The following is a 55,238-nucleotide window of genomic DNA, read 5'->3' as shown; positions in this document are numbered from 1 at the left end:
CGCGATCCGAGCCTGGATGGAGGACAACGATGCGCTCGTGCCGGGCACGAAAATGCGCCACGTCGGCGTGAGCGACCCGACGGTGCAGGACTTCATCGTCACCTATCTGGCGTCGATCTCCGAGTGATTTAAACGGTGGTGCGGAGCGTGGCAGGGCTGCCGTCGAGGCAGCGCACCCGATCCGCCAGCCGCGCGGCCTCTGTGCGGTCGTGGGTGACCAAAAGCGTCGTCGTGCCGTGCCGGGTGCGCAGAGTCTCGAAAAGCTGCATCATCTCATCGGCCAGCTTTGGGTCGAGCGACACAAAGGCCTCGTCCATCAACAACAGATCGGGCGAGGCGGCAAAGGCACGGGCCAGTGCGAGGCGGCGTTGTTGGCCCAGCGACATCTGTTCCGGAAAGTGATCGGCATGATCGGTGAGGCCGACGGCAATGAGCCAGTCGAGCGCCTGAGCCTTGGAAATCCCGGTGGTCAGGGTGAGGTTCTGCCACGCCCTGCGCCAGGGCAAAAGCGTTGGGTTTTGGAACACAGCCGACAGCCGGGGCGGGCGGGTGACATCGCCATCATAGTCGCGGTGCAGACCCGAGATGACCCGCAACAGCGTGGTCTTGCCAACTCCCGAGGGGCCGGTCAGCGCAACGGTTTCGCCCGCATGGATGTCGAGGGTGACGGGGCCGATGATTTGCGTCCCCCCGGCGGAAACAGAGCGCAGATCAAGGTGCAGCAAGGCGGCCTTCACAGGGAAAGCCGCCTTAAGATTGTCCGAGAGGATGGACATGTCATGTCTCATGAGGCCGGGTCAAAGAAGGTGCCCGCGGGCAGGGTGGTCGCTTGGCCGACCAGCTCCTCGCCGCCGAGTTTCGCCATGAGGGCCAGCATTTTGGCGGCGTCCTCTTCGGAGACCGGGCCCTCAGTGGGGATGCCCGCGATCCACCCGGCTTTCAGGGCCTCGAATTGCGCGTCGTTTTTGACATTCATCCGCTCGCGCAACCGCTCCCAGGCGGCGTCATCCGTGGCCAGAAGGTCCTTGGCCTGACGGGAGGCGACGGCCAGACCTTTGACCACTTCGGGATGTTCGGCCAGCACCTCGCCCCGCACCACATAGCCCAAAAGCGGCGTGTCAGGGTTGAGGCCCAGAGCCAACGCGGCCTCAGACGTGGAGGTCAGAAGCCGCATGCCGGAGGCCTCCATCTTGGCGCCAAAGTGCCAGAAATTGATCGCCCCATCCAGTTCGCCGGAGAGCGCGGATTTGAAGATCAGCGGCGGCGCACCGAACACCTGTTCGGTCTCAGCGGCGAGGTCCTGGCCGGTCGCCTGTTCGGCATAGGCGCGCAGGATCAGCCAGCTTTTGTCATTAGGACCGCCCGCGATGCCAATCTTGCCGCCTTTGAGATCGGCGAGGCTTTGCGCGGGGCTGTCTTTCGGCACGTAAATCCCGCCGACGGCCTTGGAATAGGGGAGAAACACGTAGTCCTTGCCCTCGGCACGTTGGGCGGCGACCCAGAGCCAATCGGCGACGATCATATCGACTTCGCCCGCTGCCAAGGCGACGCGCGAGGCAGGCCCGCCTGCGACATCCATGGCCTCGAGGGTAAAGCCCTGCGCGGTGTCAAAACCGTTGTGGCGGATGGTGTCGACCTCCCAGGCCACGGTGCCGGACATGTAAAGCGCGGCCTTGAGCGTCGGCAGGTCTTCGGCTTTCGCAGCCAGAGCGCCGGTCAGTGACATCGCCGCCGCAAGAGCGGCAAGCCCTTTGGTGAATTTCGTCATGTGCAGTCCTCCCTGACAAAAGAGCCTAGGTCGGGCGATGCGCAGGCGAAATACGACCAAAGCACAGGAGGGTCGCAGGGAGCCTACGACCAATGGCCAATATCCGCCGGAACGGCCCTGTCAATAATGGAAGGATATGAGCCGTGGTCCATACGTCAGGGGTGCGGTCTGCTATGGGAGGACTAAAATGAACAGGTTTGTAACGGCTGCGACGGCGGCCATCATGAGCTTTGGGCTTGCGGGCGGGGGTGTTGCCGGGGTCACCGAGGAAGACCTTTTGAACGACGCCACTACGCCGGGCGATGTGTTGACCAACGGCATGGGGCGCGATCTTCAGCGCTTCTCTCCGCTCGACACGCTCAACAAAGACAACATCCAAAACCTTTTCCCGGCCTGGGCGTTCAGCTTTGGCGGCGAAAAGCAACGCGGTCAGGAAACCCAGCCGCTGATCTACGATGGCGTCATGTATGTGACCGGGTCGTATTCGCGGATGTATGCGATTGATCTGAAGACCGGCGAGGAGCTTTGGCAGTATGACGCCCGTCTGCCCGAAGGCATTCTGCCGTGCTGTGACGTGATCAACCGCGGTGGGGCGATTTACGGTGACAACATCTATTTCGGCACGCTGGACGCGCGCATCGTGGCGCTCGATCTGAAGACCGGCGATGTGAAATGGAACAAGAAAATCGCCGACTATAAAGAGGGCTATTCCTACACGGCAGCGCCGCTGATCGTGAACGGTCTGGTGATCACTGGCAACTCCGGCGGTGAATTCGGTATCGTTGGCGAGGTGCAGGCGCGGGATGCCGAAACCGGTGATCTGGTGTGGACCCGTCCGGTGATCGAGGGCCATATGGGGACCTTGAATGGCGAAGAAAGCACCATGACTGGCACGCTCAACGCGACTTGGCCGGGCGACATGTGGAAGACCGGCGGCGGTGCCACATGGCTTGGCGGCTCTTATGATGCCGACACCGACACTTTGGTCTTTGGCACCGGCAACCCGGCGCCGTGGAACTCGCATCTGCGCGATGCGGGCACGCCGAAGGATGACAACTCGGGCGACAACCTCTATGCCGCCTCGCGTCTGGGCATTGACCCGGCCACCGGCGAGATCAAATGGCATTTCCAGACCACGCCGCGCGAGGGCTGGGACTTTGACGGGGTGAACGAGGTCGTGTCCTTCACCGACAAGGACGGCAACAAGCGTTACGCCACTGCCGACCGCAACGGCTATTTCTACGTGCTGAACCGTGAAGACGGTGCGTTTGTGAACGCGACGCCGTTCGTGTCCAACATCACTTGGGCCGAGGGCATCGACGAAACAGGCCGTCCGATTTACGTCGAAGAGGCCCGTCCGGGCAATCCTTTGGAGGCCGAAAAGGGCGAGATGGTGTTCTCCGTGCCGTCCTTCTTGGGGGGCAAAAACTGGATGCCGATGGCGCACAGCCAGAAGACCGGCATGTTCTATGTGCCGTCGAACGAATGGGGCATGGACATCTGGAACGAGCCGATTTCCTACAAAAAAGGTGCCGCCTATCTCGGTGCTGGCTTCACCATCAAGCCCATTTTCGAGAGCCACATCGGGTCTCTGAAAGCGATCGAGCCGGAAACCGGCGACATCAAATGGGACTTCCAGAACGACGCACCGCTTTGGGGCGGGGTGATGACCACAGCAGGCGGCCTTGTGTTCTTTGGCACGCCTGAAGGCGAGTTCATCGCGCTGGATGACGAGACCGGTGAAAAGCTTTGGTCCTTCCAGACCGGCTCCGGCATTGTCGGCCAACCTGTGACCTATGAGTTCGAAGGCGAGCAATATGTCACCATCGTTTCCGGCTGGGGCGGCGCGGTTCCGCTCTGGGGCGGGGAAGTGGCCAAAAAGGTCAACTACCTGAACCAAGGCGGCACGGTCTGGACCTTTAAACTGCCGAAACAGCTGGCCATGGCGAACTAAGGTTGCCAACTGAGATGGCACCCTGAGATGACGAAACGAGAGTGATCTCTTTCGACATGGAAAATGCGCCCTGAGAGTCAGGGCGCATTTTTTATGTGGGTGAGGGGGCTTTAGAAATAGGCTTCGGTGATCAACTCACGGTTCTCGGCAATCGCTTCCGCCGTACTCGCGAGACGCACCTGACCTTTGCGCAGCACAACAATGTCAGAGGCCAGTTGCAGCGCCACTTCGACGAATTGCTCCACGAGCAAAACACCGACGCCCGAGGCCGCGAGTTCTGACACCACGCCGACCAGACGTTTGACGATCAGGGGCGCCAGCCCCAGCGACATCTCATCGATCAACACGTAGCGGGGCCGCGCCATGAGGGCGTGACCGATGGCGAGCATCTGTTGCTGGCCGCCCGACATGGTGCCCGCGATCTGGCGTTTGCGTTCGGCCAACTCGGGGAAGAGCGCATAGACGCGGTCGAGCGCGTCCTTGGTTTCCGCCAGAGACAAAAGCGAGGCGGCGGCGCGCAGGTTGTCATCGACGGAGAGTTTCGAGAGCACCTGATGCCCCTCCGGCACGGCGGCGACACCGGCGGCGCGGATGAGGTTCGGGGCCTGCCCGGTGATCGGCGTTCCATCGGCGCTAATCTCGCCGCCCGTGACGGGCAAAAGCCCGGCGATGCCCAGCACCAGCTCCGATTTTCCCGCACCGTTCGCGCCCAAAAGCGCGGTCACCTTGCCGGGTTCGACAGTGAGCGAGACGTCTTTCAACACCGCAATGCCGTCTTTTTCGATGGTCACACCAGAAAGCTCAAGCATGCTCTTCCTCCACTTCGATGCCGAGATAGGCCGCCTGAACCGCCGGATCGCGCAGCACCTCCGAGGTCGGGCCAAAGGCCACGCGTTTGCCGAAATCCAACACCAGCGTCTCGGCGCAAATGCGTTCGATCAACTCGACGTCATGGTCGATCACAAGGACTTTCGCGCCGGTCAGATCGTGAATGCCGAGGATCAGATCGCCCAGACGTTCGGTCTCTTCGGGCGTCAGGCCGCCTGCGGGTTCGTCGAACATGATCATCTTCGGGTGGCCGATGACACAGCGGGCGACATCGGTGAGACGGCGTTCGAAAGTGTTGAGATCGCGGCCCATTTTACCCAAAATCCCGGTCACACCGGCAAACTCTGCCGCGCGTTCCAGATCGGCGCGTTTGTCCGCGCGTGACCCACGCAGGTGATCGGTGATCGCCATCAGGTTCTCGCGCACGGTCAGGTCATTGGCGATCTGTTCCTTTTGGAACGACCGGCGCAGACCCCATTGCACGCGTTTGTGCGGCGCGAGTTTGACCAGATCGGTGCCCTCGACAATCACATGACCGTTGTGGGCGTCCAGAAAACCGGAGATCACATTCATCGTCGTCGTCTTGCCCGCGCCATTCGGCCCGATGAGGCCCGAGACATTGGCGGAGAACTCGGCGCCGATGTGATCGAGCGCCACGACGCCGCCGAAGCGCACGGTGAGATTTTCAATGGAAATCATGCCTTGGCTCCTTTTTCCTCGGATTTGGTCTCGGCGGTTTTGCCACCGGGGATCAGCGCACGGATAGCGCCGTTGATCTGACCGGCCAAACCATCGGGCGCAGTCATCACGGCGTGCAGCAGGGCCGCGCCAAAGATCACCAGCGACAGATCGGCATCGACGCCCCAGTTGTTCAACAGCCCCGGCACAACGCGGAACAGCACGGCGGCAATCACCGCCCCGTACCAGAACCGCGCACCGCCGACGATGACGAGGGCAAAGAGCATGACGCTTTCGCTGGCGCGGAAGGTGGCGGAATCCAAGAGACCGAGGCTTCCGGCCAAGAGACCGCCGCCCAGCCCCGCGAGCAGGCCCGAGAGCCCAAAGGCCCATGTTTTATAGAGCGTGACATTGACGCCAGAGGCCAGAGCGGCAGCTTCGGATTTCCGGATGAGCGCCCAGGCGCGGCCCGGGGCCATGCGGCGGTGCAGCTCGATCAGCACGAAACCAATGACCAGCCAAACCATCGTGTAGCGCAGATAGGCGGCGTCGCTTTGGGCCACGACAGGCCGACGCATGTCGGCGGAAAAGGTCGTGCCAACGCCCCAGAAGCCCGCCGCGCCATTCGGGAATTGCTTGGCGGTGAAGACGATGTCGAGACCGGCGGCAAACATCAGGGTGATGAGTGCCAGATAGAGCCCCCGCATCCGAAGCGCGGGAAGCGCGATGAGATTGCCCAGAAACATCGTGACCGCGCCCGCGACCATCAGATTGATCTCAAACGGAAAGCTGAAGGCGTGGTTGAGGCGCAGCGTGACCCAGCCGCCGACGCCCATGAGACCGACCTGCACGAGGCTGACCATGCCGAGGCGGGTGTAGAGAAACCCGGCACCTGCGGCGGCCATGGCAAAGGTGGTGGTGGAGGTGAAAATTTTGACCCATTGCCCGCCTGCGAATGCCGGCAGCACAAGGATCAGCGCAAGGCCAAAGACGGCCCAGATCGTATTGGTGGTCGAACGCATCAATCGTCTCCCGCGAAGGTCAGGCGGCGGCCCCGGTTCATCGCCAAAAGGACGAGCGCCGCGATCACGAAGGGCGCGATGGGGCGCACCTGTTTGAACGTGTCGGAAAAGGTGAGAAGGCTTTCGATCACCCCAATGGTCAAACCGCCCATGAGCACATCGGGCAGGCTTTGCAGACGGCCACAGATCGCGGCGGCGATGCTGGGGATGACCATGAAAGTGATGACGGAGGGCTCAAGCCGCACCAGATCGCCGAACATCAGCCCGGTGAAGCCGAACAACAGACCGGAAAGGCCCCAGGCCATGGTCTCGACCTTGAGGATCGGGATGCCAATGAGGGACGAGATCGACCGGTTGTTGGCCAGCGCGCGCATCTGAAGACCGACGCGGGTGACGTTGAGCGAGACGGTGATGCCGATCACCAAAAGCACGGCGGCGGCCACGACAATTAGGCGGGTGACGGTGACGCGCAGACCGCCAATCATCACGGCCATGCTGTCGGTCGGCAGCGAAAATTTGCGCGGCTCATCGGGGAAGAGAAAGGCCACAATGCCAAGGATCGCGATGGCATAGCCCAGCGAGGCGACGGCTTTGACCACGGGTTCACGCCACGCCATTTGCGGGGCAATGACGCGCCCATAGAACAGCGCCAAAGCGACACCAATCGCGAGACCCAAAGCCCAAGCGAGAGGCCCGAAAAGGCCCCATTGCGCGAATTGCCAAGCGGCCATGACCGAGGCCATGCCAATGGCGCCCGCCGAAAGATTCAACACGCCAGTGGCGCGGTAAAGCACCACAAGCCCGATGCCGCCAAGCGCATAAAGCGAGCCGACGGCGAGGCCTGAAACGATGAACATTCCCTGAACCATGACGGGTTTCCCCGACCCGAGCCAAAGCGCAGTTCCTGCGCAGACTGCGAGATACAGCGCAGCCGTCCGTAGCACTTGCCACATGATCTTTCCCTTTCAATAGGTTGCCGCGCCCCCTGTTTCGGAGGCCGTGAAGACGTCAGGGGACGCGGCGGGTCTGCGTTGGGAGGTCAGCGCAGGCCGAGCGCCGCTTCCTGTTCGAAGATCGGCGCGAAATACGGGCTGTCGTATTCGAAACAGTCACGCACGGTTTCAAAACCGCCGTCTTTGACGACCACCATGGTGCCCGCGTGGTTCGGCATGTGACGGTCGGCCTCGCCCACGTAGAAGGGGCCACAGACCAGATCGCTCTCATAGCCGTTGATCGCGGTGATCGCCTCGGTCACTTTCGCACGGTCATCGAGATCGGCGGGGTCCATGCCCAAAAGCGTGTCGACAAAGATCTTGGCCGAGAGGAATCCCGCTTGGCTAAAGCTGTCGCGCGGGTCTTTGGCGTCACCGTAGGCGTCCATGACGGCGAGCCAATTGGTGGCATCCTCGCCGCCCTTGTCCCACGGCGTCATCTCGGCGCTGACATAGAGTTTGCCATCCCAATAGTCGCCCAGAGCGCCCGGCACATCGCGATCGTAGAGCGGCGTGGAGGAGGCCCATTGGTAGGCGTCGCCCAGACCTTGCTCTTCGGCGGCTTTGAGCACGGCGATGCCGAGACCGGCGGGCAGGTTGACGATGATCGTGTCGGCGCCGGAGGCAATCGCTTCCAAGAGGCCGGAGTTCACGTCCGGCGAGGCCGGATTGAGGTAGACGCCGGTGCCCGAGAGGCCTTTCGATTCCATGTATTCCACGGCCGCGCCACAGGACCACGGACCGGAGTTCGGGATGGTGAGCGCGATACAAGACACGTTCTGCGCGCCTTTTTCCTCGACCATATACATCGCCGCGCCGATGGAGGACGGAAGCGGGCCTTGGTTCGTGGAGACGATGTTCGAGCTTTCGAAACATTCAGACGCGGCACAGGCCGAGGCCATGGTCATCACGTTTTGCTCTTTGTAAAAGCCTGAGTTCACAGACATTTCCACGAAGGAGCCGTTGCCCACCAGAGCGACGACATCTTCGTCGACCACCAGTTTGGAGGCGGCTTGCGAGGCCAGTTCCGGGTTCCACTGGTCGTTTTCCACGAGGTATTCAATCGGACGACCGTTGATGCCGCCATTGGCGTTCACACAGTCGAAATAGGCGCCCGCCGCCGTGGTCGAGGACGAAAAATCGCCCGGCGCCGCGTTGCCGTGGATGCCGCCGACTTTGATCGGTGTGCCGGTGGCGGCCTCGCCCGTGTTGGCGCCACAGCTCGGGGCCGCGAAGGCTGCGCCTGCGACAAAGATCAGGCCCATCGCGGTGCCTGTGATCTTGCCTGTGGTCTTGAGTGTCTTGATCATTGTTTTTCCTCCCTAAAATTCGTTGCGGTCTTAGGCGACCGCAACACTCTCTTTGCCGGTGATGAAACGCGAACAACGTTCCGCGATCATGATCACCGGCGCATTGGTGTTGCCGGACACAAGCGTCGGCATCACGGACGCATCCGCCACACGAAGCCCCTCCAGACCCCGCACGCGCAGCTCGTTGTCGACGACCGACATCTTGTCGCTTTCCACACCCATTTTGGCGGTGCCGCTGGGGTGGAAGACGGTTTTGCAGGTCTGGCGCACGTAGTTGCGCAGCGCGTCCATGTCGTTTTCCAGCCCCTCTTCGGGGAGGGCCCGACGTTTGATGAATTTCTGCATCGCAGGCGCGTTCATGATGTCGATGGCCTTGAGCACACCGCGGGTCAGCACCTCGAGATCGTCCGTGTCGCGGAAGGATGCGGCGTCGAAGAGCGCCTTGTCTTTCGGGTTCGAGGAGCGCAGACGCACGGAGCCGCGCGATTTCGGGCGCAGGAAACAGGGCGCGATCTGGAAGCCATGCGCCTCGATCGGCGCGCGGTCGACCCAGCCCGCCATGAAGGGGATGCAGTGGAATTGCACATCGGGCTGGCCCGCGCCCGACACATCGGCGAACCCGCCGCATTCCACCACGTTGGAGGCCACGAGCCCGGTGTTGGTCAGAAGATACCGCAGCATGTGACGCACGGCTTTGAGGCCTTTGTCTTCGCGGTAGAGCGAGATCGGCTCATAGGTTTCGCCTTGCACGGTGCTTTCCATGTGGTCCTGATAGTTCGAACCGACACCCGGCAGATCGGCCACGACCTCGATCCCGTGCTCGCGCAGATGCTCGGCGGGCCCGACTCCCGAAAGCTGCATCAAACGCGGGGTCTCGATGGCGCCCGCGCAGAGGATGATCTCGCCCTTCGCGGTCATTTTGCGCCCGTCTTCCAACGCGACGCCCACGGCGCGTTTGCCGTCGAACAGGATCTTGCCGACGCGGGTCTGCGTCATGATCGTCAGGTTCTTGCGCTTTTCCGCCTTGCGCAGAAAGGCCTGCGCGGAGGACCAGCGGCGGCCATTGTGGGTGGTGGACTGGTAAAAGCCCACGCCCTCTTGCTCGGCGCCGTTGAAGTCGGGGTTGTAGGGCAGGCCGACCTCTTGGCCCGCGCGGATGAAGGCACGCGACAGCGGGTGTTTGTGCGGCGCCTCGGAGACGCGCAATTCGCCGTCCGTGCCGTGGAACCCGTCGGAGAAGACCATGTTGTTCTCGACATCGCGAAACGCCGGAAGCACGTCCTCATAGGACCAGCCCTTGTTGCCGAGCTGCGCCCATTGGTTGTAGTCGTTGGCATGGCCGCGGATGTAGATCATCGCGTTTACCGACGAGCCGCCGCCGATGACGTGGCCCTGAAGCACCACGGATTCGCGGCCGTTCACGCCCTCGTCGCGTTCGCCCACATAAGGCACGATGTCGCGGCCTTTTTCGATGACTTTGAAGAAGGTCGAGGGGATGTGGATGTAGGGGTGGCTGTCGCGGTGGCCGCTCTCGATCAGAAGGACGCGTTTGCTGCTGTCTTCCGAGAGGCGGGAGGCCATGACACAGCCCGAAGACCCACCGCCGACGACGATGTAATCAAATTCCTGAGACATGTTTTTTCCCTTAGATATGAAGGACCTGGATCTCGGTGTTCTCGAAGAGGCCTTCTTCGCCGAACTCCCGACCGATCCCGGACATTTTGGCACCACCGAAGGGCGCAACCGGGTTGAGACCACCGTGGCTGTTGATCCACGCTGTCCCGCATTCGAGCCGCAGCGCCAGTGCCTTGGCTTTCTCGATGTCTTTCGACCAGATCGAACCGCCGAGACCGTTTTCGCTGGCGTTGGCGGCTTTGATCGCCTCTTCAACGTCGGTGAAACGGATGATCGGCAGGGCGGGGCCGAATTGTTCTTCGTGAATGAGCGGCGCGTCATCCGGCAGATCGGAGATCAGCGTGATCGGGAAGAACAGGCCTTCGTCCGGGGCGCCGCCCAACAGGACGTTGCCGCTTTGGACCGCATCGGCGACCAACTCGCTGACCTTGTCGAATTGCATCTTGTTGGCGACCGGGCCCAAAACGCTGGCCTCATCGAGGCCGTTGCCCATTTTCACCGTGCGCGCATAGGCGACAAGCGCGTCGCAGACGGCGTCGTGGATGTCGTCATGCACATAAAGGCGTTTCATCGCGGCACAGGTCTGGCCGTTGTTGATGAAAGCGCCCCAGAACAGCTTTTCGGCGATCTCTTCGGGGTCGCAATCCGGCAGGACGATGCCCGCGTCATTGCCGCCGAGTTCGAGCGTCAGACGTTTCATCGTGTCGGCGGCGGATTTCATCACCCGCGCGCCGGTGGCGCAGGAGCCGGTGAAGACGATCTTGCCAATGTCCGGGTGGGAGGACATGGCGGCGCCGATGTTGTCCAGCGTGTCGTCAGAGGTCACCACGTTCAGCACCCCCGCCGGAAGCGTCGCGGCCATGGCGGCGACGACCTGAAGCGTGGAGAGCGGCGTGAAGGGGGAGGGTTTGATCACCACGGTGTTGCCCGCGCGCAGCGCCGGCACGATGTGCCAGATCGCGATCATCACCGGCCAGTTCCACGGCGTGATGGAGCCGACAACACCGATGGCTTTGCGGTGCAGCTCGACGCGGCCTTCGTTACTGTCCTGAAGCACTTTCACCGGCAGCTCGAGGCTTGCGGTGTGGCCAGTCCAAGCCATCGCACCACCCAGTTCAAAGCGCGAGCCTGTGCCGTTCAAGGGCTTGCCCTGTTCGAGCGTCAGCGTGTGGGCGATCTCGTCAGAATTGGCCTCGATCGCTTTCACAAGCGCGGCACAACGCGCCTGACGTTCCGCATCCGGCAGCGCGGACCAAGCCGGAAAAGCGGCTTTCGCGGCGGCGACGGCACGGTTCAGATCGTCCACAGTCGCATTGGGCGCGCGGCCGACCAATTCACCCGTCGCAGGGTTAAATACATCAAAGGTTTTGGAACCGAGGACGCTTTGTCCGTCGATGGTCATGCCGAGTTCCAGCATAGTCTCTCCTCCCATATTTCGCTTGTTACAATGCTGCGACAGGGGCGGTCGGTCTTGGACTCTGGCGACATCAAACCTTGCGGGGGGCGACAACCCTGTGTCGCATTGACGTTTTAATTAACTTGTAAATTAAGCGGACCCGCGGCATTCTCAGTCCATGTTGCCCCCTGTGAAATATCCCGAAACCTCGGTCGACGCCTTTGTCGCGGATCTGCGCTCTGTCTGCGGGCAGTTCGACGTGCGCCCGGGCAAGGAGCGCGTCCAGATGCGCGGTGGTGCTTTGCTGGAAAACCGGGCGGGCATCGAGATGGCGCGCATGGCGATGGACGTGCAACAGGTTGTACGTACACAGAAATCTGTGAAACAGGAAAACGGCGAGCACTATTTTCTGATCGTTCAGGAAGAGGGCAAGGCGTTGATGAGTCAGGCCGATGTCTCGGTGATGATGTCGCCGGGGGATATGGTGCTGATCGACAGCGCGGCGCCCTCGGAGTTTACGTTTTTTGGCCATTTCAACCGGCAATTGTCGCTGCACCTGCCGCGCGCCGAACTGCATTCGCGATTCGGCTATGATCTGTTGCGGGGCGGGCTAAGCCTGCCGCGACACGATCCGACGAATATGGCGCTTTATGGCGTTTTGGCGAAGGTGTTCAGCACGGCAGAGGCCAATAATTCGACCAATCACTACCTGCGTGAGGCGGTGATGGGGCTGTTGGGCGCCATGCTGCACGAACGCTCGGGGCGCGAAGATTTTTCGGGGATCGACTCGGATCTCGGAAGTTCGCATGCGCTCACCGCGGCGCAGGCCTATATCGACACGCATTACCGCAATCCCGAGATGTCGGTGCAACATATGGCCGACGATCTGTGCATGTCCGTGCGGCAAATTCAGCGCGGCTTTGCCTCCATCGGCACGACGCCGACGAAATATCTCATGCTCAAACGGCTGGAACACACCCGGCGCGGTCTTGAAGATCGCAAGGCCGGGCGGCGCGACGATCTGATTGCCTCGATCGCCTATGAGGCGGGGTTTTCGGACCTGTCCTATTTCAACCGTTGTTTCCGCCAGGCCTTTGGCCAGACGCCGAAAGAGTTTTTGAAACTGGACGTGGTGCAGCTGTCCTGAACTTAAGCTCTTCACACAAAAACGCCCCGGCAAAACCGGGGCGCTTTTCATGATGTGATCCCGGATCAGAGCGGGAAGAAGACGTTGACCTGACCGGTGCCCGAAGAGGGGAAGTAATCGGTGACGACCTCGGCCTTGCCTTTGTACTGATCCCAACCGAGCGCGCCGTAGAGCATGATGGTGTCATGCATGTCGCCTTCGCCATCGCAATATTTCGCGTAGTCGGGCAGCATTTCGAGGAAGAGCTCATGCTCGCCGTTCTGCCAAAGTTCAAGCACGCGACGGTCGACCACTTCGTTGAATTTCGACGAGATGGTGAAGGTGCCGTTGTTCTCCGCATAGATGTCGTTCGGCCAGATCTGGTGGCTGAGCGAGCCGGAGGCGATGAGCGCGACCTTGCTGTCGGATTTCTTGATGGCTTCGGCAATCGAGGCGCCCAAACGACGGGATTGGGCGAGCGAGTGCACGGTGCACATGGCGGCGACGGAGACGACCTTGAGGGCCTCGTCGTGGTCCATGTTCATGTAGCGCATCGGCACCAGCGTGCCGTATTCGAGATCGAGGCTGTCGACCTGATGGCTCAGCGTGTAGACATCATTGGCGCGCGCGGTTTCGGCGATCAGATCGCCCAAAGCGGCGTTGCCGTCGTAGGCGTAGGGCATGTCCTTGATGAATTGCGGGAATTCATGCGAGGTGAACATGCCTTCGAAATGGTGGTTGGCGTTGATGTGATAGGCGGCGTTGACGAGCCAATGCGTGTCGAGCACGACAAAGGTGTCGGCGCCGGCTTCGCGCGCACGGCGGCCCAATTCGCGGTGCCCGTCGATTGCGGATTGGCGCACACCTTTCAGCGGACCGTCCAGTTCGGACATGACCATTGTCGGCACGTGGGTGACCTTGGCGGCCATTACGATTTCACCCATGGTATCCTCCCAATATTGGTGAACATGTTAAGTGTATGGATTGAACGCCCTCCCGAAAACCTTGATCCACATCAAGTTGGATATGTTTTTCGGAAGGGAAAGTCGTTTTGACGTCAGTAAGCGACCAGCCAGAGCGAGATCGCCGGGAAGGCAATCAGGATCAGAAGGCGCAGGATGTCGGCGATCCAGAAGGGCAGGATGCCTTTGAAGATCGTTTTGAGCGACAGGTCCGGCAGCGTCGCCTTGAGCACGAAGACGTTCATGCCCACGGGCGGCGTGATCAGCGAGACTTCGGTGACCACGACCACGATGATGCCAAACCAGATCAGCGCGTATTCCGGGTCGTAGAGAATATCGAGACCGAAATCGAGCTGATACATCAGCGGATAGAAAATCGGCACAGTCAGCAGGATCATCGACAGGCTTTCCAGCACCGTGCCGAGGATCAGGTAGATCACGATGATCATCGTCATGACGACCCAGGCGTTGACATCAAGACCCTCGACGAAAGAGGCCAACTCATCCGGCAAACCGGCGAGGTTGATGTAGTTCGAAAACACCTCGGCGCCGATGATGACGAGAAAGATCATCGAGGTGCTGATCGCGGTTTCCATCAGCGATTGCCAGACCTCGGCGAATTTGGCGTGGCCGGTGACGACCACCATCAAAAGCGCCATGCCCGCGCCCATGCCCGCCGCCTCGATGGGGGTGAAGAACCCGCCATAGATGCCGATCATGATGAAGGCAAAGAGCGCGACGGAGAGGATCACACCATAGAGGCCTTCGACCGGGTGGTCATCCAGATCATAGTCCTTCGGCGCCAGTTTCGGGTTGACCAGAACGGCGGCCCAGACGGCCAGAACATAGCCCAAAAGGCCCAAAAGACCGGGGATGATGCCCGCGAGGAACAAAAGCCCGATGTCGCTTTCCGTGAGGATGCCGTAGATGATCAGGATCACCGAAGGCGGAATGAGAATGCCGAGCGTGCCACCTGCGGCGATGGCACCGGCAGAGAGGCTGTCGGAATAGCCGAAGCGACGCAGCGACGGCATGGCGACCTTCGACATGGTCGCGGCGGTCGCAAGAGACGACCCGGAGACCGCAGAGAACCCGCCACAGGACAGCACAGCCGCCATAGCCAACCCGCCCGGCAGACGCCGCACAAGGCGTTGGGTGGCGGAGAAGAGGCCGGAGGCCACGCCCGAATGGGCCAAGAGGTTGCCCATGAAAATGAACAGCGGGATCACCGACAAGGAATAGGAAAACACCGTGTCAAATGCGGTGGTCGAGAGCATGGTCAAGGCCACCGGCACGCCGCGCAAAAGCGCGAAGCCAACGGTGCCGACCACGATCATGGCAATGGCGATCGGCACGCGGAACACCGCGAGCCCCAGCAAGATGATGGTGGCGATCAACGGTTCGAGCATGTCAGACCTCCTGACGCAGATGTTCGGGAATGAGTGCGACCATGCCACTGAGCAGATAGGTCAGCGCCGCAAGCGCCGCCACGGGCCAGACGGGCAGGGCGAGATCGTTGGTCCGCGCGCCTTCTTCCATCAGGCCAAGCCCATGCGAGGCGACGGTCCAGCTCAGAATGAAAAACACCACGGCCATCGTCGTGCCGCCAAAGCGCCCGGCGAGACGCTGGGTGTTGGAGGACCAGACCTGGCTCAAAAGATCGACCTCCACATGCGCGCCTTTGAGCGTGGTCAGGGGCAGGGCGGTCAGCACCAGATCGGCCAAAAGGATTTGCGTCATTTCGAACGCGCCGGGCAGCGGGCGGTCAAAGACATAGCGCCCGACCACATCCACGACCGTCACCGCCACCATCATCAGGATGAGGGCGGCGGCGAAGGCCGGAAGCACGCGTTCCACGAAGAAACGAAGCCCCCTGAGGGGCTTCGAATTGAGGGCGTCGAGAGAGCTCATTGTGCAGGCTTTGCGGTCTGCATGGCGGCCAAAGCGGCGGCGCCGTCAAAGCCTTGTTCGGTCACGGCCGCGACCCAGGCCTCTTCGAGCGGGCTGGCCACGGCCTGAATTTGCGCCAAAACGGCCTCATCCGCCGGGTAGACATTGATGCCCGCCTTGCTGGTGGCGTCATAGCCGGTCGCGTCCGCTTCGTCCCAGGCGTTGCCCGCCAGTTCAGAGAAGGCCGCGCCAGAGACGGTCATGATCGCCTCCTGGTCTTCGGCGGAGATGCTGTCCCATTTGCCCTCGTTCATCACGAGGAACCAGGAGGTGTTGTAGAGCCCGCCGGGGACCGTCATCACATCGGTGATGTGCTTGTCGAGTTTGAAGGCGCGCACGGAGTCCATCGCCATGCAAAGCCCGTCGATCACGCCACGGGTCAGTTTTTCGTAAACTTCGCCGGAGGACATGAACAGCGTGGTGGCGCCGACGCCGTTCATCAGATCGGCCGGGTAACCGCCCGGTGTACGGACCTTGAAGCCGCCGAAATCGTCAGGCGCCGCGAAGTTGCGATCCTTGGACAAAAGCACGCCCGGACCATGGGTGAAGAGGCCCAGAACATGGGTGCCCTCGTGTTCACCGGCGGCGTCGAGGTCCTGGGTGTAGACGTTCCAGAAATTCGTCGAGGTGGTCACCGCGTCATCGCCCAGGAAAGAAAACTGACCGACGCGCGAACGCAGGAAGCGGTCGTCGCTGGTGAAGCTGTGCAACCCGTAGGTGATGTCGGCGACGCCGTCGCGGGCCATGTCGAAATGCGCAGGCGGGGCACCCAGCGGCTTGGCCAGCACGCGGACGGTGACGCGGCCTTCGGTCACCTCTTCGACTTGCTCGGCCCAGGGCTTGATCGCGCCCACGACCAACGGGTGGCGCGGCGGCAGCCAGCTTGAGAGCACAAGCTCGGTTTCCGCGAACGCGGGCATGGCACTCAAAGTGGCGGCGAGAGCGGTCCCGGCAAGAAAGGCACGTTTGGTGATATTCATTCTGATCCTCCCAGATGTGAAGTCATGGGATCGGCGCAGTTTTGGTGTTTCGCGGCCTCCGGAGCATCGAAACACAGGCCTCTCCCAGATAGTTTATCAAGTATTAAGTTAACATGTTAATCTTGTGGCGAGCAAGCATCGCCCGCCACAGATCGTTCACAGTGACGTCAGGAAAACTTGGCTTTCAGCCCCAAAAGGCCCGCCCGAAGCACGCCGACATCGGAGCCAACGGCGAGGAATTCGACGCCGAGCTCGCGGTAGGATTGCGCAAGTGCTTGATCGGACGTCAAAATGCCCGCTGCCTTGCCTGCCGCCTTGATGCGTTTGAGGGTGTCGACCACCACGGCCTGAACCTCGGGTGCGGCAGGTTGTCCCAGATAGCCCATATCGGCGGCCAGATCGGCGGGGCCGACAAAGACGCCATTGACGCCCTCGACGCCGAGAATCGCATCAAGCGCCTCGACCCCCGCCATGCTCTCGACCTGAACGAGGACGCAGACCTCGTCATTGGCGGTTTGCAGGTAATCGGGGATGCCGTTGTATTCGGAGGCACGCGCCAAAGCCGCGCCGACGCCGCGCACGCCCAAGGGCGGGTATTTCATCGAACGGACGACTTCGGCGGCCTGGTCGCCGCTTTCGATCATCGGCACGAGCAGGGTCTGCGCACCAATATCGAGCATCTGTTTGATCTCGGCACGGTTGTCGTCGCGGGTGCGCACGACCACTTGGCTTTTGTCGCCTGCACCGCGCAATTGTGCGAGCACATCGCGCAAACCGTTTGGCCCGTGTTCGCCGTCGATCAGGAGCCAGTCAAAGCCGGTTCCCGCCGCCAGTTCGGTCACGGAGGTATCGCCAAAGCCCAGCCAGAGGCCGATTTGAACGTCACCCGCCTTGAGGCGGGATTTGAAGGTGTTTTTTGAAGCAGGCATGTGGTCCTCCCTTATTCGAAATTGACGGACACGCTGCCGAAGGGGCCGTAATCGGCCTCGATCTTGGTCCCTGAGGGACATTCGATCGGCGCGATGAAAGACCCCGCAAGCACAACCTGACCCGCCTCGATGCGCTGGCCGTATTGGCCCATGCGCTCGGACAGCCAGACGATGCCCATCACCGGATCATTGAGCACAGCCGCGCCCAGACCGGTCGAGACAACCTCGTCGTTCTTGGTCAGAATGGCCCCGACCCAGCGCAGATCGAAGGCCTCGGGCGCGTGCTTTTGCGGCCCCAAGACGATGCCTCCGTTGGCGGCATTGTCCGACACGGTGTCAAAGATGACGCGCGTCTTGCCGGTTTCCGGGTCGGCGCGCAGGATGCGGGTGTCGAGGATCTCGATGGCAGGCGCCACGAAATCGGTGGCGGCCAAAACGTCCTCGCGCGTGACCTTGCCCTCAAGCGGGGCTTTCATCACGAAAGCGATCTCGGCCTCGATGCGCGGCTGGATGAAACGGTCGGCGGGCACGGTGCAGCCGTCCGCAAAATCCATATCGTCATAGATCACACCGCTGTCGGGGGTGGAAATCCCCAGAGCATCCTGCATGACCTTCGAGGTCAGGCCGATTTTCCAGCCGATGATCTCGCGGCCCTGCGCCAGTTTCTGCGCCATCTGCGCAGATTGGATCGCATAGGCGTCGTCCAGCGTGATCTCCGGGTGTTTCAGCGACAAAAGCCCGATCTGTTCGCGCGTTTCCTCGGCGGAAAGCAGCGCCGTTGCGGCGGCGTCGATGTCGGATTGGGCGAGCATCACTCGTCCTCCACACCGTTGCGCAGGATGCCGATGCCTTCGGCTTCGACCTCGACCACATCGCCCGGCTTGAGCCAGATCGGCGGATCAAAACGCGCGCCTGCGCCCGTCGGTGTGCCACAGACGATGACGTCGCCCGGCACCAGCGTGCAGTAGGTGGAGACGTAATTCACGATGTAGCGGAAGTCGTACATCATGTTCTTGGTTCGGTCGTTCTGGCGCACTTCGCCGTTCACGCGGGTGGTCAGTTCGATGTCGTCCAACTGATCGGCGGAGCGGAAGGGCACAAGCCACGGACCGATGGAGCCGGTGCTGTCCCAGTTCTTGCCCTGGGTCACGTTGAACTTCGCGTGGCGGACCCAATCGCGGATCGTGCCTTCGTTACAAAGCGTCAGCGCGGCGATGTGGTCATAGGCGTCTTCGCGGGCAATGCGGCGACCGCCTTTGCCGATCACGATGGTGACTTCGCCTTCGTAATCGAGCTGTTCGCTTTCCGGCGGGCGCACCATGTTGCCGTTGTGGCCGGTGAAGGAGCGCGGGAAACGGATGAACATCGACGGGTAGGATTTCGCGTCCGTGGTGCCGTCTTTGTATTCGGCGTTGCGATCCGGGAAGTTCACGCCGATACAGATCAGCTTTTCCGGTTTCGCGATCGGGATGAGGTAGGTGACATCCTCTTCGCGGTAGGTCGGTGCGCGGCCTTCGGAGGCTTTGAGCACCTCTTCGAGCGCACCGGCCTCGACCACGTTTTGCAGCGTGGCGAAACGGCTGCCGTATTCGGGCGTCATGTCGATGATGCCGGCGTCAGTGACCACGCCGTAGCGGTCGGCGCCATTGGCGTGAAAGGCGGCAATGCGGGCTGGAATGGGTTTCATAGGGCGTCCTCCTCAGACGATCCCGCCGAAGCAGAGATATTTGATTTCAACGAATTCCTCGATGCCGTATTTGGAGCCTTCGCGGCCCAGACCCGAGGATTTGATCCCGCCGAAGGGGGCTTCGGCAGTAGAGATGAGACCGGTGTTGATGCCGACCATGCCGTATTCGAGCTGTTCGCCGACCTTCCAGGCCCGCGCGAGATCGCGGGTGTAGAAATAGGAGGCGAGGCCGAATTCGGTGTCGTTGGACATCGCCACGACATCGGCATCCGTGTCGAATTTGAACAGAGGCGCGACAGGGCCAAAGGTTTCTTCGGTCGCGACCGCCATGTCTTGGGTCACGCCCTTGATCACGGTTGGCTCAAAGAACAACCCGCCCAATGCGTGCGGCTTGCCGCCCTGAATGACGGTGGCGCCTTTGCCGGTGGCGTCGGTGATATGTTCCTGCACCTTGGCGATGGCGTTGTCGTCAATCAGCGGGCCGAACACGGTGTCCGCGTCCATGCCGTCGCCGACTTTGAGGGTCGAAAGGCGCTTGCCGAGTTTCTCGGCAAACTCGTCATAGACGGCGGACTGCACATAGATGCGGTTGGCGCAGACGCAGGTCTGGCCGTTGTTGCGGAATTTGGAAATGATCGCGCCTTCGACCGCCGCGTCGAGATCGGCGTCTTCGAAGACAATAAACGGCGCGTTGCCGCCCAGTTCGAGCGCGAGTTTCTTCACGGTCGGCGCGCATTGACGCATCAGTTCTACACCCACTTCGGTCGAGCCGGTGAAGGTCAGCTTGCGCACCACGTCCGAGCTGGTCATCACGCCGCCGATCTCACGCGCAGAGCCGGTGAGCACGGAGAAGAGCCCAGACGGTAGGCCCGCACGTTCGGCGAGAACCGCTAGAGCGATGGCGGAGAACGGCGTTTGACCGGCGGGTTTCAACACGATGGAACAGCCCGCGGCCAGTGCCGGGCCCGCCTTGCGGGTGATCATCGCGTTGGGGAAGTTCCACGGCGTGATCGCGGCGACAACGCCGATCGGTTGTTTGATGACCACGATGCGTTTGTCCGGCGCGTGGCCCGGAATGACGTCGCCGTAAACTCGGCGGGCTTCTTCGGCGAACCATTCGATGAAGGAGGCGCCGTAAAGGATTTCGCCCTTGGCCTCAGACAGAGGTTTGCCCTGTTCAAGGGTCAGGATTTCCGCCAGATCGTCGGCGTTTTCCACCATCAGATCGTACCAGCGGCGCAGCACGGTGGCGCGCTCTTTCGCGGTCTTCTCTGCCCAGTCCTTTTGTGCCGTCTCCGCGGCGGCAATGGCGGCTTCGGTCTCTTTCGCGCCCAGACGCGGCACGCGACCGATCACCTCGCCCGTGGCCGGATTGGTCACTTTGATCCCGTCGTCGCCAGCGGCGATCCACTCGGCGCCCACAAGGGCGGCCTCTTTCATCAGTGTCGGGTCTTTGAGCATGGGGATGTCCTCGAAAACAGGTCTTTTAGAGTGAGGGACAGGCACGGAGGCGCCTGTCCCGGAGATGTGATGTCGCTTACGGAGCGATGATCGGGGAGGCCGCGAGCGTGCTTTCCTGCGGCGCGATGCCTTTGAAAGTGGAGCCATGCTCAAACCAGCTGCGCGGTGCGGGCGCGCCCCAAAGCGTCTGACGCTGCGGGTCCTTGAGGTCCCATTTGATCGCTTCGAGATCCGGGTCGACGGTCTGGTAGTCGGAGCAATAGATCTCGATCCGGTGACCATCGGGGTCCAGAATGTAGAGGAAGAAGGCGTTGGAGATGCCGTGACGGCCCGGACCGCGCTCGATGTTGGTGACGTAACCGGTGGTGGCCATCAGGTCGCACAGATCGATGATGTTCAAAGGCGTCGGCACCCAGAATGCGGTGTGGTGCAGGCGCGGGCCCAGACCGTTGGTGAAGGCGATGTCATGCACGCCGCCCTTGCGGTGGGTCCATGCGGCCCAGAGCTTGCCGCTCTCTTCGTCCTCGGTGTACTCGGTGACGCGGAAGCCAAGCTCGTTGTAGAAGGCAACGCTTTCGTCCACGGAGGGCGAGTAGCAGTTGAAGTGGTCGATGCGCAGGGGCTTCACGCCTTTGTAGAGCTCGTATTTCTGGTGGATCGGCGAGAGGCGGTCCATTTTGAAATAGAATTCAATCGGCATGCCGTAGTTGTCGACGGTCGCCAAAGTGCGGCCCTGATAGGGACGCTCGACCCATTCGGTGGCGTGGCCTTTGGATTTGAACCACGCTTCGGCCTTGTCCAGTTCTTCTTCGGAGAAGACCTTGAAGGACAGGGATTTCACTTCGCTGACGTCGGATTTCTGCAGCACCATGCAGTGGTGGCCACGCTCTTCGAGGGCGCGCAGATAGACGGTGTCGGCATCCTCATCGGTGACCTGAAGGCCAAGGATGTCGACGTAGAATTTACGCGACGCGGCAACGTCTTTGACGCCGAACACAACGTGGCTCAGGCGGATGATGTTGAACGGCGGATAGAGATTTGGGGCCGGGATGGGCATGTCTCTCACTCTCTTCTTTTGTGCGATTGGTGTTTTGTGGGGGAGGCAGCGCCAAGCCACCTCCCCATGTTTGGTTTCGGCGCGTCAGCCGCCGAGTTTCGGCACCTTGTGGTACTGACGCGGGAAGGACACGTTGACGGTCTCCATGTAGAAGTCGAACGACCAGTCGCCACCGTCGCGGCCGATGCCGGAGGCTTTGACTCCACCGAACGGCGAGGGCAGGTGACGGATGTTTTCCGAGTTCACCCACATCATGCCGGCTTCGAGGTTGTCGGTCATGTACATGGCGCGGTTCAGGTCGTTGGTCCACAGGTAGGCGGCCAGACCGTATTCCACATCATTGGCCAATTTGAGCGCGTCGTCGTCATCCTTGAACGGGATGGCGGTCAGCACCGGGCCAAAGATCTCTTCCTGCGCGATGTCCATGTCGTTGGTCGCGTTGGTGAAGAGCGTCGGGCGCACGAAACAGCCCTCTTCGCCCACCTTCTCACCACCGGCAGCAATGGTCGCACCGGAGGCTTTGGCTTTCTCGAAGTAGGACAGAACCTTGGTCTCATGTTCCGGGTGGATCAGCGGGCCGACCACGGTTTCCGGGTCGAGCGGGTGACCGACCTTGATGCGGCTGGCGACATCGGCGAGCTTGTTGGTGAACTCTTCGTAGATGCTTTCCTGCACGAGCACGCGCGAGGACGAGGTGCAACGCTCACCGTTCAAGGAATAGATCATGAAGGCGGCGGCATCGACCGCGCGTTCCATGTCGGCGTCGTCGAACACGATGACCGGGTTTTTGCCACCCAGCTCAAGGTGGAAGCGCTTCAGCGTGTCGGCGCCCTGTTTCATGATCATCGAGCCGGTGCGGCTTTCGCCCACAAAGGCCACCGCTTTGATGTCCTTGTGCTCGGTCAGGGCTTTACCTGCGTCTTCGCCAAAGCCGTTGACGAGGTTCAGAACACCTTTCGGCAGACCGGCCTCTTCGGCGATCTCAACGAGAAGTTTCGCGGTCATCGGCGAGAATTCGGCGGGCTTGTGCACGACGGTACAACCGGCGGCCAGAGCGGGCGCGATTTTCCAGGTCGACAGCATGAAGGGCGTGTTCCAGGGCGTGATCACGCCGATCGGACCGATCGGGCGACGCGAGGTCACGTTCATCTGGTTCGGGTTGCGCAGCGCCAGACCGTCTTCGGCGGTGGGCGCCTGATCCGCGAAAAAGCGGAAGTTGGCGGCGCCACGGATCGCGGCCTTGGACATGAAACGCAGCGCCTGGCCGGTGTCCATGCATTCGGTGAAAGCGATTTCTTCGGCGCGGGCCTCGATGCCTTCGGCGACTTTGATCAGGATGGCGCGGCGCTCTTTGCCCGGCATTTTGGACCAGGTTTTGAAGGCTTCTTTTGCGCTCGCGACGGCGGCGTCAATGTCGCTTTCATCGCCCTTGGCCACAGATGCAAGCACCTTGCCATCAACCGGCGAGGTGGTCTCGAAGACCTTGCCGGATTTGGCGGGCACACTTTCGCCGCCGATGTGGTTCAGAACGCCGGTTTCGGCGAATTTGGCCATATAGGCCTTGGCTTTGGATAGGTTCTCTTCGAGAGCGCTCATCGTCTTTCCTTCAGCTTTTGCCCGACAGGCGGGCGTGAATGGGGGTGTCTTTCCAGCTCAGCTCCGGGTTGATTTCCCGGATCTCGAGCGAGAGGGCGAAATGAGGGGTGGAGAGCGGGCCTTTGAGCGCCTCTTGCACAGCGGCAAAGATCATGTCGCCTGCGTCTTTGAGCGCTTCGGTCGACCGGCCTGCGCCCACCGACAGGGTCAGCGCGGCAAAGTCGTTCTCCGGCAAAGCGTCGCCTACGATGGCCACATCGGCCTTGTGGGCGCGGACGCGAATCCCGGCTTTTGGAAAAATTCCGGCGGTGAGCATGGCCTCATAGGCTTTTTCACAAACGCCTTTAATATCAGCACGCGCCTCAAGGCCCGCCGAATATTCAATCGCTAGATGCGGCACGATTCTCTCTCCCTTACTTGTTGCTTAACATGTTAAATGTAATTCTGCTTGTCAACCCGCCCACAATCTCCGATGGGAAAAGATAACAGGGAGAATAGAGACCGATGGCGCCAAATACGCATTCTGAAACGCATAAAGACGGGTTTGGACTGGCGCGCACGCACCGCACGTTGCCGATTGCGCTGTTGCGCGCCCGCGAAGTTGTGATGGAGCGCTTCCGCCCCATGCTGGCCGCCAATGACGTCACCGAACAGCAATGGCGCGTCATGCGGGTGCTCGAAGAGGCGGGGGAGACGGACGCCAGTTTCTTGGCGAACAAGGCCTGTATCCTCGCGCCGTCGCTCACCCGGATCATGCGCACGTTGGAGGCGCGTGGCTTTCTTCAGGCGCATCGCGATGAGGCGGACGGGCGGCGGATGCTGGTCGGGCTGACCGAGGAAGGACGCTGTTTCATCCGCGAGTTGGCGCCGCAAAGCGCGCAGATTTATGCGGAAATCGAAGACAAAATTGGTGCCCAGAACATCGAGAAGCTGCTGGATCAGATCGAGCATCTTCTGCAGGCGCTCGAGCCCTGAGTGAGGCCGGTTTCACGTTACCCCTATGCTTTAAGTGTTTTTCTTAACGCATTGTTTTGGAATGATTAGGTTGATGATGGTGCGGAATCAAAATAGGTCCGCACCCGCTCAGTGTCGCGGAACCAGATGTACATCGCTCAGAAACCCGTCCTCATCGCCCAAAGCATCGGCGAAGCTCGGCGTGGCGACGGCCTGTCTCATCGCCTCCAGACTGTCGAAATGCAGCTCGGACATGCCATCAAGATCCCAAGGCCCGCGGGCATGCGAAATGCCGAATTGCTCTTTGTCCACGATGCGGTTCTGCCAAGAGTTGCGCAGGCCTGGCATCTTCGCCGCGAGCGATCCGCATCCGCCCCGCGCGGGCTGTGCCATAGACGTCGTCGCGGGTGTTGCCGATGGGCGAAAGAAAACTCGCCACCAGATAACCATGGCCGTAATGCAGCTCGACCACATCCATCCCGGCAGCATTGGCGCGCCGCGCGGTGTCGACATGTTGCTGACGGATTTTGGCGATCTCCTCGATGCTGAGTTCCTCCGGCGTGCTCCATTCGGAACTCGCGGAGATGGCACTGGGGCCCACACGACGCCAGTCGATACTGGCGGCGTCAATCTCGGCTGGAGTCATGGCTTGGTCGCCACGCCAGAGCGGCTGCGAAAAGGCTTTGCGCCCGGAATGCGCGAGATGCACGCCCATCATGCCGTCATCTGGATCAGCACAAAGGGGATCACGCCGCGATTGGTTCTCCCCACTGACGTGGTCCACCGTAATATTTAGCTGTTCAGTCCCGGCATCTGGCGGATCGGATTTAGGTTGAATCGCTCTGGCTCTGATGTCCAGATTTTGCAGATGTATTCGTATGGCGTGAGGCCGCTGAGCGTTTTGAGACGGCGTGCGACGTTGTAGGCATCCAAGAAGTTGGCAGGTTGAGGTGCTTGTCGGTCAAGGTACAGCGCGTGTGGATGCGATCCGACAGGCTCGCATTACCGAACAGACCTATTACCGCTGGCGCAAGCAATATGGTGGGATGGGATCCGACCAACGGAAGGAGCCCAAACGCCTTCAGAAAGAGAATGAGCGGCTGAGGAAAGTTGTCTCTGATCTGACCTTGGATAAGCTCATCCTCACTGAGGCCGCCCGGGGAGTGAAAGCCGTCATGGAAACGGTCTGGGGGACCGTTTCAGGCTTGAACGGGCGGAGCCCCTGAGCCGCGCCCGTCGCCGAGCTTGCATTGATCATGACCAAACAAAGTTCCGCCTGTCCGAGCGACGCACTTGTCGTGTCCTCGGGCAGCATCGCTCGACACAGAGGAAGGCTCCTCAAGGTCGAGCCGATGAGGATCGGTTGGTCGCAGACATGATCGAACTGACCCGCCAGTACGGCCGCTACGGCTACCGTCGCATCGCGGCCCTGCTGAGAGAAGCAGGCAGGGAGGTGAACGATAAGCGGGTGGAACGGCTATGGCGGTATGAGGGGCTGAATGACGGCTCTTGTGTCCATCTCAGGCCCCGAGCATCGCAACCATGTCTGGAGCTATGCACGTGCCCGTCAGGCGATGCCTGCATCGCTGAGAGGGACTTCGTTCATTGCCGGACGGAGGACGGAAAGGCTTTCCGTACGCTTCACCTTGATGAGCACAGCCGAGAGTGCATGGCCACCAATGTGAAGCGTCGGTTGACCTCGGGAGATATCATTGATGCATTGAGCGACCTGTTCATCCTGCGCGGCATACCGTCGTTCATACGCTCCGAGTTGCCCATTGAAGGCGCCGTTTGATGGTGTGGATGGCCCCATCAAACGGCATCGCAATGTGCCAAGGTGGGTTTTACAGTCACCGAAGGCGTCATCTATGGAACAGCCTATCGCGATCGGCCTTGATCTGGCCAAGAATGCCTTTCAGGGGCATGGCGTCAGCGCGCATGGGACCGTGGTGTGCCGTCGCCAGTTGCGGCGGGCACAGCTTCTGATGTTTTCCTCACGACTGGAGTCTTGTCTGGTTGGCATGGAAGCGTGCGCCGGCGCGCATCATTGAGGGCGGGAGATCGCCGCGTTGGGGCATGAGGTTCGTCTTATGCCGCCAGTGCCGCCAGCTTACGTCAAGCCTGACGTGAAACAGGGCAAGACAGATGCGATCGAGGCGGAAGGCATTCGAGACACATCGAGCGTCTGATCGCCGCAGCTCGGAACGTGCCGGACGCCGCACGAGCGGCCGTGGATCTACTGGCTGAACAGCTTCAGGACACGCAGAACCGGTTCGATGCGGTCACGGCACGGATTGCTGAGAGCCAGGCCGATGATCCGTTGGCACGGCGTTTGGCAACGGTGCCCATGCCGATTTCCTCGCCGCCTGCTACCGTCTGGCGGCGCTCTACAAGTTCACCGATCTGATCTACACCCATATCACCGCCCGCGTGCCGGGAGAGGATGGGCATTTCCTGATCAACCCCTACGGATGGCGGTGGGAGGAGATTACCGCGTCCTCTCTGGTTAAGATCGACGTCGAGGGCAACAAGGTGGACGACAGCCCTTACCGGGTGAATCCGGCGGGGTTTACCATTCATTCTGCGGTCCATATGAACCGCCACGACGCCGCCTGGATCATGCACACGCACACCCCGCGCAGGCGTGGCGGTGTCTTGCATGGAGGAGGGGCTTTTGCCGCTCAACCAGATCTCGCTGCAATTCCATAACCGCATCGGCTACCACGATTTCGAAGGCATCGCGCTCGATCTCGAGGAACGCGAGCGCATCGCCGCCGATATGGGGATGCATCCGGTCCTGATGCTGCGCAACCACGGGCTGATCGCCACGGGGCGAAGTGCGGCTGAGATGTTCAACAACATGTTCTACCTCGAGCGCGCCTGCGAAATTCAGGTGACGGCGACCTCGACCGGCCAGTCGCTGCGTTTGATCGGTGATGAGGTTGCCGGACGGGTGCATGAGCAATACATCCAGATGAATGAGGAAGACGGCGATCTGGAACTGGAATGGCAGGCGCATCTGCGCTCCATCGACGGGATCGGCGCCGACTACCGAAGCTAAATCGAAAGGCAGCCCATGAAACAAATCACGCTCAAAGCCCCCGGCGGGCTCGACAATCTTGTGGTTGAGGACGCGGCGGAGCCCGCGGCACCGGGGCCGGGAGAGATCACCGTGCGGCTGCGCGCCAGCTCGCTCAATTTCCACGATTACCGGGTCTGTGCCATCGAGGGCGCCTTGCCCGACGGGCGCATCCCGATGGCCGATGGTGCGGGCGAGGTGGAGGCCGTGGGCGAAGGCGTGAGCGTGTTTCGTCCCGGCGATGCCGTGGTGTCGTGCTTTTTCCCGGACTGGCAAGAGGGCGATGATCGGCCCTTCGATTTCTCCACCACGCCGGGCGACGGGCGCGACGGTTACGCCCGCGAGCGTGTGACCTTGCCCGCCAATTGGTTCACCCCTGCGCCCAAAGGGTGGACTGCGGCCGAGGCCGCGACGATCACCACCGCCGGGTTGACCGCCTGGCGTGCTTTGGTGGTCGATGCCGGGCTCAAGGCCGGGGATACGTTGGCGGTTCTCGGCACCGGCGGCGTGTCGATCTATGCGCTGCAACTGGCCAAGGCGATGGGGGCGCGGGTGATTGCCACGTCCTCCTCGGATGAGAAGCTCGAACGTCTGCGCGCGTTGGGGGCCGATCACGTCATCAACTACCGCACGACGCCCGAGTGGGGCATGGAGATGCGCCAACTCACAGGCGGGCGCGGGGTCGATATCGTGGTCGAGGTCGGTGGCCCTGCGACGCTCACGCAATCCATCGTGGCCGGGCGTCCCGGCGCGCATATCGCGCTGATTGGTGTGCTGACCGGACGGGCAGGCGAAGTGCCCACGGCGGCGTTGATGGCGCGGCAACAGCGGCTTCAGGGGCTGATCGTCGGCTCGCGCCAGCATCAACTCGATTTCGTCAAGGCGCTCGAGGTGCTAAACATCCGCCCGGTGATCGACCGGACATATCCGCTCTCAGAGCTTGCACAGGCTTTCCGCTATCAGGAAAGCGGCGCGCATTTCGGCAAGATTTGCGCCGAGATGTGAGACTTTGATGCGGCTTTGATGCGGCTTTGATCCTGTGCGTCAATAGCCGCGCGCAGGATCGACGATGCTGTCACAGGTCTCGCCATCTCGCAGCGCGCGGGCACAGGCGATGACTTGCCGCACCAGTTCGTCGGGCAGGGTGTGGCTGGCGAGATGCGGGGTCAGGCGCAGTTTCGGATGCGCCCAGAACGGATGATCGGCGGGCAGGGGGGCTTGCCGAAAGACATCGAGAGAGGCGGCGGACATCTGACTGCTGTCGAGCGCCGCGATCAGATCACCTTCCACCAAATGCTCGCCGCGTCCGATCTGGATCAGCCGCGCGCCGGGCGCGAGGCGGGCGAAAAGATCGGCGTTGAGCGCGCCTTCGGTGGCCTTGGTCAGCGGCAAGAGATTGATCAGATAATCGGCACCGGTCGCGGCCTCCGTCACGGCCATGTCGCCGGAGAAAGAGCGCACCTTTGGCAGGGCGCAGGGCGCGGATCTGGTCGAATCCGCGCTCGTAATGCAGCACCTCATGGGCGGCGAACCCGGCCATTTGATAGGCCTGCTCCGTGTCGCCAATGCGGGCGACCTTTATTTCGGGGCGCAGTTCGGGATGGGCCAGAAGCTGATCGACACCTGCGCCCGCCGCGATCACCAGTTCCAGCGCAGGATACGTGTCAAAGGCCTCGGGCGCCGGTTCCCAACAGAGGGTCAAGTGGATGAGTTCTGGGGCCTCGTCCTCATCTGGTCACAACAGAAGGACGTCATCGGCAAGGGCGACGAAGACCGCGCCATAGGTGGATTTCAGGTCGAAGTCCTGACTGCAATACGCGCCGTAAATATTTGAATTATATGTATTTTCTTGCATTTAAAGTCCCTCCATTTCGGGGCTTTCTAGCAAGGCTTTTGGTTGTACAATAGCGGGCTGTCTGTGAGGAATTTCACAGCGTCCTTACCGGGATGCGGGCCCCCCTGATCACCCGTTGCGGCGTAAATGCAGGCGCAACACAAGGATGTAGCCGATCACCATGACGGCGGCCAAGGCGAACCATGTCAAAGCGTAGCTCAGATGCGAGTTGCGGAAACTCACCACGGTTTTGCCGCCACGCGGCCAGCCGCGCGGGTCGGTCAGGTCTTGGTCGACAAAATAGGGTGCGGCTTGCGTATAACCCTTGGCCTCGGTGATTGAGGCGATGTCGCGGCGATACCAATTGCCGCCTTCGGGGTCGTTGTCGCGGGAGAACAGCCAGCCTTGGTCCTCGGAGAGGCGCAAAAGGCCGGTGAGGGTGGTCTCGCCGGTGATGTGGGTGAAGTCGCCTGCAAGGGCGCGCTCTTGCGGGACGACGCCGCGGTTGACCATCACGATGGTGCCGTCTGCGCGTTGCAAAGGGGTCAGGACCCAATAGCCGGGGCCGAAATCCGAAGGTGTGTAGATCAGAACTTCGTCGTCATTGAGAAAACTGCCGGTCAAGGTGACGCGGGCGTATTCGTCTTTCTCCGCCGTGATTGCGGTCCACGCGTCGGGGCCGGGGGCCGGGACGGGATCAGCGGCCAGACGTGTGTCGACCCGTTCGATCAGGTCGAGTTTCCACGACAGGCGTTTGACCTGCCAGATGCCGAGGCTGGTGAAACCGGCCAGTCCAATGGCGGCGATCAGGGTGGCGACGATCAGTTTGGCGGAGAAGAAACGGGCAGGGCGCATATCGGTGTCCTTGATGGCAAACCGGGGCCACGTGGGCCCCGGCGTTTGGTGTACTCTGAGAGGAGAGATCAGCCCTGTTGGGACTGAAGGCTCTGCATCTCTTCGATCATCTGATCCATTTCATGCTCGGGCATCATGTTCTCGTTCATGTTGTGCATGACCCACAGAGAGCCCGCTAGAACGATGACGAGGATGATCACCGCCAACATGGTCGACATGAAGGTGCTGCCCTCTTCGGACTTGGTGCTCAAGTGCAGGAAGAACTTCAAATGCACGATGATCTGAACGGCGCCCAGGCCCATGATGATGCCGACCAACGTGGTGCGGTCCATCTCGACCTCGGCCATGACGAGGCCGAAGGGGATGATGGTCAGGATCGCGGCGAGCGCGAAGCCGATCATCAGCTGTCCCATAGTGCCGTGGTCGTGATCACCGTGATGGTCACCGTGAGGGGCGTCGTGGTGGGAATGCGTATCAGCAGACATCAGATCAACCTCACGAGATAGACAAAGGAAAACACGCCGATCCAGATCAGATCAAGGAAGTGCCAGAACACCGACAACGTGCCGAGGCGACGCATGTTGGCCGTGGTCAAACCATGGGCCTTGATCTGCGTCAGAAGCGTCACGAGCCAGATGAGGCCGCCCGTCACGTGCAGACCGTGGGTGCCCACGAGCGCGAAGAAGGACGACAGGAAGGCCGAACGATCCGGGCCTGCGCCGATGTGGATCAGGTGACGGAACTCATAAAGCTCCATCGCGATAAAGCCCGCGCCCAGAAGGCCGGTGATCACCAGCCACATCATCGTGCCGTCGCGTTTGCCCTTGCTGGCCTGGAGCATGGCGAGGCCGAAGGTGATCGAGGAGAACAGCAGCAAAGCCGTCTCGATGGCGACGAACCCGGGCTCGAACAAATCCTTCGGTCCCGGCCCGCCCGCGAACCCGCCGCCGAGGACGGCATAGGTCGCGAAAAGCGCACCGAAGATGATGCAGTCGCTCATCAGGTAAATCCAGAACCCGATGGGCGTGGGGCTTGCGTGGTGCACCTCGTGTTCTGCGACGCGCACGCTTGCAGTTTGGGAGTGGCTCATACGGCGGCTCCTTTGGCTTCGGTTGCGGCGACTTCATCAACAGGGATGTAGTAGTCGCGTTTGTAGTTGAAGGTATGCGCGATCCCGATGCCGACCATGGCGGCAAAGCTCAGGATGGCGAGCCACCAGATGTACCAGACCATGGCAAAGCCAAAGATCATCGCGATTGCAGAGAGCACCACACCGGTCGCCGTGCCTTTCGGCATGTGGATCGGTTTGTAGTTCTCTGTCGGCCATTTGAAGCCTTGTTGCTTCATGGTCCAGAACGCTTCGCGGCCTTTCACTTCCAGATCGAAGGGGAAGTTGTAAGCGGCGGGCGGGGACTGAGTGGCCCATTCGAGGGTACGCGCATCCCACGGATCGCCACCGACACGGTTTTGCTTCCGATCCCGGATCGAGACGTAGAAGTTCATGAAGGTGCAGAGAATGCCCATGAGGATCAGCACGGCGCCGATTGCGGCGATGATGAAGAAGGGCTGCCATCCGGCGTCGACGTAGGAGTTCATGCGGCGCGTGACGCCCATGAGACCCAATGCGTAGAGCGGCATGAAGGCGACATAGAACCCGATGAACCAGAACCAGAAGCTGCGCTTGCCCCATTTGTCGGACATCTGGAACCCGAAGGCTTTCGGCCACCAGTAGCTCACGGCCGCATAGACCGCGAAGACCACGCCGCCGATGATCACGTTATGGAAGTGTGCGATCAGGAAGAGCGTGTTGTGGAGCTGGAAGTCGACCGGCGGCACGGCCAGAAGCACACCCGTCATCCCACCGATGGTGAAGGTGACGAGGAAGCCAATGGTCCAGAGCATCGGAACTTCGAGACGCACGCTGCCTTTGTACATGGTGAAGAGCCAGTTGAAGATCTTCACACCCGTCGGCACGGCGATGATCATCGTGGTGATGCCGAAGAAGGTGTTCACATTGGCACCGGAGCCCATGGTGAAGAAGTGGTGCAACCACACCACGAAGGACAGCACCATGATACAGGCCGTGGCCCAAACCATCGTCTTGTAGCCAAAGATCGGCTTGCGCGAGAAGGTCGAGACGATTTCCGAGAAGACACCAAAGCAGGGGATGATCAGGATGTAGACTTCCGGGTGACCCCAGATCCAGATCAAGTTGATGTACATCATCGCATTCCCACCGAAGTCATTGGTGAAGAAGTGGAAATCTGCGTAACGGTCGAGGGTCAGAAGCGCCAGAGTGGCGGTCAGCACCGGGAAGGCGGCGACGATCAGCACGTTGGTGATCAGCGCGGTCCAAGTGAAGATCGGCATGTCCATGAGCTTCATGCCCGGTGCGCGCATCTTGATCACCGTGGCGATCAGGTTGATCCCCGACAGCGTGGTGCCGATCCCCGCGATCTGCAACGCCCAGAGGTAGTAATCCATCCCCGGTCCGGTCGAGTAACTCGATCCCGACAAGGGCGGGAAGGCCAGCCAACCCACGCGTGCGAATTCACCGATAAAGAGCGAGACGTTGACCAAAAGCGCGCCCGACACCGTCATCCAGAAGGAGAAGTTGTTGAGGAACGGGAAGGCCACATCGCGCGCGCCGATCTGCATCGGCATGACGTAGTTCATGATGCCGGTGACGAAAGGCATCGCCACAAAGAAGATCATGATCACGCCGTGAGCGGTGAACACCTGGTCATAGTGGTGCGGGGGCAACCAGCCCTCTGATCCGCCAGCGGCCATGGCCTGTTGCGCGCGCATCATTAGCGCGTCGGCAAAGCCGCGGATCATCATGACAAAGCCCAGCACCATATACATGATGCCGATTTTCTTGTGATCGACAGAGACAACCCAGTCGCGCCACAACGGGCCCCAGAGTTTGAAATAGGTCATCAGCGCGAGGACCGCGAGGCCGCCCAGGGCGACGCCCGCGAAAGTCGCGACGAGGATGGGTTCGTGGATCGGAATCCACTCGAACGTCAGACGTCCGAAGATAGGCGAGAATGTTTCCGCCGGTTGTGCGTTAGCCATTGCTTTTCTTCTCCGCGAAAACGAAATCCGGGCGACAGATTGCGTCGGGGTCATTCCAGAAGGCTTCGTGGAAGGCCTTCACTTCAACTTCGGGCAGATCGACGAGATTGCCGAAGCCGTCGATGGTGCGGGCGCGGTCGTAGCTATAGGCCGCCGCATGCGGAATGCCCTCAAGGCCACCGCCACCCATTTCGTCCTGCATCATCATGTGGCCCATGCAGACCTTGCCGTCTTCGACGCACATTTCGACGATCCGGCGGAACAGGCCCTCTTCGACGGAGGCGTAGCTGTGCACGGGCTCGTCGATGGTCGGTTTCTCAAGTTCGAGGTAGCTCGCGCGGTCCAGCGTGGGGCCGTCGGCCTTCACGTCTGCCACCCAGGCGTTGAAATCCTCGTCGGTCATTGCCAGCGTGTCGAAGGTCATGTGAGAGAACCCCGGACCCGAGTAATGTGCCGAACGGCCCGGGAAGGTGCCGGTCTCATCCGCGATCAGGTGCAGTTTCGTCTCCATGCCGGTCATGGAATAGACCATGCCGCCAAGCGCCGGGATCGACAGCGTGTTCATCACGGTGGACGACGTGAGCGAGAAATTCACCGGACGGCCTTCAGGGATCGCCAACTCGTTGACGGATGCCACACCGAATTCCGGATAGATAAACAGCCATTTCCAGTCGAGCGACACGGCCTGAACTTCGATCGGATCGCCGGCTTCGAGGTGATCGAGCGGGCGATAGGGGTCGAGGCGGTGCGTGTACACATAGGTGAACCAGCCGAGCGCGACGATGATCAGGATCGGCACACCCCAGATCGCGACTTCGATCTTGTTGGAATGTTCGAAGGTCGGATCGTAATCTGAGGTATCCTCGCGATCAGCACGGTATTTCAGCGGGAAATAAACCGACATGACCAGCACGGGGATGATGACGATGAGCATGAGCAGGGTCGAAATGATCAACAGATTGCGCTGTTGATCGCCAACCCAACCCTGTGGCGAAAGTACATGGTACTGACACCCGGACAGCGCAATAGCGCCGGCGAGGGCCAGCAGGAGGGTCCTGAGTCTAAGCAATGTGCGTGCCTTTGTTATTGTCCGGCAGTCCGGCGACTCTTGCTTTGGTCGCCAGCACGCCGACCATGAGTTTGTGCCGCCGGGGCTACGCTTCTTGGCGCCGAGTCTCAAGCGCGACGGATTGACGCACTGCAGCATTGGCCAAGGTTTTTGGTGAATTTTCACAGGGAGTTGATGACAGATTCCACAAACCTGTGCGCTGACGCATCTGGCGCTTACGAAATCTTATCACATGCATAATCTGGAATGAGATTGCGAAAATGTAAAGATCAAATATTCCCAGAGCCTGCTGGGGGCGGGCGGCGTCGTGACGTGGCCATGAGATCCTCATGGAGGATCAGGCGTTCGGACCGCGCGGATATCGTTTGTTCGACCATTCTACCGGCATGGGCGAAGTGGGTGTGTTGCCGGAAGTGATCTTGTCTCACCAATAGATTTGTCTGAGCGGTCGTTGCGGCTGAGCCTTGAATATGTGGGCAATACACAGGGTCAAGCTGGTCGGCGTTTTAGATGAGACGGTCGTTTTGAAACCCTCAGTCAGGTGGGGCACCGAAAACGGTCTGCTGCATACAGCCTCATGATCGGGTCAAAGAAGGCCCTGCACGTGAAACGCCTCACGCGATCACTGCGAATAACGCGGCTGAGCGGGATCACAGGCATGAAATTGCCGTTCAGGGACGCAGCTCCAGAGCAATATTCTGAAAGGCTCGCGCTAGAGAAATACAGCCTCAGGCAGACCATGTGGGTTCCTAAAACCACGCAATTTCCCCGGAGTCGTCTTCGGAGAGCGCAAAGGGCGCGTCGATATTGTCAAACAGCTTATGCGCCAGATGTCTGAGGCGAATGACCTCGCTCAAAGGGTCGATCTGCACCGTGGCGGATTCGGCTTGGGCTGCCAAATGCCCCATGACGCGTTGCAGATCGTCGATGGTTTGATGCAAGCGGTCAATCGCTTGCAAGCTGCGCTGAACCGCCGGGGACAGCGATTTTGCTTCGGCAAGGGTCGGACCCAAGGCGATCTGAACCTCTGCCGCAAGGATGACAAGCGCGACCATTTCATCTTGGATGCGCTTGTTCAAAGTCCCAAGCGGGATGGCCGCGGGCGCATTTGTGCTGCTCTCTTGCGGGGCGGATTCAGCAAAGGCTTTCATCAGAGTTTGCCCACGATTGCTTCGATCGCCCCGCGCAACCCTGCCGGATCGAATGGTTTTTTTAAAAAGTTGTTCATCCCGAGGCGCTTGCCCATGTCGATGATTTCCCGGTCGGCCCGCCCGGTGATCAGGAGAAAGCCGACACCGCGCGTCGGGCCGTTGGAGCGCAGGGCATGCAAAAGCTGCAGGCCATCCATGCCCGGCATGTTGTAATCCGAAATCACGAGATGCACGGGATAGGCGGCCAGTTTCTGAAGTGCGGACGGCCCATCTGCTGCGCTGGCAACATTTCTGATGCCATATGAATCCAAAGCGTTTGTAATTAGTCCACGGCTCGTAGACATATCATCAACGACCATGACACGGAGTTGATCTCTAAGTGCCATCAGACAGGTCCTTTACTTTCATGCGCACCGATTGATGCGGGTGACGAGATGGTTTGTTTTGTTTTGTAGGTCGTGACGCCTGCGCTTTCGAAAAGCTGCGTCACGCTTTCGTTGAGACGTTCCGAATGTCCGAGCATCAGCCAGCCCCCAGGTTCCAGGATGTTGGCATAGCGTTTGTACAATCGAATTTGAGTTTCCTCGTCGAAGTAGATCACGACATTTCGGCAGAAAATGGCATCAAACTTTCCCTTCATCGGCCAATCGGCATGAAGGTTGAGCTGACGGAAGGACACCATGTTTCTGACGTTGGGAGTCACCGTCAGAGTGTCTTCGCCATCCTGATGGCTTTTCGTGAAAAAGCTCGCAATCGTCTGGTCGGTGAGCCCCGTCGTCAAAGATCCGAAGTATTGGCCGCTTTTGGCACGGGCCAGCACTTCTGGGTCAATGTCCGTCGCGAGGATTTTCAAATCTTTCTGTGCCAAATCTGGCGCAGCTTTCAAAAGCGTCATCGCGATGGAGTAAGGTTCCTGACCGTTCGAACAGCCGGCGGACCAGATTCTGACTTTTCCACCGTTCGCCAGCTTTTGTTTCAGATGGGGAAGGAGGGTGCCTGCCAGGTATTCGAAGTGATGATTTTCCCGAAAGAAATGCGAGACATTCGTTGTGAGCGCAGAAATGAAATTGTTCATTTCCGTGCGATCTCCCGAGGCTTCCAGAAAATCAAGGTAATCGTCAAAACTGGACATTTTGAGCGCGCGCAGGCGTCGTGTCAGACGCGACTTGACCATGGAAACCTTTGACGCAGCCAGAACGATCCCGGCTTCACGCGCGGCTATTGCGGCAATGCGTGAAAAGGCACGATCAGAGATTGCGCTGGCCATTTTGGGGTGGCCGTTGATGGGAGACAGTTCGCTCAAGCGACCTCCTCGCCCTGCGGGGGCATGACGGCTTCGAGGTCCAGGATGCGGATCATACGACCTTCGACGATGGTCAGGGCGGAGACGAAGGTTCTTGCCTCGTCGGCTGCGAGATCCGGTGGGGGCTGCATCTCCTCAGAGGGTATGGCCAGGATGTCGGACACGGCATCTACCATCAAGCCAGCCGTGCGCTCCCCGAGATCGACCACGATGATGACGTTGCGCTCCGTGTCTTCGCCGGTTTGAAGGCCAAGGCGTGCCGCAAGGTCGATAATCGGAAGCACCGTGCCGCGCAGGTTGATCACGCCTTTGACGAAAAAGGGCGCATGCGGCAGGGACGTGGCTTTCGCAGAGCCGCGAATTTCTCGAACGGACATGATGTCCACGGAGTAATCTTGACCGCCAACGCGGAAGGACAAGAGTTCGATCGAAGTGGAATCGGTCTGTTTTTCGGTGTCAGTCATGGTCTTATCCTACGAGTGCTTGTTGTGGCTGGCGGATACGGGTCCGCCCCGAAGCCTGACCCACCAAATCGGTCGGATCGAGAATGAGAGCGATTTGTCCATCGCCCAGAATGGTGGCCGCTGCGATGCCGGGGACGCGTCCGTAGCTGCCTTCAAGGCCTTTGATGACGACCTGACGCTGATCTTCGATCGCATCGACGGCGAGGGCGGCGCGGTTGCCATCTTCCTGACCGATCAGGAGCACGATGCCTCCGACATAGCTGTCTTGCGGTTGGCGATAGCCAAGCTCGGCGCCAAGATCGAGCAGTGGGACGAAACCGCCACGGATTTGAACGACATGTGTCTCTGGCCCGAGGGCTTTCAGATCATTATCGGTCAATGTGAGGGTCTCGAGAATGGCATTGAGCGGCACAACGAGGGTTTCATCCGCGACACGAACCACCATCCCGTCCAGAACCGCGAGGGTCAGAGGCAGGGAGATCGAGAATGTGGTGCCTTTGCCTTCCTGAGATGTGATGCTGATCCGTCCGCCAAGAGCCTGGATCGAACTTTTGACAACATCCATGCCGACGCCACGACCAGACAGATTGGAAATCTCGGCAGCCGTCGAAAAGCCGGGCAGGAACAGAAGGTTGTCGATGTCACTGTCGCTTAGTTGCGCATCTGCGGGGATCAATTCCTTTTCAATGGCCTTTTGCTTGACGCGCTCGCGGTTGATGCCTGCGCCATCGTCGCTCACTTCGATGACGATACGCCCGGAGCGATGCTGTGCTGTCAGGGTCACATGGCCCTCACGGCTCTTGCCGCTTTCAAGACGTTTTTCCGGGCTCTCCAGACCATGATCGACGGCGTTTCGGATCATGTGGGTGAGCGGATCGGCGAGCCGTTCGATCACGGTTTTGTCGACTTCGGTGTTTTCGCCATCCGTATAAAGGCGCACTTCCTTGCCGACGGAAGCCGAGGATTCCCGAACAATCCGGCCCATGCGCTGAAACAGAGATTTGATCGGCTGAGCGCGGATCATCATCACGGATTCCTGGATGTCGCGGGTCAATTGCAGGAATTCTTCGAGCCCCGTGGACACTGGCGAGTTGGGCGGCAGGCCCGCCTCCGTGACGGATTGACTCAGCATAGCCTGATTGATGACCAGCTCACCAACGAGGTTCACGAGACGGTCGATGCGTTCCAGATCGACGCGGACGGTGGCCCGAGGTTGTGTCGGTGTGCCTGTGGCTTTGACCGGAGCGGAAGACCCGCTCTTGTCGTCTTTGGGAGCTTCGTCCAGCGTGTCGTCATCAGAGTTCACTGGAGAGGCTACTGGGAGCTTTGCAACGAGTGCTGCAGGAGTGGGCGCGGGTGCGGTGACCACTTCGATCGACGCTGCGGGCTTTTGAGGGCGGGCAATCGGCGCAGCTTTTGGGGCTGCGATTTCGACAGCTGGCTCAACGACGGGAGCCGGTGCCGGAGCAGGGGCGATCATCGCGGCGGCGCCGGTGAGAGGTTTGATTTCCAGCACACAGAGGCCATCGACGAATTCGAAGACTTCGCGCACGGATTGTTCGGATTCTTCGGTGTGAACCGTCACATCCCAAGACAAATGGCCGGTGTCCGGATCGAGTTGGTCGAGCCCCGGCAGGTCGCCACAGTGGCAGGTGACGGAAATGTCGCCAAGATCGCGCAGGGCGCGGAACAGATAGAGCGGTTCATTGCCCGACGCATAAAGCGCATTTTCTGGCTTGAAATGGACCGTGAAGCCTTTGGCGGTGGTTTCCGCCAAGGGCTCTGCCGTAAGAGCAGGCATGTCGGCAGACATGTCGGTGGGCAGGTCCAGAGACGGCAGACCCTCCACGGAAGGGGCCGCGGCAGGCAGGGCACTCAGGTCGGGGAGATCCGGCAGGTCTGGTAAGCCGCCACCATCGCCAAAATCCAGCGACAGAGTTGCAGGAGTGAAGTCGAGGTCTTCCTCCTCTTCCTCTTCGATGCCCACAAGTTTGTCGAGTTTTTCGAGGACGGGTTCGGTGATGCCATCGTCGACCTGATCGTCATCACGCGCGGCACGGACGAGATCGCCCAGAATGTCGGCACAGGCGAAGAACAGTCGGATGGCCTCGCCATCGGGATGGAACCGACCGGCGCGAACCTCGTCCATGGCGGTTTCGAACCGATGCGCAAAACGGACCAGATCATCCAGGCCAAAGGCGCCGGCGCCGCCTTTGATCGAGTGCACGGCACGGAACACGATGTTGATCGTTTCCGGGTCTGTGTCGCCATCATCCATGAGTTGGAGGCCATCCTGGAGGCTTTCCAGGAGTTCCTCACATTCAATAAAGAAGGAGGCGCGGATTTCTGCCATCGGGTCGGACATAGTAAACCTCTTAACCAGCCACCATTTGCAGGGCTTTTACGAGTTTTGCCGGGTCGAACGGCTTGACGATCCAGCCGGTGGCACCGGCGGCGCGGGCTTTGGCCTTGAGTTCATCGGCACTTTCGGTGGTCAGCACGAGAATGGGGATACGGCTCCATTTCGATTCAGAACGCACCGCGTCGATGAAGCCGAACCCATCCATGCGGGGCATGTTGATGTCAGTGATGATGACGTCGGGTTCGATGTCTTCGAGGACTTCAAGGCCATGTACGCCGTCTTCGGCGAGATGGGCGGTGAAGCCAGCAGAAGAAAGAGCAAGATTGAGCATATCACGCATGGTGCGGCTGTCATCGACAGCGAGAACTTCCAGGCTCATGTCCAAGCCTCCGTTTCGGTCAGGGTTTCAGGAGAAAAGCCAAAGAGGCTCAGAATATCGACGCAGCCATCGGAGGCATTCGTCAGGCGGGTTTGTTTGCCCTGCGCGGTCCGTTGTTTGACGGTCGCAAGGATCACTTGGAGCGGCAGTGTGCCGAAGTGGCGCACGTTGCCCGCATCAATCACCAGCTCGTCATCGGTGATGGTCTTCAGTTCTTCCATGAGGGGCATCACGGACTGATAATCGAGCCGGTCGTGGAGCTGCACATGCGTTGTCATGTCCGTGCTCCGAAATTTCGGCAGTGGTGAGGCATCTCAATATTTCCTTACATCTGCGGTCTCTCGAACCTTTAGTAAGGGGCAGGGAGTTAAAACGAGGTTACGTCGATCAAATTTTATTCGAGACAAAAGAAAACGCCCCCGCCGGGGTGGCGGAGGCGCTTTTATGTCATATTTAGAATGTCTTACGGGTAGATGTGATGCATGTGAGAGGCACAACCTGTGAGAGCGGCATAGTCGTCTTCGATCACGGAAACCGAAAAATTCTTCATGAAACCCGCGAAACGCCCCTTGTCTCGGAAAGCCTCGTCAAAGCCGAAACGATCAAGATAGGGCGCAATATGACGCGCCACGCCGCCCACCAGATAAACGCCGCCGAAGGGCAGTTGTACCAGCGAGAGGTTGCCCACGACGGTGCCGAGGATCTTGACGAAGAGCTGAGCCGCGGCGGTCGCGCGGGGATCGTCATCCGCCTCGACGGAAGCCATGATCTCGGCGGCGGATTTTTCATGCGCGTCGCCCTCTTCGGTGCCCAGAAACAGGTAAACGCGCTCAAGGCCACGGCCGGAGAGCACATCCTCGACCGCCGGAAAGCCATGCGCAGTTTCGACGAATTGACAGAGCGCCAGCTCATGTTCATTGCGGATCGGCAGGTTGGCGTGGCCGCATTCGGAGGGGGCCACAAGACGGCCCGCGCCGGTCTCGAACACAGGTGCTGCGTTGAACCCGGTGCCGATGCCGACCACGAGACGCACGGCCTGAGGCGAGGCTTCAGGGCCGGTGATGATCGGGCGGATATTGTCGGAGCTGACAAGGCCCAAAGCATGGCCTTGGGCCTGAAGATCGTTGAGGATCGCCACATGTTCGGCCTGACAGGCGCGGCGCAGCGTGTCCTTGTCGATGGTCCAGTCGAGATTGGTCATCGTGCCGACGCCGTCGCGCACAGGCCCCGCCACGGCGACACAGGCGCCTTTGCAATCCACATCGCCTTCTTCCGCGATATATTGCCGGAGCACGGTTTCGAGACCCGGGAATTTGCGGTTGGAATAGCGCCGGATCGTCTCGGGCAAAAGCGTCACCCCATCGGCCAGAGCCACGCGCGTGTTGGTCCCGCCGATGTCGGCCAGAAGGGTGAGGGTGTCGGCGGGATGTTTGGGCATTTTCAGCTCCGTGCGATCATGTCTTTCAACATGTGATACGAGGCTTTGGGGGTGCGCTGCAACGTTTCAAAATCCACATGCACCATGCCGAAGCGGCGCTCATAGCCGAAAGCCCACTCATAGTTGTCCAAAAGCGACCAGTAGAAAAAGCCTTTGAGGTTCACGCCCTCGGCAATCGCCTGATGCATCGCGGCCAGATGGTCCTTGATATAGGCACAGCGCTCGGGGTCGTGCACCACGCCGTTTTTCACGTGATCGTCCCAAGCCATGCCGTTTTCCGTCACCATGATCGGCAGATCGCCGACATAGCGGTCCTTGAGATTGACCAAAAGCGCGCGCAGACCTTCGGGGCAGATCTCCCAGCCCATTTGCGTGGTCGCGAGATGACCCTGCGCTGGTTTCGTGTGGGGCCAGGGCGAGGTGGCGTCATGGGCGACGAGTTGGCGGAAATAATAGTTCACGCCGAGCCAGTCGACGGGCTGAGAAATCGCGGCCATATCGTCCTGCCAGCCGTTCGGCAGATGTGGTTCAAGGCCCGCGAGCGCCTCCTCAGGATAGTGCCCTTTCGCGATGGCCTCAATGAACCAACGGTTGTTGGTGGCGTCCTGCGTGGCAGCGGCTTCGATGTCTTTCGGATCGTCGCTGGCGGGCTGGGTGTGTTCGAAATTGATCACGATGCCAAGGTTTTTGCGGCCCCGGTCGCGCAGGCGGGTCATGGCTTCGCCATGGGCCTTGAGCACATGATGCATGGACCGGGCGGCGGCGCGGATGTCGCGGCGGCCGGGGGCGTGATGACCCAGGAAATGCGAGAGGTAAGACACGCACCACGGTTCGTTGATGGTCGCCACAGAGGCCATGCGGTCACCGATCTTATCGTCGATCACCTCGACAAAATCGCCGAACCAAAGGTGTACATCCGGGTTGGTCCAGCCGCCCAGATCGGCCAGAGCCGCGGGCATTTCCCAATGGTAGAGCGTCAGATGCGGCTCGAGGCCTCGCTCCAAAATGGCGTCGGTGAGCCGGTCGTAATAATCAAGGCCTTCGCGGTTCACGGCGCCGCGGCCTTCGGGGATGACCCGCGCCCAGCTGGTGGAAAAGCGATAGGCGTCAAAGCCGCCGTCCTTCAACAGGTCCATGTCTTCGCCGTAGCGGTGGTATTGATCACAGGCCAAGGCGCCGTCTTCCGCGCGCAACACATTGCCGGGCGTGGCGGCGAATGTGTCCCAATGCGTGGGACCTGCGCCGCCGAATTTATGGCCCTCGACCTGATAGGCAGCGGTGGCGGCACCGAAGAGAAAGCCGTTCGGGAAATCTTTGCGAGTGAGGGAAGAGCGGGATGTCATGGGACCTCCTTGGGCTTTAGGCGGTGGATTCTACTGGCGTAGATAGCGCTAACTTTTGCGCATGGAGCGCGCCGGGGAACGCGCGCGGTTGACTCTTACATAGTCTTGAAGTCTCGCTCGAAGCAACCCCAAAGCGCTTTGGATTTGTGGCGATATAAAAATTTCTGCGAAAATACCTAAGCGGTTGAGGGGCGGGACTTAGTCCTGTGGCGCCGGTCCGGTGGTGTGGCCGATGATCAATTCTGCGTCCAAAAGCACATGGCGCAGCGGGCGTTTGGGGTCGGAAATTTGTTCCATCAGGATCTCGGCACAAATCCGTCCGGCCATCCGCACAGAGGAGCGTGTCGCGGTGTAGATCGGCTCGGCTGCACCATTGCGCAGATAGGAGAGATCGTCGTCATGGACGATCAGCGACACATCCTTGCCGATCTTTAACCCCGAGGTGTCGAGCGCCCGGCGCACGCCAAAGCCCACGATGATCGACGAGGCCAGAATGGCGGTGGGCGGACGGCGTGAGGCCAGCATCTCCATGGAGGCGGAAAACCCGTATTCTTCTGTCATTTCAGAAGAATAACAGAGTTCCTTGCGCTCTTTCAGACCGGCGGCGGCCAACGCTGCGCGATAGCCTTCGCGGCGTTTCATGGCGAAATCCATGCCCTCCAAGCCGTTCAAAAGCCCAATGCGGCGATGCCCGAGATCGATCAGGAACTGGGTGGCGCGCTCGAACGCGCGGGTGTTGTTCATATCGACCCAGGAATATTCGCTTTCCTCGGCAATGCCCGACCGACCATGCACCACAAAGGGCATGCCGATTTCGCGCAACAGCGCGATGCGGGGATCGTTGGCCTTGGGGCCATGCACGATGACTCCATCGACCGAGCCTTTCGCGGCGATCTTGCGATAGGCTTCGGCCTCGGTTTTATCGGGCACGATGGTGAGCATCATGTCGTAATTTTCGCGCGCATAAATCTCGGATGCGCCGGCGATGAAATCGGTGAAGACGGGGTTCACCACCTCATGTTCGGTCGAAAGCGGGATCACATGGCCCACCGCATGATTGCGTCCCGTGGCCAGCCCGCGGGCCCGAATGTTGGGGGTGTAATTGTGCTGTTTGGCGGCCTTCATCACCTTGTCTCGGGTCACCTCGGACACTTCGGGATAGCCGTTCAGCGCCCGCGACACGGTGGTCTGGGACAGGCCGAGCAGGGTGGAAAGCTCTTTGAGGTTCATCTTGGGCCTTTTCAGTCATGCACAGCGTGCGCAATTTTTCCCATGCTAGCCGCGGCTTAGGGGCGCGGTAAAGCCCCTTCGCACGGTCCGTGCCGGAGGTCGTAGAGGGTGAGGGGGGATGGAAGTGACCTTGGGTCGCTTCGCGTCGGTGGTCGAAATTTTCCACCTTGAGTGCGTGTGCCGCTTGATCACAGTCATTGACAGCGAGGGTGGCTTCGGCAAGGCTTGGAGAAATGCCAAAGCGCTTTGGGTCGGGGGTGAGTCCGGGAGAACCATTTGATTTCCCGTCTGATAGCGCTAGGGTCGAGATGCCCATGTCCGGGTATGAAAACTGGGAGGTTTACATGAAAAAGACACTTTACTCCGGTGCCGCCACGCTCGCTTTGGTTGCGGGTGCCGCGCAGGCGCAGGATTTGACAATCGCCGGTCCGTGGATCGGCGCCGACCAAGAGATGGTCGAACAGGTTTTGGCGGTTTTCGAAGAGCAGAGCGGTCTTGATGTCGCCTATGTCGGCTCCGACAGCTTCGAACAGCAGATCGTGATCGATGCCGAGGCGGGCTCCGCGCCCAACATCGCCGTTTTCCCGCAGCCGGGGCTTGCCGCCGATATGGCGCGCCGCGGGTTCCTGACGCCGCTGAGCGAGGGGACAGATGCATGGTTGAAAGAGAATTACGCGGCGGGCGAAAGCTGGACCGCTTTGGGGACCTACACGGGTAAGGATGGCGCCGATCACCTCTATGCGTTTCCCTATAAAATCGACGTGAAATCGCTGGTTTGGTACGTGCCTGAGAACTTCGAGGATGCGGGTTATGAAATTCCCGAAACCATGGAAGAGCTCAAGGCGCTGACCGATCAGATCGTCGCCGATGGTGATACGCCGTGGTGTATCGGTTTGGGATCGGGGGCGGCGACCGGTTGGCCCGCGACCGACTGGGTCGAAGATCTGATGCTGCGCACGCAGACACCGGATGTGTATGACGGCTGGGTCACCAATGAGGTGAAATTCGACGATCCGCGCGTGATCGAAGCCATCGAGGAATTCGGCTGGTTCGCCCGCAATGACGACTTCGTCTCCGGCGGCTCCGGCGCGGTGGCCTCCACCGATTTCCGCGACAGCCCGAAAGGCCTCTTTGCCTCCCCGCCGCAATGCTACATGCATCACATGGCCTCCTTCATCCCGGCCTTCTTCCCCGAGGACACGATGTTGGGCGAGGATGCGGATTTCTTCTACTTCCCGGCCTATGAGAGCAAAGACCTCGGTCAGCCGGTGCTGGGTGCTGGTACGCTTTGGGCGATCACCAACGACAGCCCAGAAGCGCATCAGTTCATGGAATTCCTGAAAACCACCGATGCGCATGAGGCGTGGATGAAACAGAAAGGCTTCCTGACGCCCTATAAGGCGGTGGACACCTCTGTCTTCTCCGACCCGACGCTGAAGAAAATGAACGACATTCTTCTGAGCGCGACCACCTTCCGTTTTGACGCCTCCGATTTGATGCCGGGCGGTGTGGGCGCTGGCTCCTTCTGGACGGGCATGGTCGATTACGCGGGCGGCGAACCTGCTGCGGACGTGGCCAAGTCGATCCAGGATTCCTGGGACGCTCTCAAGTAAGCGTTTGATTTGAAAAACACTCCGGGCCCCTCTGAAAACATGAGAGGCCCGGATATGTCGCCGCCTCAGCGTGAGACGCTGCGACGCGCTCAGACCTCGGAAAGGGGCAGACCGGCGCGCAAACGGACCCGTGACATGCCTGTGGCGCGGTCCTGTGAGAAGGGGAGAAGATATGCATCCGGCACTTCAGGGGCTTTTGACCATCGCCATCGGTGTGGGGGCCTGTATCGGTTATTTCTATTTTTCCAACATCATCCTCGACAAGGTGATTTTCCCCGCGCGGGGGCAGAATGCCGGGCGCAATATCAATCGTGCCAATCTGATCCGGCCTTGGCTGTTTCTCTTGCCGGGGCTTTTGGCGCTCGGGCTTTATCTGGCCTATCCGGTGGTCGAGACGCTGCGGCTGTCGCTCACCGACCGCGATCTCGGCGGGGCCTATGTGGGGCTTGAAAATTACCGCAAAATGTCCGGCGATCCGAAATTCTGGGAGGCGATGCGCAACAATGCCTTCTGGCTTTTGGTGGTGCCTGCGATGTCCACCGCCTTCGGGCTTTTGGTGGCGCAGTTGACCGACCGAATTCGTTGGGGCTCAATCGCCAAGTCTTTGATTTTCATGCCGATGGCGATCTCTTTCGTCGGCGCGGCTGTGATCTGGAAACTGGTCTATGACGCCCGGCCTCTCGGCACGGAGCAGATCGGTATTTTGAACGCGATCTATCTGGCGCTGGGGGGCGATCAGCCGATGAACTGGCTGACGATACCGTTCTGGAACAACTTTTTCCTCATGGTGGTCTTGATCTGGATTCAGACAGGCTTTGCCATGGTGATCCTCTCTGCGGCGCTTAGGGGCGTGCCCGAAGAGACCATCGAGGCCGCGATCGTCGATGGCGCCAACCCGTTCCAGATTTTCTTTCGCATCAAAGTGCCGCAGATCATGGGGACCATCGTTGTCGTCTGGACCACCATCACCATCGTGGTGCTCAAGGTCTTCGACATCGTCTTTGCCATGACCAACGGGCAATGGGAGACGCAGGTGCTGGCGAATTACATGTACGATCAATTGTTCCGCGCCCGCGATTGGGGTGTCGGCTCGGCGGCGGCCATGGTGATCATGCTTTTGGTGACGCCCATTCTGGTGTGGAACGTCTACAACGCCCGCAAAGAGATGAAGTGAGGGGAGGGGATCATGGACAATATCGCCGGTAAGAAACCCGCCCTGATCTGGGCCACGCATATCTCGGTCGCGCTTCTGGTCATCCTGTGGCTCTTCCCGACCGTGGGTCTGTTCGTGTCGTCCTTCCGCACCGCCGATCAAATCTCCAGCTCGGGCTGGTGGAAGGCGATGTTCCCGCAGGAACAGAACACGATGATCCGCACCGCAAGCCCAGAGATGCAGCAGCAGATCGATGGCAATTACGTGATCGAAGGCAATCTCTTCGAAGAAGAGGGCGACGCGGCGGGTGAGATTTCCGCTTGGGGCATTTCGTCTCGCGACATTGCCGCCTACGCCCCCGGCGACACCGCCGATATGGGAGAGGACGGCCAGCTGACCGTTGCCGTCAATGGGGACTATCGCCTTGTCAATGAGGCGGAATTTTCAGGCCGCCGTGGCGAGCGCGTGTTCCTGACCGCGACCACGCCGCCGTCTTTCACGCTGAACAATTACCGCACGGTTCTGGTTGACGGGCAGGCCACTGACAAGATGGGCAAGGCCTTCATCAACACGCTGACCGTCACCATCCCGGCGACCGTCATCCCGATCCTGATCGCGGCCTTCGCGGCCTATGCTTTGGCGTGGATGGATTTCCGAGGCCGCGCCTTTTTGATCGCGGTGATCGTCGGGCTTCTGGTCGTGCCGCTGCAACTGGCCCTCATTCCGCTGTTGAGCTTTCACGGCGCCGTCGTCGAATGGTTCATCGCGCTTGTCGGCACGCCGATGGAGGGCAACGCGCGGCGCTTTGCCGAAGTGGGTGCCTTGGGTCGGCTGTTCGGTTTTGAGCCGGGCGATACGATCAATTCCAAGGGGTATCTGGGCGTCTGGGCGGCGCATACCGGGTTTGGTCTGCCGCTGGCGATCTACCTCTTGCGCAACTACATGGTCGGCCTGCCGAAAGACATCATCGAGAACGCGCGCGTCGATGGCGCCACGGATTTCCAGATTTTCACAAAAATCATCCTGCCGCTGTCTTTCCCGGCTCTGGCGTCCTTTGCGATCTTTCAATTCCTCTGGACGTGGAACGATTTGCTCGTGGCGTTGGTTTTCCTGATCGACAGCTCCGGAGAAACAACCGTGATGACGCGGCAGATCGTCGAACTTCTGGGCACTCGGGGCGGCAATTGGGAAATCCTCGCCACCGCCGCCTTCGTGTCCATCGCCGTGCCGCTGACGGTGTTCTTCTTCATGCAGAAATATCTGGTGCGCGGCCTTCTGGCCGGCTCGGTAAAGTAACCAGACGAAATAACCAAAATGAGTGATCCTATGACCGCAACTTCCTCCTCCCCTGCGCATTTCACCCGTGACAAAGACTGGTGGCGTGGCGCCGTCATCTATCAGATCTACCCGCGCTCCTATCAGGACAGCAATGGCGACGGCATCGGTGATCTGTTGGGCATCGTCCAGCGTTTGCCCTATATCGCCTCTCTCGGTGTGGATGCGATCTGGATTTCGCCGTTCTTCACCTCTCCGATGCGGGATTTCGGCTATGACGTCGCGGATTATTGCGATGTCGACCCGATGTTCGGCTCTCTCGCGGATTTCGACGCGGTGATCGACACGGCGCATCAATATGGCGTCAAAGTGCTGATCGATCTGGTGCTTAGCCACACCTCCGATCAACACCCGTGGTTCATCGAGAGCCGTGAGGACAAGACCAACGCGAAATCCAATTGGTATGTCTGGGCCGACGCGAAACCCGATGGCACGCCGCCGAACAACTGGCTGTCGATTTTCGGGGGCTCCGGCTGGCAATGGGATGCGGGGCGGATGCAATATTATCTGCACAACTTCCTGACCTCGCAGCCCGATCTGAACTTCCACGAACCCGAGGTGCAAAAGGCGCTGTTGGATGTGGCGGAGTTTTGGCTGCACCGCGGGGTGGACGGCTTCCGTCTCGACACGATCAATTTTTACACCCATGACGCCGAGCTGCGCGACAACCCGCCCTTGGCGCCGGAGCTGCGCACGGCAAAGACTGCGCCTGCGGTGAACCCCTACAACTGGCAACAGCACATCTACGACAAATCCCGGCCCGAAAACCTTGAGTTCCTGCGCAAACTGCGGGCCGTGATGGAGCCGTTCAACGCCGCCGCCGTGGGCGAAGTGGGCGATGAGCAGCTTGGGCTCGAAATCCTTGGCGAATATACCAAGGGCGACGATCTCATGCATATGTGCTACGCCTTCGAGCTTTTGTCCGGGGATACGCCGACGCCCGAGTATATCAAGGGCGTGATGGACAAGGTGGCCGAGGTGGCCGCAGACGGCTGGGCCTGTTGGGCCTATTCGAACCACGATGTGGTGCGGCATATGTCGCGCTGGCATCTCGATCCGCAGGGCGCGCGGGCCTTTACAACGCTGATGATGTGTCTGCGCGGCTCGGCCTGTATTTATCAGGGCGAAGAGTTGGGCCTGCCGGAAGCGGAGTTGAAGTTCGAAGACCTGCAAGACCCCTACGGCATCCAGTTCTGGCCGGATTTCAAAGGCCGGGATGGATGCCGCACGCCGATGGTCTGGGAACGTTCCCAACATCACGGCGGCTTTTCCAGTGCAGGCCAGACGTGGTTGCCGGTGAGCGCCGACCACTATCCTCTGGCGGTCGCCCAGTCGGAATACGACCCCGGCGCGATCCTGCATCATTATCGCCGCGCGATTGCCTTCCGCCATGCGCATAAGGCGCTGATGACGGGGACGATGGAGGATATGCGTGTGGATGGGCCTTGCCTGATCTTCACCCGCAAGAATGACGAGGAAGAGCTGTTCTGTGCTTTCAATCTGTCCGATCAGCCCGCCACGCTGGAGGCGCCGAAGGGCAATTGGCATCAGGTTGGCAGCGAATTGAATTCCGCCTCGCCGATGGAAGACGGCAAGCTGCATCTGGGCCCGTGGCAGCCCGCGATCATGCTGCGGTATAAGGTCTGAGATTCAGGGAGGGGAGAGAGGTCATGGCTGATCTGAAACTGGAAAATGTCGCCAAGGTTTACGGCGGCAAGGTCGAGGTCCTGAAGGACATCAATCTCGATATCGAGACCGGCGAGCTGATCGTTTTCGTCGGCCCGTCCGGCTGTGGCAAATCCACGCTTTTGCGCATGATCGCGGGGCTTGAGAAAATCTCCGGTGGCACGCTCGAGATCGACGGGGTGCGGGTCAACGACGTGCCGCCTGCCCAACGCGGCATCGCCATGGTGTTCCAGTCCTACGCGCTCTATCCGCATATGACGGTCTATGACAACATGGCCTTCTCCCTGAAACTCGCCAAGAAATCGAAGGACGAGATCAAGGAAGCGGTGATGCGCGCCGCCCATATCCTGCAACTCGAAGACTATCTCGACCGCCTGCCGAAGGCGCTCTCTGGCGGTCAGCGGCAACGCGTCGCCATCGGCCGCGCCATCGTGCGCGACCCGAAGGTCTATCTCTTCGATGAACCGCTCTCCAACCTCGATGCAGCGCTGCGTGTCGCCACCCGGCTGGAAATCGCGCAGCTCAAAGAGAGCATGCCCGACAGCACGATGATCTATGTGACCCACGATCAGGTGGAGGCGATGACGCTCGCGGACCGCATCGTGGTACTGGCGAACAAAGGCATCGCGCAGGTCGGAAGCCCGCTCGATCTCTACGAGAAGCCCGACAATGAATTCGTCGCGCAATTCATCGGCTCTCCGTCGATGAACCTGATCCCCGGCGAAATCATCGAGACCGGTGCGTTGACTCGGGTCAAGCTCGACGGCGAAGGCATTGCGACCTCGACAATCCCGACCGTGGCGTCCGACATGGGCCGAAAGGTCAACATCGGCGTGCGCCCCGAGGACATGCATCTGGCCGAGGGCGACGCGATCGTCGACGGTGTGGTCGATGTGGTCGAGGCGCTGGGCGAGGTGACCTTGCTCTATTTCGTCGCCGAACGCGGCCTTGACCCCCTGATCGCCAAGCTTCCGGGCATTCATGCGGGGCTCAAGGGCCAAACGGTAAAACTCTCCGCGCCGCCGGAAAAGGTGCATCTCTTTGCGGACGGTCTGTCGATGCGACCGAAAGACTAAAGCGTTTCGCATTAAATCTGTTTCACAGATTTGGTGTGAAGCGCTCACAACGTTTATATGTTGCTCTGCGTTTTTCTTTTTCCTGCCTCAGAAAAAAGAAAAACGCTTTAACCTGCGACATCGCGCCCTCAATGATCCACTTGGAAAGGCTTTCCTGAAACGGGGCAGGGTGATATTCAGCCTTTGAAATGTATAGAGGCCGCCGTCATGACCACACCGCCCCGCATCATGCCCAAACCCTTCAACGCCCCGCCGCAAGGCCTCTGGCGCGCCACGCCGCCGGCGATCTTTCCGCCCATTCTGGGGCTCTTCGGCCTTGGGCTGGGCTGGCGCAACGCGGCCCGCATCCTGCCCGCGCCCGAATGGATTGGCGAGATGCTCCTGGGGGCGATCTCTCTGTTGTATCTCTTCGCGCTTCTGACCTATCTGGCCAAAATGGCGCGGCGTTTCGGGGTCATCTTCGAGGACGCCAAAATCCTGCCAGGCCGCGCCGGGCTTTCGGCCATGACGGCCTCGGGCTTTCTTTTTGCCGCGACCATGGTGCCCTATAGTGCTGCCTTCGCCAAAGCCGTGCTGGTCCTCGCCCTTATTGGGCATGCTTTCGTCGCCGTCGCGATTATCATCGGCATGGCGCGGGGCCCGGCCGAACAGCGACGCGTGACCCCGGTGTGGCACCTGTCTTTCGTCGGTTTCATCATCGCGCCTCTGGCTGCCGCGCCTCTGGGCTGGACTGGCCTGTCCCAGATCATTTTCGCGACGACCCTGCCGATTGCCGCTGCCGTCTGGATCATCTCCGCGATGCAATTTGCCAAATCCGATGTCCCGCCGCCGCTGCGTCCGCTTTTGGCGATCCATGTCGCGCCGGTCTCGCTCTTTGGCATCGTCGCCATGCTCTTGGGTTACACCACGTTGGCACTGGCTTTCGCCTGGATCGGCGTCACTGCGCTGATCGTCTGTCTCGCGGGCATCCGCTACCTCACCAAAGGTGATTTCTCCGCGCTTTGGGGGGGCTTCACCTTTCCGCTCGCGGCCTTCGCCAACCTGATGTTCGCCGCCGCCACGCTCCAACCGATGCCGTTTCGCTTGATCGGCGGGCTGGAACTTGTCGCGGCCACACTGGCGATCACCTATATCGCCGTGAAAATCATGCAGCTTTGGACCAAAGGCAAACTGTCCAAAGCCACCAACGCAGCTGTGGTCTAACGCCTTTTTGTCGTTTCCTTTGCTGTCCAAAATACTCAAAAAGGGTCGCCTTTCTCGGAAGCGCGGCCCTAAATCTTGCGTGACATCCGGGTGAAACCCACAAAACACCCTTTCCATTGTGGCACATCCATGCGATAGCGACGTGCCAAACCGTATCCCCCATGGAGAGACCTGATGGAGATTCGCGAGGCGCTTACCTTCGATGACGTATTGCTTGTTCCGGCTGCATCTTCCGTGCTGCCGTCAACGGCGGACACCAAGACCTTTGTGACGAAGGCCATTCAGTTGAACATCCCTTTGATGTCCTCTGCGATGGACACCGTGACGGAGGCCCGCATGGCGATCGCCATGGCACAGGCCGGGGGCGTGGGCGTGATCCACAAGAACCTCGATGTGGAAAAGCAATCCATCGAGGTCCGCCGCGTCAAACGCTTTGAGAGCGGCATCGTTTACAATCCGGTGACCCTCACCGCGAACCAGACCATCGCGGATGCCAAGGCGCTTTGCGCTCAGTATAATTTCACCGGCTTCCCGGTGATTGACGAGACCCGCCGCGTGGTTGGCATCGTCACCAACCGTGACATGCGGTTTGCCACCTCCGACGACACGCCCGTGTCTCAGGTGATGACCTCGAACGATCTCGCCATTCTGCAAGAGCCCGCAGATCGCGACGAGGCGATTTCTCTCATGAAGGCCCGCCGGATCGAAAAGCTTCTGGTCACCGACGCCAAGGGGCACCTGACCGGGCTTTTGACCCTGAAAGACACCGAACAAGCTGTGCTGAACCCGTCGGCTTGCAAAGACAGCCTCGGCCGTCTGCGGGTGGCCGCAGCCACCTCCGTGGGGGACGCGGGCTTTGAACGCTCCGCCGCTTTGGTGGACGCGGGCGTCGATATCATCGTCATCGACACGGCGCATGGCCATTCCCAAGGCGTTGTGGACGCCGTGGCCCGCGCCAAAAAGGAATTCGGCGACAAGGTCCAGATCATCGCGGGCAACGTCGCCACTGGCGAAGCCACCAAGGCGCTGATCGGCGCAGGTGCGGATGCGGTCAAAGTCGGCATCGGGCCGGGGTCGATCTGCACCACCCGTATGGTCGCAGGCGTTGGCGTGCCGCAGTTGACCGCGATCATGGATTGCTCGAAAGCCGCCGGTGACGTGCCTGTGATTGCCGATGGAGGCATCAAATTCTCCGGTGACTTCGCGAAAGCGATCGCGGCGGGCGCCTCTGTCGCCATGGTGGGTTCGATGATCGCTGGCACGGACGAAAGCCCGGGTGAAGTGATCCTCTATCAGGGCCGGTCGTTCAAATCCTACCGTGGCATGGGCTCCTTGGGCGCCATGGCGCGCGGCTCGGCGGATCGCTATTTCCAAAAAGACGCCGCCTCCGACAAGCTCGTGCCCGAGGGCATCGAGGGGCAGGTGCCCTACAAAGGCCCCGTCGGCACCGTGCTGCACCAGATGGTTGGCGGTCTTCGTGCGGCCATGGGCTACACCGGCTGCGCCACCGTTGCCGAGATGAACACGAACTGTCAGTTCACCAAGATCACCGGTGCGGGCCTCAAGGAATCTCATGTCCACGACGTGCAGATCACCCGCGAAAGCCCGAACTACCGGATCGGCTGAGCCGACCCGTTTTGATGAAACACCGACGGCGGCCTTCGGTCGCCGTTGCTTTTTGCACCAGACCCTGTTTTTGCTGAACACATGACACCCGCAGCCCGCCTTTCCGCCGCCATAGAGATTCTCGACGATGTTCTGATCGGCGAGAATGCCGAACGTGTGTTGACCACCTGGGCGCGCGGCCACCGCTTTGCTGGCTCGAAAGACCGTGCGGCGATCCGCGATCTCGTGTTCGATGCGATCCGCTGCATGCGCTCTTACGGCTGGCTTGGGGGCGCGGGCGAGGGGCGGCCCTCGGCGCGTCAGCTGATGATCGGCGCGTTGCGGGCTGCGGGCACTGACCCTGACACTTTGTTTTGTACCGATCGCTTTGCGCCGCGCCCTTTGACCGACGAGGAACGCGCGGCGGCTCCCGATTTGGACAATGCGCCACAGGGCGTGCGCCTCGATTGCCCGGACTGGCTTTTGCCGCTTTATCAGGAAACGCTTGGCGATACGATGGAGGCGGTGCTGTCGGGCATGCGTCAGCGTTCCGAGGTGTATCTTCGGGTCAATGCCGCGAAATCGACGCTGGGCCATGCGTTGGAACATCTGGCCAATGACGGCATCGAAGCGGCGCCGCATCCGCTCTCGGAAACCGCTCTAAAGGTCACCAAAGGTGCCCGCGCCGTGGCGCGGTCTCAGGCCTATCTGACCGGTCTGGTCGAGCTTCAGGACGCGGGCTCTCAGGCGATCATCGACGCTCTGCCGCTGGAAGACGGCATGTCGGTTCTGGATTATTGCGCGGGCGGCGGTGGCAAATCTCTTGCCATGGGGGCGCAGGCCAAGCTCACTTTGACCGCCCATGATGTCGATCCGGCGCGGATGCAGGATATCACGGCGCGGGCCGGGCGCGCAGGGCTCAAGATCACCACGGCGCGCAAATCTGAGCTGGCCGCAAGTTACGATCTGGTGCTCTGCGATGTGCCCTGTTCCGGCTCTGGCGCCTTTTCCCGCAGTCCGCAAGGCAAATGGGCGCTGACGTCCACGCGGCTCGCGCATTTGGGCGCGATCCAATCCGATATTCTCGATGAGGTTGCGCCTTTGGTGCATCCCGGTGGATGCCTCGCCTATGCGACCTGTTCGCTCTTTGAGGCGGAAAATGCCGGGCAGGTTTCGGCCTTCCTTGCTCGAAATTCTGGTTTTCACATGGAAAAACAGCGTCTTATAAGTCCTCTTGAGGGCGGTGATGGGTTCTTTTATGCGGTTTTGCGTCGCAACGCCTGAGACTGTTTCCACTCTGGAAACGGGAAAAATAAGTTAACAATACAACTTTACCGATAGTTCTTCACGTTTTATCGTGAAATGGACCGGGCATTAAAAGCACATTAACCAAACCGCTTCCACACTCGGTCTGAACGCACGGAGTTTTCAGATTCCGTTGACATATTTCCCGACGGCTGGGTCGGGCAATGATGAGACATGCCGAAGTGCAACGGCAGGACAGACGCATAGTCAGGGGGGACGTGTGCAAACCACAATGACCGCAGGCCCATTGTCGAAACAGGCCGGACGGCTGGCGCCCTATAGTTTGGCGATTTCCCTCGCTGGGGCCGCGTTATGCGCCAGTGCTTTGGTGATCCCCCTGCCGCGGCTGGGGATCATGGCCTTTGCTGCGGGGGCGGTGCTGCTTTGGGCGG

56 protein-coding genes and 3 pseudogenes (2 of these 59 only partly in view) are annotated in these 55,238 nt (G+C 60.3%); 19 read left to right on the top strand and 40 right to left on the bottom strand.

The features are described 5' to 3' along the window. On the top strand, nucleotides 1-127 hold the final stretch of the coding sequence (locus ACN0X0_RS01650; protein ID WP_417263128.1) for a c-type cytochrome. 272 nt of this gene lie to the left of the window's left edge; only the last 127 of its 399 coding nucleotides appear in the window; its start codon lies off the left edge, out of view; the stop codon is at nucleotides 125-127. A gap of 1 nt (nucleotide 128) precedes the next feature. Here the strand turns inward: ACN0X0_RS01650 and ACN0X0_RS01645 are convergent, their stop codons facing one another. After that, complete coding sequence (locus ACN0X0_RS01645) at nucleotides 129-776, bottom strand: ATP-binding cassette domain-containing protein (RefSeq protein ID WP_417277744.1); 648 nt, start codon at nucleotides 774-776, stop codon at nucleotides 129-131. An 8-nt stretch (nucleotides 777-784) separates the two neighbouring features. Continuing rightward, a complete protein-coding gene (locus tag ACN0X0_RS01640; protein ID WP_417277743.1) occupies nucleotides 785-1,768 on the bottom strand; it encodes an ABC transporter substrate-binding protein in 984 nt (327 codons plus the stop codon). A 187-nt stretch (nucleotides 1,769-1,955) separates the two neighbouring features. Between ACN0X0_RS01640 and ACN0X0_RS01635 the strand changes: the two genes are divergently transcribed. Further along, nucleotides 1,956-3,722, top strand: a complete 1,767-nt coding sequence (locus ACN0X0_RS01635) for a PQQ-dependent methanol/ethanol family dehydrogenase (protein WP_417277742.1) — start codon at nucleotides 1,956-1,958, stop codon at nucleotides 3,720-3,722. Nucleotides 3,723-3,832: 110 nt separating this feature from the next. Here ACN0X0_RS01635 and ACN0X0_RS01630 read toward each other — a convergent pair whose 3' ends face one another. From ACN0X0_RS01630 to ACN0X0_RS01600, 7 genes are all read right to left on the bottom strand, one after another. Further along, nucleotides 3,833-4,531: an ABC transporter ATP-binding protein gene (locus tag ACN0X0_RS01630; RefSeq protein WP_417277741.1), complete on the bottom strand. Its 699-nt coding sequence runs from the start codon at nucleotides 4,529-4,531 to the stop codon at nucleotides 3,833-3,835. Beyond that, complete coding sequence (locus ACN0X0_RS01625) at nucleotides 4,524-5,249, bottom strand: ABC transporter ATP-binding protein (RefSeq protein ID WP_417277740.1); 726 nt, start codon at nucleotides 5,247-5,249, stop codon at nucleotides 4,524-4,526. Before ACN0X0_RS01625 ends, ACN0X0_RS01630 begins: the two co-directional genes overlap by 8 nt. Then, nucleotides 5,246-6,250, bottom strand: coding sequence for a branched-chain amino acid ABC transporter permease (locus ACN0X0_RS01620; RefSeq protein ID WP_417277739.1), 1,005 nt, complete (start codon nucleotides 6,248-6,250; stop codon nucleotides 5,246-5,248). Before ACN0X0_RS01620 ends, ACN0X0_RS01625 begins: the two co-directional genes overlap by 4 nt. Beyond that, complete coding sequence (locus ACN0X0_RS01615) at nucleotides 6,250-7,203, bottom strand: branched-chain amino acid ABC transporter permease (RefSeq protein ID WP_417277738.1); 954 nt, start codon at nucleotides 7,201-7,203, stop codon at nucleotides 6,250-6,252. The genes ACN0X0_RS01620 and ACN0X0_RS01615 overlap by 1 nt, the downstream gene beginning before the upstream one ends. Before the next feature lie 86 nt (nucleotides 7,204-7,289). After that, nucleotides 7,290-8,552, bottom strand: a complete 1,263-nt coding sequence (locus tag ACN0X0_RS01610) for an ABC transporter substrate-binding protein (protein ID WP_417277737.1) — start codon at nucleotides 8,550-8,552, stop codon at nucleotides 7,290-7,292. A gap of 30 nt (nucleotides 8,553-8,582) precedes the next feature. Next, entirely contained in the window at nucleotides 8,583-10,187 is a 1,605-nt protein-coding gene (locus tag ACN0X0_RS01605; RefSeq protein WP_417277736.1) for a GMC family oxidoreductase, read from the bottom strand. A gap of 10 nt (nucleotides 10,188-10,197) precedes the next feature. Further along, a complete protein-coding gene (locus ACN0X0_RS01600; protein ID WP_417277735.1) occupies nucleotides 10,198-11,604 on the bottom strand; it encodes an aldehyde dehydrogenase family protein in 1,407 nt (468 codons plus the stop codon). 169 nt (nucleotides 11,605-11,773) lie between these two features. Here ACN0X0_RS01600 and ACN0X0_RS01595 point away from each other — a divergent pair, with 169 nt between their 5' ends. Continuing rightward, complete coding sequence (locus ACN0X0_RS01595; protein ID WP_417277734.1) at nucleotides 11,774-12,730, top strand: helix-turn-helix domain-containing protein; 957 nt, start codon at nucleotides 11,774-11,776, stop codon at nucleotides 12,728-12,730. A gap of 65 nt (nucleotides 12,731-12,795) precedes the next feature. Here the strand turns inward: ACN0X0_RS01595 and hpaD (ACN0X0_RS01590) are convergent, their stop codons facing one another. From hpaD (ACN0X0_RS01590) to ACN0X0_RS01540, 11 genes are all read right to left on the bottom strand, one after another. Next, complete coding sequence (gene hpaD, locus ACN0X0_RS01590; protein WP_417277733.1) at nucleotides 12,796-13,653, bottom strand: 3,4-dihydroxyphenylacetate 2,3-dioxygenase; 858 nt, start codon at nucleotides 13,651-13,653, stop codon at nucleotides 12,796-12,798. Nucleotides 13,654-13,766: 113 nt separating this feature from the next. After that, nucleotides 13,767-15,080 carry a TRAP transporter large permease gene (locus ACN0X0_RS01585; RefSeq protein ID WP_417277732.1) on the bottom strand — a complete coding sequence of 438 codons (1,314 nt, stop codon included), beginning with the start codon at nucleotides 15,078-15,080 and terminating at the stop codon, nucleotides 13,767-13,769. Nucleotide 15,081: 1 nt separating this feature from the next. Further along, nucleotides 15,082-15,582, bottom strand: coding sequence for a TRAP transporter small permease (locus ACN0X0_RS01580; RefSeq protein WP_417277731.1), 501 nt, complete (start codon nucleotides 15,580-15,582; stop codon nucleotides 15,082-15,084). After that, a complete protein-coding gene (locus tag ACN0X0_RS01575) occupies nucleotides 15,579-16,601 on the bottom strand; it encodes a TRAP transporter substrate-binding protein (protein ID WP_417277730.1) in 1,023 nt (340 codons plus the stop codon). The genes ACN0X0_RS01580 and ACN0X0_RS01575 overlap by 4 nt, the downstream gene beginning before the upstream one ends. Before the next feature lie 167 nt (nucleotides 16,602-16,768). Continuing rightward, the gene (locus ACN0X0_RS01570) at nucleotides 16,769-17,530 is read right to left on the bottom strand and encodes an aldolase/citrate lyase family protein (RefSeq protein WP_417277729.1); all 762 of its coding nucleotides are present in this window, start codon (nucleotides 17,528-17,530) and stop codon (nucleotides 16,769-16,771) included. 11 nt (nucleotides 17,531-17,541) lie between these two features. Further along, nucleotides 17,542-18,342, bottom strand: coding sequence for a 2-oxo-hept-4-ene-1,7-dioate hydratase (hpaH, locus tag ACN0X0_RS01565; RefSeq protein WP_417277728.1), 801 nt, complete (start codon nucleotides 18,340-18,342; stop codon nucleotides 17,542-17,544). Next, nucleotides 18,342-19,217, bottom strand: a complete 876-nt coding sequence (locus tag ACN0X0_RS01560; RefSeq protein ID WP_417277727.1) for a fumarylacetoacetate hydrolase family protein — start codon at nucleotides 19,215-19,217, stop codon at nucleotides 18,342-18,344. The genes hpaH and ACN0X0_RS01560 overlap by 1 nt, the downstream gene beginning before the upstream one ends. Nucleotides 19,218-19,229: 12 nt before the next feature. Next, on the bottom strand, nucleotides 19,230-20,678 hold the full coding sequence (locus tag ACN0X0_RS01555; protein ID WP_417277726.1) for an NAD-dependent succinate-semialdehyde dehydrogenase: 1,449 nt from the start codon (nucleotides 20,676-20,678) through the stop codon (nucleotides 19,230-19,232). Nucleotides 20,679-20,754: 76 nt separating this feature from the next. Then, on the bottom strand, nucleotides 20,755-21,735 hold the full coding sequence (hpaD, locus tag ACN0X0_RS01550; protein WP_417277725.1) for a 3,4-dihydroxyphenylacetate 2,3-dioxygenase: 981 nt from the start codon (nucleotides 21,733-21,735) through the stop codon (nucleotides 20,755-20,757). A gap of 84 nt (nucleotides 21,736-21,819) precedes the next feature. Then, complete coding sequence (gene hpaE / locus ACN0X0_RS01545) at nucleotides 21,820-23,331, bottom strand: 5-carboxymethyl-2-hydroxymuconate semialdehyde dehydrogenase (RefSeq protein WP_417277724.1); 1,512 nt, start codon at nucleotides 23,329-23,331, stop codon at nucleotides 21,820-21,822. Nucleotides 23,332-23,341: 10 nt separating this feature from the next. After that, on the bottom strand, nucleotides 23,342-23,731 hold the full coding sequence (locus ACN0X0_RS01540; protein ID WP_226550618.1) for a 5-carboxymethyl-2-hydroxymuconate Delta-isomerase: 390 nt from the start codon (nucleotides 23,729-23,731) through the stop codon (nucleotides 23,342-23,344). A 104-nt stretch (nucleotides 23,732-23,835) separates the two neighbouring features. Here ACN0X0_RS01540 and hpaR point away from each other — a divergent pair, with 104 nt between their 5' ends. Next, nucleotides 23,836-24,306, top strand: a complete 471-nt coding sequence (hpaR, locus tag ACN0X0_RS01535) for a homoprotocatechuate degradation operon regulator HpaR (protein ID WP_417277723.1) — start codon at nucleotides 23,836-23,838, stop codon at nucleotides 24,304-24,306. Nucleotides 24,307-24,414: 108 nt separating this feature from the next. Here hpaR and ACN0X0_RS01530 read toward each other — a convergent pair whose 3' ends face one another. From ACN0X0_RS01530 to ACN0X0_RS01520, 3 genes and pseudogenes are all read right to left on the bottom strand, one after another. Next, on the bottom strand, nucleotides 24,415-24,540 hold the full coding sequence (locus ACN0X0_RS01530) for a hypothetical protein (protein WP_417263151.1): 126 nt from the start codon (nucleotides 24,538-24,540) through the stop codon (nucleotides 24,415-24,417). Nucleotides 24,541-24,544: 4 nt separating this feature from the next. After that, nucleotides 24,545-25,003, bottom strand: coding sequence for a hypothetical protein (locus ACN0X0_RS01525; RefSeq protein ID WP_417277722.1), 459 nt, complete (start codon nucleotides 25,001-25,003; stop codon nucleotides 24,545-24,547). A 74-nt stretch (nucleotides 25,004-25,077) separates the two neighbouring features. Further along, nucleotides 25,078-25,224, bottom strand: a pseudogene (locus ACN0X0_RS01520) (IS481 family transposase); the annotation flags it as partial. Between ACN0X0_RS01520 and ACN0X0_RS01515 the strand changes: the two are divergent. Both ACN0X0_RS01515 and ACN0X0_RS01510 read left to right on the top strand, forming a co-directional pair. After that, nucleotides 25,197-26,056, top strand: a pseudogene (locus ACN0X0_RS01515) (IS3 family transposase); the annotation flags it as partial. The pseudogenes ACN0X0_RS01520 and ACN0X0_RS01515 sit on opposite strands and share 28 nt — an antisense overlap. Before the next feature lie 97 nt (nucleotides 26,057-26,153). Next, nucleotides 26,154-26,453 (top strand): annotated as a pseudogene (locus ACN0X0_RS01510) (IS110 family transposase); the annotation flags it as partial. Between the two features lie 85 nt (nucleotides 26,454-26,538). Here the strand turns inward: ACN0X0_RS01510 and ACN0X0_RS01505 are convergent. After that, nucleotides 26,539-26,736 (bottom strand): hypothetical protein, encoded by a 198-nt coding sequence (locus tag ACN0X0_RS01505; protein WP_417277721.1) that lies wholly within the window; start codon nucleotides 26,734-26,736, stop codon nucleotides 26,539-26,541. Here ACN0X0_RS01505 and ACN0X0_RS01500 point away from each other — a divergent pair. The 3 genes from ACN0X0_RS01500 to ACN0X0_RS01490 are packed head-to-tail and all read left to right on the top strand — an operon-like array spanning nucleotide 26,662 to nucleotide 28,369. Further along, nucleotides 26,662-26,994 carry a class II aldolase/adducin family protein gene (locus tag ACN0X0_RS01500; RefSeq protein ID WP_417277877.1) on the top strand — a complete coding sequence of 111 codons (333 nt, stop codon included), beginning with the start codon at nucleotides 26,662-26,664 and terminating at the stop codon, nucleotides 26,992-26,994. The genes ACN0X0_RS01505 and ACN0X0_RS01500 overlap by 75 nt on opposite strands. Further along, nucleotides 26,945-27,346 carry a class II aldolase/adducin family protein gene (locus tag ACN0X0_RS01495; protein WP_417277876.1) on the top strand — a complete coding sequence of 134 codons (402 nt, stop codon included), beginning with the start codon at nucleotides 26,945-26,947 and terminating at the stop codon, nucleotides 27,344-27,346. Before ACN0X0_RS01500 ends, ACN0X0_RS01495 begins: the two co-directional genes overlap by 50 nt. Before the next feature lie 15 nt (nucleotides 27,347-27,361). Then, nucleotides 27,362-28,369, top strand: a complete 1,008-nt coding sequence (locus ACN0X0_RS01490; RefSeq protein ID WP_417277720.1) for a zinc-dependent alcohol dehydrogenase family protein — start codon at nucleotides 27,362-27,364, stop codon at nucleotides 28,367-28,369. Between the two features lie 39 nt (nucleotides 28,370-28,408). Here ACN0X0_RS01490 and ACN0X0_RS01485 read toward each other — a convergent pair whose 3' ends face one another. Then, nucleotides 28,409-28,804, bottom strand: coding sequence for an NAD(P)-dependent oxidoreductase (locus ACN0X0_RS01485; RefSeq protein WP_417277719.1), 396 nt, complete (start codon nucleotides 28,802-28,804; stop codon nucleotides 28,409-28,411). Here ACN0X0_RS01485 and ACN0X0_RS01480 point away from each other — a divergent pair. Next, nucleotides 28,803-29,198, top strand: a complete 396-nt coding sequence (locus ACN0X0_RS01480; RefSeq protein ID WP_417277718.1) for a hypothetical protein — start codon at nucleotides 28,803-28,805, stop codon at nucleotides 29,196-29,198. The genes ACN0X0_RS01485 and ACN0X0_RS01480 overlap by 2 nt on opposite strands. 129 nt (nucleotides 29,199-29,327) lie before the next feature. Here ACN0X0_RS01480 and ACN0X0_RS01475 read toward each other — a convergent pair whose 3' ends face one another. The 15 genes from ACN0X0_RS01475 to ACN0X0_RS01405 all read right to left on the bottom strand — a co-directional run bounded on the left by ACN0X0_RS01475 (nucleotide 29,328) and on the right by ACN0X0_RS01405 (nucleotide 43,870). Beyond that, nucleotides 29,328-30,053: an SURF1 family protein gene (locus tag ACN0X0_RS01475; protein WP_417277717.1), complete on the bottom strand. Its 726-nt coding sequence runs from the start codon at nucleotides 30,051-30,053 to the stop codon at nucleotides 29,328-29,330. A gap of 68 nt (nucleotides 30,054-30,121) precedes the next feature. Next, nucleotides 30,122-30,538: a cytochrome o ubiquinol oxidase subunit IV gene (cyoD, locus tag ACN0X0_RS01470; protein WP_417263158.1), complete on the bottom strand. Its 417-nt coding sequence runs from the start codon at nucleotides 30,536-30,538 to the stop codon at nucleotides 30,122-30,124. Further along, the gene (cyoC, locus tag ACN0X0_RS01465; protein ID WP_417277716.1) at nucleotides 30,538-31,143 is read right to left on the bottom strand and encodes a cytochrome o ubiquinol oxidase subunit III; all 606 of its coding nucleotides are present in this window, start codon (nucleotides 31,141-31,143) and stop codon (nucleotides 30,538-30,540) included. The genes cyoD and cyoC overlap by 1 nt, the downstream gene beginning before the upstream one ends. Further along, the gene (gene cyoB, locus ACN0X0_RS01460) at nucleotides 31,140-33,131 is read right to left on the bottom strand and encodes a cytochrome o ubiquinol oxidase subunit I (RefSeq protein ID WP_417277715.1); all 1,992 of its coding nucleotides are present in this window, start codon (nucleotides 33,129-33,131) and stop codon (nucleotides 31,140-31,142) included. The genes cyoC and cyoB overlap by 4 nt, the downstream gene beginning before the upstream one ends. Next, complete coding sequence (gene cyoA / locus ACN0X0_RS01455) at nucleotides 33,124-34,200, bottom strand: ubiquinol oxidase subunit II (RefSeq protein ID WP_417263161.1); 1,077 nt, start codon at nucleotides 34,198-34,200, stop codon at nucleotides 33,124-33,126. Before cyoA ends, cyoB begins: the two co-directional genes overlap by 8 nt. Before the next feature lie 749 nt (nucleotides 34,201-34,949). Then, nucleotides 34,950-35,351, bottom strand: coding sequence for a hypothetical protein (locus ACN0X0_RS01450; protein WP_417263162.1), 402 nt, complete (start codon nucleotides 35,349-35,351; stop codon nucleotides 34,950-34,952). Next, nucleotides 35,351-35,737 carry a response regulator gene (locus ACN0X0_RS01445; RefSeq protein WP_226550665.1) on the bottom strand — a complete coding sequence of 129 codons (387 nt, stop codon included), beginning with the start codon at nucleotides 35,735-35,737 and terminating at the stop codon, nucleotides 35,351-35,353. The genes ACN0X0_RS01450 and ACN0X0_RS01445 overlap by 1 nt, the downstream gene beginning before the upstream one ends. Then, entirely contained in the window at nucleotides 35,737-36,654 is a 918-nt protein-coding gene (locus ACN0X0_RS01440) for a CheR family methyltransferase (RefSeq protein ID WP_417277714.1), read from the bottom strand. Before ACN0X0_RS01440 ends, ACN0X0_RS01445 begins: the two co-directional genes overlap by 1 nt. Then, nucleotides 36,651-37,118, bottom strand: coding sequence for a chemotaxis protein CheW (locus ACN0X0_RS01435; RefSeq protein WP_226550667.1), 468 nt, complete (start codon nucleotides 37,116-37,118; stop codon nucleotides 36,651-36,653). The genes ACN0X0_RS01440 and ACN0X0_RS01435 overlap by 4 nt, the downstream gene beginning before the upstream one ends. Before the next feature lie 4 nt (nucleotides 37,119-37,122). Continuing rightward, the gene (locus tag ACN0X0_RS01430) at nucleotides 37,123-39,483 is read right to left on the bottom strand and encodes a chemotaxis protein CheA (RefSeq protein WP_417277713.1); all 2,361 of its coding nucleotides are present in this window, start codon (nucleotides 39,481-39,483) and stop codon (nucleotides 37,123-37,125) included. Nucleotides 39,484-39,493: 10 nt separating this feature from the next. Continuing rightward, nucleotides 39,494-39,859 carry a response regulator gene (locus tag ACN0X0_RS01425; protein WP_417263165.1) on the bottom strand — a complete coding sequence of 122 codons (366 nt, stop codon included), beginning with the start codon at nucleotides 39,857-39,859 and terminating at the stop codon, nucleotides 39,494-39,496. After that, on the bottom strand, nucleotides 39,856-40,137 hold the full coding sequence (locus ACN0X0_RS01420; RefSeq protein ID WP_417263166.1) for an STAS domain-containing protein: 282 nt from the start codon (nucleotides 40,135-40,137) through the stop codon (nucleotides 39,856-39,858). The genes ACN0X0_RS01425 and ACN0X0_RS01420 overlap by 4 nt, the downstream gene beginning before the upstream one ends. 185 nt (nucleotides 40,138-40,322) lie before the next feature. Then, the gene (locus ACN0X0_RS01415) at nucleotides 40,323-41,297 is read right to left on the bottom strand and encodes a glucokinase (RefSeq protein WP_417277712.1); all 975 of its coding nucleotides are present in this window, start codon (nucleotides 41,295-41,297) and stop codon (nucleotides 40,323-40,325) included. Between the two features lie 2 nt (nucleotides 41,298-41,299). Next, entirely contained in the window at nucleotides 41,300-42,640 is a 1,341-nt protein-coding gene (locus tag ACN0X0_RS01410; protein ID WP_417277711.1) for a GH1 family beta-glucosidase, read from the bottom strand. A 198-nt stretch (nucleotides 42,641-42,838) separates the two neighbouring features. Further along, nucleotides 42,839-43,870: a substrate-binding domain-containing protein gene (locus ACN0X0_RS01405; protein ID WP_417277710.1), complete on the bottom strand. Its 1,032-nt coding sequence runs from the start codon at nucleotides 43,868-43,870 to the stop codon at nucleotides 42,839-42,841. A 344-nt stretch (nucleotides 43,871-44,214) separates the two neighbouring features. On the opposite strand from ACN0X0_RS01405, the gene ACN0X0_RS01400 reads away from it, so the two are divergent. The 9 genes from ACN0X0_RS01400 to ACN0X0_RS01360 all read left to right on the top strand — a co-directional run. Next, nucleotides 44,215-45,483: an ABC transporter substrate-binding protein gene (locus tag ACN0X0_RS01400; RefSeq protein WP_417277709.1), complete on the top strand. Its 1,269-nt coding sequence runs from the start codon at nucleotides 44,215-44,217 to the stop codon at nucleotides 45,481-45,483. Between the two features lie 172 nt (nucleotides 45,484-45,655). After that, the gene (locus ACN0X0_RS01395; RefSeq protein WP_417277708.1) at nucleotides 45,656-46,657 is read left to right on the top strand and encodes a carbohydrate ABC transporter permease; all 1,002 of its coding nucleotides are present in this window, start codon (nucleotides 45,656-45,658) and stop codon (nucleotides 46,655-46,657) included. 12 nt (nucleotides 46,658-46,669) lie between these two features. Continuing rightward, a complete protein-coding gene (locus tag ACN0X0_RS01390) occupies nucleotides 46,670-47,932 on the top strand; it encodes a carbohydrate ABC transporter permease (RefSeq protein ID WP_417277707.1) in 1,263 nt (420 codons plus the stop codon). A 30-nt stretch (nucleotides 47,933-47,962) separates the two neighbouring features. Next, entirely contained in the window at nucleotides 47,963-49,618 is a 1,656-nt protein-coding gene (locus ACN0X0_RS01385) for an alpha-glucosidase (protein ID WP_417277706.1), read from the top strand. 23 nt (nucleotides 49,619-49,641) lie between these two features. Beyond that, nucleotides 49,642-50,733, top strand: a complete 1,092-nt coding sequence (locus tag ACN0X0_RS01380) for an ABC transporter ATP-binding protein (RefSeq protein ID WP_417277705.1) — start codon at nucleotides 49,642-49,644, stop codon at nucleotides 50,731-50,733. A gap of 207 nt (nucleotides 50,734-50,940) precedes the next feature. After that, entirely contained in the window at nucleotides 50,941-51,936 is a 996-nt protein-coding gene (locus ACN0X0_RS01375) for a tellurium resistance protein (RefSeq protein ID WP_417277704.1), read from the top strand. Nucleotides 51,937-52,110: 174 nt separating this feature from the next. Then, the gene (gene guaB / locus ACN0X0_RS01370) at nucleotides 52,111-53,562 is read left to right on the top strand and encodes an IMP dehydrogenase (protein ID WP_417277703.1); all 1,452 of its coding nucleotides are present in this window, start codon (nucleotides 52,111-52,113) and stop codon (nucleotides 53,560-53,562) included. Between the two features lie 81 nt (nucleotides 53,563-53,643). Further along, nucleotides 53,644-54,825, top strand: a complete 1,182-nt coding sequence (locus tag ACN0X0_RS01365) for an RsmB/NOP family class I SAM-dependent RNA methyltransferase (protein WP_417277702.1) — start codon at nucleotides 53,644-53,646, stop codon at nucleotides 54,823-54,825. Nucleotides 54,826-55,078: 253 nt separating this feature from the next. Beyond that, on the top strand, nucleotides 55,079-55,238 hold the 5' portion of the coding sequence (locus ACN0X0_RS01360; RefSeq protein WP_417277875.1) for an ATP-binding protein. It continues 2,135 nt past the right edge of the window; 160 of the gene's 2,295 nt are visible here — the first part of the coding sequence; the start codon lies at nucleotides 55,079-55,081; the stop codon falls past the right edge of the window.

The organism is Celeribacter sp. (assembly GCF_048270365.1).
GTDB lineage: Bacteria > Pseudomonadota > Alphaproteobacteria > Rhodobacterales > Rhodobacteraceae > Celeribacter.
Note: the sequence above shows the minus strand (reverse complement) of the source record. Positions and strands in the feature narration are given on the sequence as shown.

Excerpts from the sequence above, each read along its gene's own strand:
- ACN0X0_RS01645 (WP_417277744.1), bottom strand. The coding sequence starts at position 776 with ATGTCCATCCTCTCGGACAATCTTAAGGCGGCTTTCCCTGTGAAGGCC.
- ACN0X0_RS01640 (WP_417277743.1), bottom strand. The coding sequence starts at position 1,768 with ATGACGAAATTCACCAAAGGGCTTGCCGCTCTTGCGGCGGCGATGTCA.
- ACN0X0_RS01635 (WP_417277742.1), top strand. The coding sequence starts at position 1,956 with ATGAACAGGTTTGTAACGGCTGCGACGGCGGCCATCATGAGCTTTGGG.
- ACN0X0_RS01630 (WP_417277741.1), bottom strand. The coding sequence starts at position 4,531 with ATGCTTGAGCTTTCTGGTGTGACCATCGAAAAAGACGGCATTGCGGTG.
- ACN0X0_RS01625 (WP_417277740.1), bottom strand. The coding sequence starts at position 5,249 with ATGATTTCCATTGAAAATCTCACCGTGCGCTTCGGCGGCGTCGTGGCG.
- ACN0X0_RS01620 (WP_417277739.1), bottom strand. The coding sequence starts at position 6,250 with ATGCGTTCGACCACCAATACGATCTGGGCCGTCTTTGGCCTTGCGCTG.
- ACN0X0_RS01615 (WP_417277738.1), bottom strand. The coding sequence starts at position 7,203 with ATGTGGCAAGTGCTACGGACGGCTGCGCTGTATCTCGCAGTCTGCGCA.
- ACN0X0_RS01610 (WP_417277737.1), bottom strand. The coding sequence starts at position 8,552 with ATGATCAAGACACTCAAGACCACAGGCAAGATCACAGGCACCGCGATG.
- ACN0X0_RS01605 (WP_417277736.1), bottom strand. The coding sequence starts at position 10,187 with ATGTCTCAGGAATTTGATTACATCGTCGTCGGCGGTGGGTCTTCGGGC.
- ACN0X0_RS01600 (WP_417277735.1), bottom strand. The coding sequence starts at position 11,604 with ATGCTGGAACTCGGCATGACCATCGACGGACAAAGCGTCCTCGGTTCC.
- hpaD (WP_417277733.1), bottom strand. The coding sequence starts at position 13,653 with ATGGGTGAAATCGTAATGGCCGCCAAGGTCACCCACGTGCCGACAATG.
- ACN0X0_RS01585 (WP_417277732.1), bottom strand. The coding sequence starts at position 15,080 with ATGCTCGAACCGTTGATCGCCACCATCATCTTGCTGGGGCTCGCGGTG.
- ACN0X0_RS01580 (WP_417277731.1), bottom strand. The coding sequence starts at position 15,582 with ATGAGCTCTCTCGACGCCCTCAATTCGAAGCCCCTCAGGGGGCTTCGT.
- ACN0X0_RS01575 (WP_417277730.1), bottom strand. The coding sequence starts at position 16,601 with ATGAATATCACCAAACGTGCCTTTCTTGCCGGGACCGCTCTCGCCGCC.
- ACN0X0_RS01570 (WP_417277729.1), bottom strand. The coding sequence starts at position 17,530 with ATGCCTGCTTCAAAAAACACCTTCAAATCCCGCCTCAAGGCGGGTGAC.
- hpaH (WP_417277728.1), bottom strand. The coding sequence starts at position 18,342 with ATGCTCGCCCAATCCGACATCGACGCCGCCGCAACGGCGCTGCTTTCC.
- ACN0X0_RS01560 (WP_417277727.1), bottom strand. The coding sequence starts at position 19,217 with ATGAAACCCATTCCAGCCCGCATTGCCGCCTTTCACGCCAATGGCGCC.
- ACN0X0_RS01555 (WP_417277726.1), bottom strand. The coding sequence starts at position 20,678 with ATGCTCAAAGACCCGACACTGATGAAAGAGGCCGCCCTTGTGGGCGCC.
- hpaD (WP_417277725.1), bottom strand. The coding sequence starts at position 21,735 with ATGCCCATCCCGGCCCCAAATCTCTATCCGCCGTTCAACATCATCCGC.
- hpaE (WP_417277724.1), bottom strand. The coding sequence starts at position 23,331 with ATGAGCGCTCTCGAAGAGAACCTATCCAAAGCCAAGGCCTATATGGCC.
- hpaR (WP_417277723.1), top strand. The coding sequence starts at position 23,836 with ATGGCGCCAAATACGCATTCTGAAACGCATAAAGACGGGTTTGGACTG.
- ACN0X0_RS01530 (WP_417263151.1), bottom strand. The coding sequence starts at position 24,540 with ATGTCCGAGCTGCATTTCGACAGTCTGGAGGCGATGAGACAGGCCGTC.
- ACN0X0_RS01525 (WP_417277722.1), bottom strand. The coding sequence starts at position 25,003 with ATGATGGGCGTGCATCTCGCGCATTCCGGGCGCAAAGCCTTTTCGCAG.
- ACN0X0_RS01505 (WP_417277721.1), bottom strand. The coding sequence starts at position 26,736 with ATGCCCATCCTCTCCCGGCACGCGGGCGGTGATATGGGTGTAGATCAG.
- ACN0X0_RS01495 (WP_417277876.1), top strand. The coding sequence starts at position 26,945 with ATGGAGGAGGGGCTTTTGCCGCTCAACCAGATCTCGCTGCAATTCCAT.
- ACN0X0_RS01490 (WP_417277720.1), top strand. The coding sequence starts at position 27,362 with ATGAAACAAATCACGCTCAAAGCCCCCGGCGGGCTCGACAATCTTGTG.
- ACN0X0_RS01480 (WP_417277718.1), top strand. The coding sequence starts at position 28,803 with ATGTCGCCGGAGAAAGAGCGCACCTTTGGCAGGGCGCAGGGCGCGGAT.
- ACN0X0_RS01485 (WP_417277719.1), bottom strand. The coding sequence starts at position 28,804 with ATGGCCGTGACGGAGGCCGCGACCGGTGCCGATTATCTGATCAATCTC.
- ACN0X0_RS01475 (WP_417277717.1), bottom strand. The coding sequence starts at position 30,053 with ATGCGCCCTGCCCGTTTCTTCTCCGCCAAACTGATCGTCGCCACCCTG.
- cyoD (WP_417263158.1), bottom strand. The coding sequence starts at position 30,538 with ATGTCTGCTGATACGCATTCCCACCACGACGCCCCTCACGGTGACCAT.
- cyoC (WP_417277716.1), bottom strand. The coding sequence starts at position 31,143 with ATGAGCCACTCCCAAACTGCAAGCGTGCGCGTCGCAGAACACGAGGTG.
- cyoB (WP_417277715.1), bottom strand. The coding sequence starts at position 33,131 with ATGGCTAACGCACAACCGGCGGAAACATTCTCGCCTATCTTCGGACGT.
- ACN0X0_RS01450 (WP_417263162.1), bottom strand. The coding sequence starts at position 35,351 with ATGAAAGCCTTTGCTGAATCCGCCCCGCAAGAGAGCAGCACAAATGCG.
- ACN0X0_RS01445 (WP_226550665.1), bottom strand. The coding sequence starts at position 35,737 with ATGGCACTTAGAGATCAACTCCGTGTCATGGTCGTTGATGATATGTCT.
- ACN0X0_RS01435 (WP_226550667.1), bottom strand. The coding sequence starts at position 37,118 with ATGACTGACACCGAAAAACAGACCGATTCCACTTCGATCGAACTCTTG.
- ACN0X0_RS01430 (WP_417277713.1), bottom strand. The coding sequence starts at position 39,483 with ATGTCCGACCCGATGGCAGAAATCCGCGCCTCCTTCTTTATTGAATGT.
- ACN0X0_RS01425 (WP_417263165.1), bottom strand. The coding sequence starts at position 39,859 with ATGAGCCTGGAAGTTCTCGCTGTCGATGACAGCCGCACCATGCGTGAT.
- ACN0X0_RS01420 (WP_417263166.1), bottom strand. The coding sequence starts at position 40,137 with ATGACAACGCATGTGCAGCTCCACGACCGGCTCGATTATCAGTCCGTG.
- ACN0X0_RS01415 (WP_417277712.1), bottom strand. The coding sequence starts at position 41,297 with ATGCCCAAACATCCCGCCGACACCCTCACCCTTCTGGCCGACATCGGC.
- ACN0X0_RS01410 (WP_417277711.1), bottom strand. The coding sequence starts at position 42,640 with ATGACATCCCGCTCTTCCCTCACTCGCAAAGATTTCCCGAACGGCTTT.
- ACN0X0_RS01405 (WP_417277710.1), bottom strand. The coding sequence starts at position 43,870 with ATGAACCTCAAAGAGCTTTCCACCCTGCTCGGCCTGTCCCAGACCACC.
- ACN0X0_RS01400 (WP_417277709.1), top strand. The coding sequence starts at position 44,215 with ATGAAAAAGACACTTTACTCCGGTGCCGCCACGCTCGCTTTGGTTGCG.
- ACN0X0_RS01395 (WP_417277708.1), top strand. The coding sequence starts at position 45,656 with ATGCATCCGGCACTTCAGGGGCTTTTGACCATCGCCATCGGTGTGGGG.
- ACN0X0_RS01390 (WP_417277707.1), top strand. The coding sequence starts at position 46,670 with ATGGACAATATCGCCGGTAAGAAACCCGCCCTGATCTGGGCCACGCAT.
- ACN0X0_RS01385 (WP_417277706.1), top strand. The coding sequence starts at position 47,963 with ATGACCGCAACTTCCTCCTCCCCTGCGCATTTCACCCGTGACAAAGAC.
- ACN0X0_RS01380 (WP_417277705.1), top strand. The coding sequence starts at position 49,642 with ATGGCTGATCTGAAACTGGAAAATGTCGCCAAGGTTTACGGCGGCAAG.
- ACN0X0_RS01375 (WP_417277704.1), top strand. The coding sequence starts at position 50,941 with ATGACCACACCGCCCCGCATCATGCCCAAACCCTTCAACGCCCCGCCG.
- guaB (WP_417277703.1), top strand. The coding sequence starts at position 52,111 with ATGGAGATTCGCGAGGCGCTTACCTTCGATGACGTATTGCTTGTTCCG.
- ACN0X0_RS01365 (WP_417277702.1), top strand. The coding sequence starts at position 53,644 with ATGACACCCGCAGCCCGCCTTTCCGCCGCCATAGAGATTCTCGACGAT.